41 protein-coding genes (2 of these 41 only partly in view) are annotated in these 57,671 nt (G+C 52.3%); 20 read left to right on the top strand and 21 right to left on the bottom strand.

Translation table 11 applies throughout. The annotated features are described in order from the left end of the window. The 6 genes from VGN67_RS08170 to VGN67_RS08145 form a co-directional block, all read right to left on the bottom strand. Positions 1-1,964, bottom strand: partial view of a TonB-dependent receptor gene (locus VGN67_RS08170; RefSeq protein ID WP_327486312.1) — the 5' portion only. The gene continues 376 nt to the left of window position 1, outside the view; the window shows 1,964 of its 2,340 coding nt (coding positions 1-1,964); the start codon lies at positions 1,962-1,964; the stop codon falls past the left edge of the window. A gap of 8 nt (positions 1,965-1,972) precedes the next feature. Beyond that, positions 1,973-4,414, bottom strand: coding sequence for an MG2 domain-containing protein (locus tag VGN67_RS08165; protein WP_327486311.1), 2,442 nt, complete (start codon positions 4,412-4,414; stop codon positions 1,973-1,975). A 133-nt stretch (positions 4,415-4,547) separates the two neighbouring features. After that, positions 4,548-5,864 (bottom strand): deoxyribodipyrimidine photo-lyase, encoded by a 1,317-nt coding sequence (locus tag VGN67_RS08160; protein ID WP_327486310.1) that lies wholly within the window; start codon positions 5,862-5,864, stop codon positions 4,548-4,550. A gap of 105 nt (positions 5,865-5,969) precedes the next feature. Then, the gene (locus tag VGN67_RS08155) at positions 5,970-7,511 is read right to left on the bottom strand and encodes a hypothetical protein (RefSeq protein ID WP_327486309.1); all 1,542 of its coding nucleotides are present in this window, start codon (positions 7,509-7,511) and stop codon (positions 5,970-5,972) included. Positions 7,512-7,745: 234 nt separating this feature from the next. After that, positions 7,746-8,114, bottom strand: a complete 369-nt coding sequence (locus VGN67_RS08150) for a helix-turn-helix domain-containing protein (protein WP_327486308.1) — start codon at positions 8,112-8,114, stop codon at positions 7,746-7,748. Between the two features lie 11 nt (positions 8,115-8,125). Beyond that, positions 8,126-8,422, bottom strand: coding sequence for a type II toxin-antitoxin system HigB family toxin (locus tag VGN67_RS08145; RefSeq protein WP_327486307.1), 297 nt, complete (start codon positions 8,420-8,422; stop codon positions 8,126-8,128). A gap of 234 nt (positions 8,423-8,656) precedes the next feature. Between VGN67_RS08145 and VGN67_RS08140 the strand changes: the two genes are divergently transcribed. Both VGN67_RS08140 and VGN67_RS08135 read left to right on the top strand, forming a co-directional pair. Further along, entirely contained in the window at positions 8,657-11,128 is a 2,472-nt protein-coding gene (locus tag VGN67_RS08140) for a zinc-dependent metalloprotease (protein ID WP_327486306.1), read from the top strand. Between the two features lie 229 nt (positions 11,129-11,357). Further along, complete coding sequence (locus VGN67_RS08135; RefSeq protein WP_327486305.1) at positions 11,358-12,788, top strand: hypothetical protein; 1,431 nt, start codon at positions 11,358-11,360, stop codon at positions 12,786-12,788. Between the two features lie 208 nt (positions 12,789-12,996). Here VGN67_RS08135 and VGN67_RS08130 read toward each other — a convergent pair whose 3' ends face one another. Both VGN67_RS08130 and VGN67_RS08125 read right to left on the bottom strand, forming a co-directional pair. Next, positions 12,997-13,416: a hypothetical protein gene (locus tag VGN67_RS08130; protein WP_327486304.1), complete on the bottom strand. Its 420-nt coding sequence runs from the start codon at positions 13,414-13,416 to the stop codon at positions 12,997-12,999. Between the two features lie 215 nt (positions 13,417-13,631). Further along, positions 13,632-15,104: a TlpA disulfide reductase family protein gene (locus tag VGN67_RS08125; RefSeq protein ID WP_327486303.1), complete on the bottom strand. Its 1,473-nt coding sequence runs from the start codon at positions 15,102-15,104 to the stop codon at positions 13,632-13,634. 278 nt (positions 15,105-15,382) lie between these two features. Here VGN67_RS08125 and VGN67_RS08120 point away from each other — a divergent pair, with 278 nt between their 5' ends. After that, positions 15,383-15,598, top strand: a complete 216-nt coding sequence (locus VGN67_RS08120) for a hypothetical protein (protein WP_327486302.1) — start codon at positions 15,383-15,385, stop codon at positions 15,596-15,598. A gap of 233 nt (positions 15,599-15,831) precedes the next feature. On the opposite strand, the gene mdh is transcribed toward VGN67_RS08120, so the two are convergent. Continuing rightward, positions 15,832-16,764, bottom strand: a complete 933-nt coding sequence (gene mdh, locus VGN67_RS08115; RefSeq protein WP_327486301.1) for a malate dehydrogenase — start codon at positions 16,762-16,764, stop codon at positions 15,832-15,834. A gap of 327 nt (positions 16,765-17,091) precedes the next feature. Between mdh and VGN67_RS08110 the strand changes: the two genes are divergently transcribed. From VGN67_RS08110 to sprA, 6 genes are all read left to right on the top strand, one after another. Continuing rightward, positions 17,092-17,379 carry a YkvA family protein gene (locus tag VGN67_RS08110; RefSeq protein WP_327486300.1) on the top strand — a complete coding sequence of 96 codons (288 nt, stop codon included), beginning with the start codon at positions 17,092-17,094 and terminating at the stop codon, positions 17,377-17,379. Positions 17,380-17,448: 69 nt separating this feature from the next. Beyond that, positions 17,449-17,670 (top strand): twin-arginine translocase TatA/TatE family subunit, encoded by a 222-nt coding sequence (locus tag VGN67_RS08105; RefSeq protein WP_327486299.1) that lies wholly within the window; start codon positions 17,449-17,451, stop codon positions 17,668-17,670. A gap of 210 nt (positions 17,671-17,880) precedes the next feature. After that, positions 17,881-19,326, top strand: a complete 1,446-nt coding sequence (gene gatA, locus VGN67_RS08100) for an Asp-tRNA(Asn)/Glu-tRNA(Gln) amidotransferase subunit GatA (protein WP_327486298.1) — start codon at positions 17,881-17,883, stop codon at positions 19,324-19,326. A 66-nt stretch (positions 19,327-19,392) separates the two neighbouring features. Continuing rightward, entirely contained in the window at positions 19,393-21,468 is a 2,076-nt protein-coding gene (locus VGN67_RS08095; protein WP_327486297.1) for a LysM peptidoglycan-binding domain-containing protein, read from the top strand. A gap of 103 nt (positions 21,469-21,571) precedes the next feature. After that, positions 21,572-22,162 (top strand): Holliday junction branch migration protein RuvA, encoded by a 591-nt coding sequence (gene ruvA, locus VGN67_RS08090; RefSeq protein WP_327486296.1) that lies wholly within the window; start codon positions 21,572-21,574, stop codon positions 22,160-22,162. Positions 22,163-22,278: 116 nt separating this feature from the next. Further along, the gene (gene sprA / locus VGN67_RS08085; RefSeq protein WP_327486295.1) at positions 22,279-29,442 is read left to right on the top strand and encodes a cell surface protein SprA; all 7,164 of its coding nucleotides are present in this window, start codon (positions 22,279-22,281) and stop codon (positions 29,440-29,442) included. Between the two features lie 271 nt (positions 29,443-29,713). On the opposite strand, the gene VGN67_RS08080 is transcribed toward sprA, so the two are convergent. Beyond that, positions 29,714-31,297 carry an arylsulfatase gene (locus VGN67_RS08080; protein ID WP_327486294.1) on the bottom strand — a complete coding sequence of 528 codons (1,584 nt, stop codon included), beginning with the start codon at positions 31,295-31,297 and terminating at the stop codon, positions 29,714-29,716. A gap of 104 nt (positions 31,298-31,401) precedes the next feature. Between VGN67_RS08080 and VGN67_RS08075 the strand changes: the two genes are divergently transcribed. The 3 genes from VGN67_RS08075 to VGN67_RS08065 all read left to right on the top strand — a co-directional run bounded on the left by VGN67_RS08075 (position 31,402) and on the right by VGN67_RS08065 (position 34,080). After that, a complete protein-coding gene (locus VGN67_RS08075) occupies positions 31,402-31,755 on the top strand; it encodes a hypothetical protein (RefSeq protein WP_327486293.1) in 354 nt (117 codons plus the stop codon). 74 nt (positions 31,756-31,829) lie between these two features. Further along, the gene (locus VGN67_RS08070; RefSeq protein WP_327486292.1) at positions 31,830-32,681 is read left to right on the top strand and encodes a carboxypeptidase-like regulatory domain-containing protein; all 852 of its coding nucleotides are present in this window, start codon (positions 31,830-31,832) and stop codon (positions 32,679-32,681) included. Between the two features lie 49 nt (positions 32,682-32,730). Next, a complete protein-coding gene (locus VGN67_RS08065) occupies positions 32,731-34,080 on the top strand; it encodes a hypothetical protein (protein ID WP_327486291.1) in 1,350 nt (449 codons plus the stop codon). Positions 34,081-34,567: 487 nt separating this feature from the next. Here the strand turns inward: VGN67_RS08065 and VGN67_RS08060 are convergent, their stop codons facing one another. After that, complete coding sequence (locus VGN67_RS08060) at positions 34,568-38,104, bottom strand: ThuA domain-containing protein (RefSeq protein WP_327486290.1); 3,537 nt, start codon at positions 38,102-38,104, stop codon at positions 34,568-34,570. 175 nt (positions 38,105-38,279) lie between these two features. Between VGN67_RS08060 and gcvH the strand changes: the two genes are divergently transcribed. The 5 genes from gcvH (at position 38,280) to gldF (ending at position 42,052) form a co-directional block, all read left to right on the top strand. Continuing rightward, the gene (gene gcvH / locus VGN67_RS08055) at positions 38,280-38,660 is read left to right on the top strand and encodes a glycine cleavage system protein GcvH (protein WP_327486289.1); all 381 of its coding nucleotides are present in this window, start codon (positions 38,280-38,282) and stop codon (positions 38,658-38,660) included. A 123-nt stretch (positions 38,661-38,783) separates the two neighbouring features. After that, positions 38,784-40,070, top strand: coding sequence for a dihydroorotase (locus tag VGN67_RS08050; RefSeq protein ID WP_327486288.1), 1,287 nt, complete (start codon positions 38,784-38,786; stop codon positions 40,068-40,070). Between the two features lie 21 nt (positions 40,071-40,091). Next, on the top strand, positions 40,092-40,658 hold the full coding sequence (locus VGN67_RS08045) for a DUF4199 domain-containing protein (RefSeq protein ID WP_327486287.1): 567 nt from the start codon (positions 40,092-40,094) through the stop codon (positions 40,656-40,658). 93 nt (positions 40,659-40,751) lie between these two features. Beyond that, the gene (locus VGN67_RS08040; RefSeq protein ID WP_327486286.1) at positions 40,752-41,267 is read left to right on the top strand and encodes a DUF4199 domain-containing protein; all 516 of its coding nucleotides are present in this window, start codon (positions 40,752-40,754) and stop codon (positions 41,265-41,267) included. Positions 41,268-41,323: 56 nt separating this feature from the next. Further along, complete coding sequence (gene gldF, locus VGN67_RS08035; RefSeq protein WP_327486285.1) at positions 41,324-42,052, top strand: gliding motility-associated ABC transporter permease subunit GldF; 729 nt, start codon at positions 41,324-41,326, stop codon at positions 42,050-42,052. Between the two features lie 2 nt (positions 42,053-42,054). Here gldF and VGN67_RS08030 read toward each other — a convergent pair whose 3' ends face one another. The 5 genes from VGN67_RS08030 to VGN67_RS08010 form a co-directional block, all read right to left on the bottom strand. After that, on the bottom strand, positions 42,055-43,173 hold the full coding sequence (locus VGN67_RS08030; protein WP_327486284.1) for a Gfo/Idh/MocA family oxidoreductase: 1,119 nt from the start codon (positions 43,171-43,173) through the stop codon (positions 42,055-42,057). A 168-nt stretch (positions 43,174-43,341) separates the two neighbouring features. Then, entirely contained in the window at positions 43,342-43,854 is a 513-nt protein-coding gene (locus VGN67_RS08025) for a hypothetical protein (protein WP_327486283.1), read from the bottom strand. Between the two features lie 142 nt (positions 43,855-43,996). Next, a complete protein-coding gene (locus VGN67_RS08020; protein ID WP_327486282.1) occupies positions 43,997-45,343 on the bottom strand; it encodes a DUF4249 domain-containing protein in 1,347 nt (448 codons plus the stop codon). 101 nt (positions 45,344-45,444) lie between these two features. Next, the gene (locus VGN67_RS08015; protein WP_327486281.1) at positions 45,445-46,767 is read right to left on the bottom strand and encodes an MFS transporter; all 1,323 of its coding nucleotides are present in this window, start codon (positions 46,765-46,767) and stop codon (positions 45,445-45,447) included. 148 nt (positions 46,768-46,915) lie between these two features. Further along, positions 46,916-48,202, bottom strand: a complete 1,287-nt coding sequence (locus VGN67_RS08010; protein ID WP_327486280.1) for a metal-dependent hydrolase family protein — start codon at positions 48,200-48,202, stop codon at positions 46,916-46,918. 380 nt (positions 48,203-48,582) lie between these two features. Here VGN67_RS08010 and VGN67_RS08005 point away from each other — a divergent pair, with 380 nt between their 5' ends. Together VGN67_RS08005 and VGN67_RS08000 are read left to right on the top strand one after the other, a co-directional pair. Continuing rightward, positions 48,583-49,128, top strand: coding sequence for an RNA polymerase sigma factor (locus VGN67_RS08005; protein WP_327486279.1), 546 nt, complete (start codon positions 48,583-48,585; stop codon positions 49,126-49,128). Continuing rightward, positions 49,125-49,931, top strand: coding sequence for an anti-sigma factor (locus VGN67_RS08000; RefSeq protein WP_327486278.1), 807 nt, complete (start codon positions 49,125-49,127; stop codon positions 49,929-49,931). Before VGN67_RS08005 ends, VGN67_RS08000 begins: the two co-directional genes overlap by 4 nt. A gap of 198 nt (positions 49,932-50,129) precedes the next feature. Here VGN67_RS08000 and VGN67_RS07995 read toward each other — a convergent pair whose 3' ends face one another. From VGN67_RS07995 to VGN67_RS07985, 3 genes are all read right to left on the bottom strand, one after another. After that, positions 50,130-52,142, bottom strand: coding sequence for a sialate O-acetylesterase (locus VGN67_RS07995; protein WP_327486277.1), 2,013 nt, complete (start codon positions 52,140-52,142; stop codon positions 50,130-50,132). Positions 52,143-52,517: 375 nt separating this feature from the next. Beyond that, on the bottom strand, positions 52,518-53,720 hold the full coding sequence (locus VGN67_RS07990; RefSeq protein ID WP_327486276.1) for a hypothetical protein: 1,203 nt from the start codon (positions 53,718-53,720) through the stop codon (positions 52,518-52,520). A gap of 156 nt (positions 53,721-53,876) precedes the next feature. Beyond that, positions 53,877-54,869, bottom strand: coding sequence for a phytanoyl-CoA dioxygenase family protein (locus VGN67_RS07985; RefSeq protein WP_327486275.1), 993 nt, complete (start codon positions 54,867-54,869; stop codon positions 53,877-53,879). Positions 54,870-55,224: 355 nt separating this feature from the next. Between VGN67_RS07985 and VGN67_RS07980 the strand changes: the two genes are divergently transcribed. Then, a complete protein-coding gene (locus VGN67_RS07980) occupies positions 55,225-56,070 on the top strand; it encodes an AraC family transcriptional regulator (protein ID WP_327486274.1) in 846 nt (281 codons plus the stop codon). 21 nt (positions 56,071-56,091) lie between these two features. Here the strand turns inward: VGN67_RS07980 and VGN67_RS07975 are convergent, their stop codons facing one another. Together VGN67_RS07975 and VGN67_RS07970 are read right to left on the bottom strand one after the other, a co-directional pair. After that, complete coding sequence (locus tag VGN67_RS07975) at positions 56,092-57,564, bottom strand: DUF1501 domain-containing protein (protein ID WP_327486273.1); 1,473 nt, start codon at positions 57,562-57,564, stop codon at positions 56,092-56,094. A 2-nt stretch (positions 57,565-57,566) separates the two neighbouring features. Continuing rightward, positions 57,567-57,671, bottom strand: the end of a protein-coding gene (locus VGN67_RS07970) for a DUF1553 domain-containing protein (protein ID WP_327486272.1). It continues 3,096 nt past the right edge of the window; only the last 105 of its 3,201 coding nucleotides appear in the window; the start codon falls outside the window, past its right edge — the gene reads right to left on this strand; its stop codon occupies positions 57,567-57,569.

The raw sequence follows: 57,671 nt of genomic DNA, 5'->3' as shown, positions 1-57,671 counted from the left end.
TCAAAAAGCGTAGGGTACCACGCCCCGCGGTTAATGGCCTCGCCGGGAAATTCGGTCCGGGTAGTAATCAGGGAGCGGGAGTAGGTATAGTTCAGGGAGCCGGTCAGGCGGCCTTTGGTTTTATTGACGGCAAACTCTACACCGTAGGCTTTTCCCAGCGCCGACAACAGGGCCGTTTCTAGGTAGGGATTCAGCAGCAGCTCGGCTCCGTTGCGGTACTCCACCAGGTTGGTAATATCCTTGTAGTAGCCTTCAATGGAAGTTTCGATGCTGTTATCCTTCCAGTTCCGGAACAAGCCCACCGAATACTGGTCCGCTACCTGCGGCGGTACAAAAGGGTCACTCAGTTTCCAGAAATCAACCGGAGAAATGGCCGTGGTATTGGAAATCAGGTGCAGAAACTGCCGCGAGCGGTTGTAGCTGAGCTTTAAAGACTGATTGGTACCCAGGCCAATCCGGAGCGCCAGCCGGGGTTCCCAGCCACCGTAGGATTGTACCCGCTCGCCCCGGCCGTAGCTGATGGAGTCGGTGAGGGTTTCGGGGCTGCTGGGTACCCGGGCTTCGTAGAGGTACCTGGTATAGGGCCCCAGCGTATGAAACCGGACGTAGCGGAGGCCGGTAGTGAGGGTAAGGGAAGGGCTCAAAGTCCATTCCTCCTGAATGTAGGCGCTCAGCTCCTGACCCAGCTCGGTTTCGATGGAAAGCGGCCGGATACTTGATTCGGCACCGTCGGGGCGCAGGGAGCCGGGCTGCAGCCGGTAGTGAATATAACCTGCGCCCGCTTCCAGCTTGTGGGCCTCCCGGGGGGTAAAAGTAAAACCGGCGTTGGCCTCGCGCTGACGGATCTGGGAGCGCAGCGAAAACTCGTAGAAGGGCTTGGGACTATCGACGTTGAACTCATAAGAACTTTGCAGCAACGATACTTCACTCGACAGCGTACGGCTGAGCACGGCATTCCACCGCAGGGTAGCGGTACCCGACTTCCAGCCGTAGGTAGTATCGGCCGGAAACTTGAATCGGTCGGCGCTGTGGTAGGCCGACAATGCCACGCGGTGTCGGTCGTTGGGCTGGTAGGTCAGCTTGCCGTTCAGGTCGCTGAAAGAAGCCTTACTTCCTTCAAACAAGTCCGGAAAAAGTTTGATGATCAGGTTGGGATAAGCGAGTCTTGCACCGGCCATCAGGGTAAGTTTATTTCCCAGCACCGGGCCATCCACCACGAGCCTGCTGCTGATGGTACCTACGCCGCCGCTGACGTTCCAGCGGTCGGGGCTGCCGGTGCGGGTATTCATGACCAGCGCTGACGAAAGCCGACCGCCGTAGCGGGCGGGTATGGTACCTTTGTACAGCGTTACGTCCTGTACCACGTCAGGATTAAGATTGGAGAAAAAACCCAGCAGGTGCGAAGTGTTGAACAGCGGAGCGCCGTCGAGCAGGACCAGGTTCTGGTCTACCCGGCCCCCCCGGACGTTAAAGCCCCCGGCCCCTTCGCCCACATTGCTGACACCGGGCTGCAGCATCAGCGACCGCACTATGTCCGTTTCCCCAAATACCACGGGTATTTTTTTGAGTGTAGCCACATTCAGCCGCACTACCCCCATGTCGTTGCTCCGTACGTTGGCGTCGTCGCGGCGGCCTTTTACTTCCAGCTCGTCCAGTTCCGTAATGGAGGGCAGCAGTTCCAGGTCCAGGGTGGTGTCATCCATCAGGCGAATAGCCCGGGTAACTTTGTAGTGCCCAACTCCCGTGAACCGAACCGTGTAGCTGCCCAGGGGGAGCGTCAGGGTATATTGACCGTTTTCGTCGGTAGTGGTTCCCTGCTGCAGCTCCTGGATAGATACCGTCACCCCCGACAGGGGTTGTTTGGTGGCGGCATCCCGAACGGTACCACTCAGTACGGCGCGGGCCCAGGTACTTCCCAGGGAAAAGAGTAGCAGGATGAGCGCAAGCAGTAGCTTTGCTTTCATATAGAATATTAACGGATGTCGTACTTCAGCGTGCCCGTGCCAAACCTACCGGTCGGCACAGCGCCCTGTACCTGCACCTGCACCGTAGTGGGACTACCTGGGTTCCAGTAGCTGACGGTAGCTTTACCGTCGGGGCCCGTCCGGACCACGGGGGCCCAGTATACGGTGGGGCGCCGGTCGGGAAACTGCCCCGGTTTCACTACGTCGTAGCGGGGGGCATAAAATTCCCGGGCTATGGCGTAGCCAATGGTATTTTGTGTGCTGGAACCGGTATCGGGAGTGTCTTTTTCGTAGCGCCGGGTAAGAACGTTGATAACGCCATTGGAACCGCGCGTACCAAATGCTGAGGCCGAGGGACCTTTCAGGACATCTATGGCCTCTACATCCCGAACAGAAAGAGAAAGAACGGCGCTTTTGGAAGAAGGAACGCCATCAATCAGGAACAGCGGCTCGGTAGAACCCATAATTGTACTGACACCGCGTATCAAAACATTTTCACCTGAGACTGTCACCCCGGGCACCCGGCCTTTAAGTACCTGCAGCACATCCGAGAATCCATTTCTGACATTATCATCCAGGGGAAAGGACGTATCGGGCGAACCGTAGGTATTTCGTCGGGGGTCAATGCTTTGTGATTTGCTTTTCTTTCCGGCGGTGTTTTTTGAGCTGCGGCCTTTCGCGGGCGCGGCGGGTTCCTCAGCCCGGGCAGTTGAGGTGGTAGCTGTATTTTGTTCTTCCTGCTTAATGAGCGTCAATATTTCCTGCCAGTTTTCCGCATTTTTCATAAAGGCTGATAAAGAACTACGGGCCAGGGTCGGGGCCGGGAAGCGAACCGGTACCTGGGTAGACGAGGGAACGGTAAAAGGGTCCAGCAGTACGTTTATGTCCTGCTTCTGGCGGGTTTTGACCTGGAATTGGGTAGTACTGTTGTACACCGCCCCGTCGGGTATGGCAAATTTCCCGCCTGCTTCGGTCTGCCCATTTAAAAACTGCTGCTGGGTACCCGTCTGGGCTATCAGGGAAAAAGAAAGATTTTCGGCGGGCTTATTACCCGGAAGCAACAAACGACCGCTGATCGGTAGCGCCGCCTGCAAACGATGGGTAGGTGGCGCGTATACATCACGAAGTACCTCCTCCCAGACAAAGCGCCGCCACCCCTGGGTCATGAGCAGCAGGTCCAGGTAGGCAGCCGCTTTTTCATTTTCCGGATTAAAATAAAAATCAGGATTTTCGATGTGGCCCTTGAGGTCAGAGCTGAGCAGCAGGTAGCTATAAATGTTCCGGGCATTGGTAGCGGGTAGCAACCCGGCGTCGGTAGCAGCCAGGGAAAGCTCGGCGGCTACGGGTTTATTGTCGGCATCTTTCACACTGACAGCCAGGGTTACCTTTTCATGTGGTTTGTACGAAGGTTTGTCCGGGCTTACTTCCACGGTAAGCGGCTTCCGGACCGTATTAAAGATGAGGCGTTCACTCAGCGGAAGTAGCTTTTGGTTAAACACCGTAAAATGAATAATGCCTTCTTCCGGAAAGAGGCTTCGGTTAATGTAAAAGTAGGAACTCCGGTTGGGCGGCAGGTCGGCCAGGAAGCGTACCTGCCCCCGCACGTGCCCCACCAGGTACAGTGTCTGCGTAGAATTTGGCTCCATAACGGACACTTTAATATTGCTGGCAATTGAATTATCAATGGTCAGTACGGCACCGCTATCCCGGGCGGCGGGAAGCGTAAAGCGCTGTGTGAGTCCATCTTTGCTCCGGATGGTAGCTATGTACTCCTTGCCTTTTTCGGGCTTTAGTAAAAATACCCCCATACCGGCGTGTTCGGAGCGAAGGGGAGCTACCTCCTGCCCGTCGGCAGTAGCCACCGAGCCTTCAACTTGGACCCCCATCCCCGACTGATTGATGGCCTTAAAAGCCACGCGGCTTCGGACGCCCGTCACCAGGGTACCTCCTTCGGGGAAAAACTGAACATCCAACGCTGGCTTTGCCGGAGATGATGCTTCCGGTTCCTGCCGGGAGTTAAAGATTTCAATGGTTTTTCGAAAGAAGAAGCCGGGGTCACTGTTCCGCATCCAGTTTGTAAAGGCTACCAATTGGTACCGGCCGTCGGGCAGGGAGTCGTTCAGCTGGAAGTCGCCGTGGGCGTAACCATATTCGGCCCGTAGGACGCGGGTTTCCAGAACAGCTCCCTCGTCATTGGCCAGCTGCACGTACAAGGTACCGCTGGCGGAGTCGGCCTGGTGCAGGAGGCCGTCTACCAGGTAGGCTTTGAGCCAGAGGTTGTCCCCGGCCAGGTACACATCCCGGTCGGTGTGCAGGTAAACTTTTTCGGAAGGGTAGGTGCGGAGGTAGTTGAGGAGCTGGTTGGAAACCGTGCGCAGTGGCGTATCATCCACCAACTGGAAGGCCAGCAGGCTCAGGCTACTCCCCAGTATCAGTAAAAGCTTTTTCATGGCAGTTCGAGTCCTGAACAAAGCAAGAATTGGATAAAGAAGGGGCTAATTTACACTTATAAGTCCACAAACCCAAGCTACCCGCCTTTACTACGGGTACCGGGGGTAGTACCGCTCTGTTCTTCCGGCATTCTTAGTCCTTTCCCAGGGCCTGCCTGTACACCTTCAGACATCGCTCCCGGGCAAAAGCGTGGTCTACAATAGGAGCAGTATAGTCCAGACTGTTCAGGTCGGGGAGCCAATCGCGGAGGTACTGTTTCTGAGGGTCAAATTTTGCAGCCTGGGTGGTAGGGTTAAATATCCGGAAGTAGGGCGCGGCGTCGGTACCCGAGCCGGCGGCCCACTGCCAGCCCCCGTTGTTGGCGGCCTGGTCGTAGTCCAGCAGCTTACTGGCGAAGTAGGCCTCGCCCCAGCGCCAGTCCACCAGCAGGTGTTTGACCAGAAAGCTGGCCGTTAGCATCCGGACGCGGTTGTGCATGAAGCCCGTCGCGTTGAGCTGCCGCATCCCGGCGTCCACCAGTGGGTACCCCGTTTTTCCCTCGCACCATTTTTGAAATTCTTCCTCGTTGTTGCGCCACCGGATGCGGTCGTACTCGGGCCGGAAGGCCTCACCCTGACCAACGTGCGGGAAGTTCCAGAGAATCTGCTGGTAGAAGTCCCGCCAAATCAATTCATTTAGAAAAGTACTACTGTGGACCCTGGCCTTCCGCACGAGTTCCCGCACACTCACCGTACCAAAACGCAGATGTACGCCCAGCCGGGAGGTAGCCGGAGCAGCGGGAAAATCGCGGAGGTCGTGGTACTTCTGCAGGAGTTCAGTGCGCAGGCTCTTTACCGGAAATGGTCCGCCTCCTGGCCTGAACCCCATGCTTTCCAGCGGCGGTATAGGAAGTACCTGAGTTTTGCAGAAATGGGTAAAGTACTTCGCGTTAGGATACGAACCGGCGTAGAAATCATCTAATTTATCTTTCCATTTACGACTATAGGGCGTAAATACGGTGTAGGGGGTACCCTGCCCGGTAAGTACCTCCTGCTTCTCAAAAATTACCTGGTCTTTGAATGTTCTGAAATCGATCTCTTTTTCTTTCAACAGGGTACCTACCTCCGCATCGCGCTTTTGGGCGTAGGGTTCGTAGTCGTGGTTGGTATAGACTTCGGCTACGGTATACTGCTCAAGTACCTCCTGCCATACCTGCCCGGGCCGACCGTACTTCACCAGCAGGGTACTACCCATGGCCGCCAGTTCAGCCTGTAAATCTGCAAGTACCTTATGGATAAATTCGACCCGGCGGTCGTGGGGCTTTTCAAGCTGGTCAAGAATAAGGCGGTCAAAAATAAAAAGCGGCAGCACCGGATAGCCCGAACGCAGGGCGTGGTACAGCCCGGCGTTGTCGTGCAGGCGCAGATCGCGCCGGAACCAAAAGATGGCAATGGGGGAAGATGAGGGCATAAATAGTTTTATTTACTCACTTCCTAACCAAGCCTTACGCGTTTTGTTTAAGGTGGATTAAACAAGATGTTTGCAAGGCGCAGTATGTTTTTAAGCATTCTTGGGCTACTGGCTAAATAATTGGGACACATCCGTTTCGATGATACTATTAGCGAGTACCGTATAAAGCTTGTTGCCAACTACAGTGGATTTTCCTGCTTCACCCATTTCAGCCACCATACCTCCCCGCGAATCCAGCACAATTGTTTCTTTATTGCGTTTTAGAAACCGATAGTTGTACTTCGTAAAATAGTTTAGCCAAGCCTGATCATCTGCTTTGGAAGCCTCGACTTTTAATTCTTTATCAAGCCCTATAATTTTTTTATCTTTAGTGTAAATATAGACCCGGTCAGGATGAAGCTGGTTGATGCTACTGTAGGTTGAGTCACTCTGCTGCTCATAGACATGATCACCCAGGAAGGAAAAATCTTCGTTGTGAAGGGTAGTACTGCCCAGCATTTTGCCGGAAGCGATGGAATATTTCTCTATTTGCTGCCCCATAATAAAGTAGATACAGCTATCACGTACAGTAAATCCATTGTATTTGTTTTCCTGACCTGAACCAATATAATTCCTGTAAGTCTCTTCCCCACTGCTTAGGTCAAAAGTGGCGAGGAAAGGTTTTCCATAATTAATTTTTCGGTACCCTTTATACGCATAGCCACAATTGACCATTACCACTTGGTCGTCCTTTAAAAAAAGGATTGATTTACTCGTAAGTTTTTCAGGGAGTGGAGTGGACCATACTACCTGACCTTCGGCATCAATACAAGCAATAGTATTCCGGGACGCAAAGTAAAGTCTGCTGTCTTTTGTAACAACATTGGAAACAACATCGCGAATTAAATCGGGACCCGTTGAAACCAGGTATGCACCTGTAAGTAGCCCAACCGCGACTCCTGCCACATTTTTTGCAATGGTAACCGAGTAATCTTTCTTGCCGGTTACCGCCGTATAGTCCCAGCCAGAGCCGTCATGAATATTTATAGTATGCAGGCCTTCCGCCACGATCAGGAGGGTAGAGTCATTAAGGTACCGCAGGTCATTCCAGCTGTAGTCGCGGGTAACAACGCGCTGCCATAGTTTCTCACCGGTAGCTATATTTATACCCATGAGGAGATTTTTCAAACTTTTTGAGGGAGTGATATCGTACCCGATGCCAATGTTGAATTCAGGATCTGCATGAATAAAAACAGTATTCTCCCGTCTGACCGTTTCTCCCGTTTCAACATTCAGCAGATGGCTTCCCGAGGCATTCGTTTTCAGCAGGAGGGGCCCCACGTTTTCATAGCTTTCATTCTGGTACAGCACGTTCTTTGACCACCTCACCCGGGAACCCGGCATATCAAACACATAGATTTTCCCTCTGTTGGCAAGCCATTTTTCATTTCGCAGTGCCCGGAGCTGGATAGTCAGCAGGTTAAGGGTAGTATCGACATGTGAGCTATGAATTCTGTCCGGGAAAATATACTCTTTGGACACGAAGCCTTGCTGGGTGGAAGTAAGCTTACCGGTGGTTTTTTCGATAATTTCTACGAAGGTTCGGGGGGGCTGCGCCTTTAGGTATCCATATGTAATCAGTAAAAGGCAAAGGATTGCTTTTTTCATAAGCGACATTAGGTTGGGAGAGGAGGCAGGATAAGGTTTTTTAACCTGCAATATAGCAGCCGAAAAGGATTTATAAATCGTCTGAGAATAAATTATTTGCCAGCCGGTTTTTGGGCTGTAGCATCTGCCTGACCCGCTGCAAGACTATAGAAAAATAAGCCGAAAGTAGCCCCTACGGGGCTGGGGGCGACACCCTTGAAAATATACCCTTGGTCATCAACACTATAGAAGGCGTTATTTGGACAATTGGTAGTCGTTTACAAGAATAGAGGCGGAAAGATTGAGCCTTCGTGCCAGGTTCCGGACCATTTCTACGGTGAGCTTTCTTTTCCGGTTCAGTATTTCAGAAACCTGACTTTTTCCTCCAATGTAAGGAACCAGATCTACCTGTTTCAGATCCAATTCTTCCATTCGGATTTTAATCGCTTCTATGGGGTCAGGTGCCTCAATAGGATACTTCTTTTTCTCGTACTCATCAATTACTAGTGCCAGAAGATCAGCCTGATCACTTTCGGGCGTGCCCATTGGAGCATCAAAAAGCGTATTCAGCCGCATTAGGGCTTCCTGGTATTCTTCCTCGGTTTTTATAAGTTTAATGTCCATCCTTTTCTTCCTTAGATTGTATTTGCGTCTATTTTATCATAGTCGGCATGGGTACCGATAAACCGAATAAAGATCCATTTTTTCTCAAAGTTGAATCTTGCCACCAACCGGTATGCATTTCCTTTAATATTAAAAACAATCCTCCCGTCTTTTAGAATACTAGCGTTGGCATAGGTGTTTTTAACATCCATTGGGTTTTTCCAATCGGCACTCATGGCTGTGTCATACCAGGTTTTCAGGTATTGTCCCGCATCTTTATGTTTTCCCCAAAATTGCCTGAGAGTACTCTTTGCAAATATTCGCTCCATCAAGTAGTGGATTGGACAGAACAAATATATGAAAAGTTCTCAATATGCGAACATTTTAGTCGAGTTTTTGTAGTACATGCTTATCTGCTAAGCAAAATTCTTTTTTGGAATAGCCCAAAGCGCATTATTCCCACCGAACCATTGACAAATGATAAAAAAGGAGGTAATCTGTTAACACCCGCTGTTTTCAATTATATTTATAATCAATATGCATGAAATAAAATCCTTCCCGGTATGATAAAAAAGTACTTGATAGGGGCTTTTGCCCTACTTTATTCAACGCTTTCGCTTGCCCAGCCGCCTTCCATTGAAACCTTTACCGCCGGTATGCAAAGGCAGGAAGGTTTTCTGCCGTACTACTGGGACGCGAATAAAGGAAAGATATGGCTGGAAATTTCCCGTTTAAATACCGAGCTGCTTTACTACCCGACGCTGGCGCAGGGCATTGGCTCTAACGATATCGGGCTGGACCGGGGCCGCCTGGGGCAGGAGCATATCGTACGGTTTGAGCGGGTAGGGCCGAAGGTACTGATGGTGGAGCCTAACTACCGCTACCGCGCCCTGAGTCCCGATCCGCTGGAACGCAAAGCCGTAGAGGAATCCTTTGCGCGTTCTATTCACTGGGGTTTTGACGTAGCGGCGGAGTCGTACGGACGGGTACTGGTAGACCTGACCCCCTTCCTGATGCAGGATGCCGTCGGGGCCGCACAGGCCATTAGCCGCACCCGCCAGGGTACCTACCGCCCGGAAGCCTCGCGCTCGGCTATGTACCTGGAGCGCACCAAAAACTTTCCCAAAAACACCGAATTCGAAACCCTTATTACGCTGGTAGGGGAGGGGGCCGGGCCTTACCTGCGGTCGGTAGTACCTACGCCCGCGGCCGTGACCATGCACCAGCACCACTCGTTTGTGGAGCTGCCGGACAGTAACTATACGCCCCGGACCTTTGACCCGCGGGCGGGGGTGATTGGCCTGGAGTTTTATGATTACGCCTCGCCGGTAGGGGAGCCGCTGGCCAAACGGTACATCGTGCGGCATCGCCTCCAGAAAAAAGACTCTACGGCCGCCGCCCTGAGCGAAGCCGTAAAGCCTATTGTGTACTACCTCGACCCCGGTACCCCCGAGCCCATCCGCTCGGCCCTGCTGGAAGGTGCCTCCTGGTGGAACCAGGCCTTTGAGGCAGCCGGCTACAGGGATGCCTTCCAGGTCAGGATGCTGCCCGATACCGCCGACCCGATGGATATTCGCTACAACCTGATACAATGGGTACACCGTTCCACGCGGGGCTGGTCGTACGGGAGCAGTATCGTGGACCCGCGCACCGGCGAAATCCTGAAAGGAAAAGTAACGCTGGGTTCGTTGCGGGTACGGCAGGACTTTCTGATTGCGCAGGGGCTGGTGGCAAAGTACGAAGAAGGGCAGCCCGTGTCGGACGAGATGATGCAGCTTTCGCTGGCCCGGCTACGCCAGCTGTCGGCGCATGAGGTGGGGCATACGCTGGGGCTGCCCCACAACTACGTAGCCAGCGTTAGCGAACGCGCCTCAGTGATGGACTACCCGCATCCGCAGGTGGATATCAAAAACGATAGTACCTTGGACCTCTCCAATGCCTACGCCAGCGGAATTGGCGCGTGGGACAAAGTAGCTATTAACTACGCCTACCGTAGCTTTCCGGAAGGAGTCAATGAGAAAGATTCCCTAAACCAGATCATAAACGGGTACCTACAGCAAGGACTGGGTTTTCTGAGCGATCAGGACGCCCGGCCGGTGAGTAGTGCCCATCCGCAGACGCACCTCTGGGACGGCGGCAGCAACGCCGTGGATGAACTGGAACGGGTGATGAAGGTACGCCGGATTGCTTTGAACCAATTTAACGAAAAGAAAATACCCGTGGGAATGCCACTGGCTACCCTCGAAGAAGTACTGGTACCCATGTACCTGTTTCACCGCTACCAGGTTGAGGCTGCCGCCAAGGTGGTAGGTGGTGCTACCTATACCTACGCCCTGCGGGGCGACGGCCAGACTATCTACAAGCCCGTAGAGGGAGGGGAACAGCGCCGGGCCTTACGTACTATTTTATCGTCCATCCGGCCCGAGGTACTGGCACTGCCACGGCCCGTGCTGGCCCTAATTCCACCCACTCCTTTTGGCTACACCCCCAACAGCCGGGAGGTATTCGGTCGGCGCACCGGCCTGACGTTTGACCCGCTGGCTCCCGCCGAGGCGGCTACTTCCCTGGTGCTGCCGCTGGTACTTGACCCCGAGCGGGCCAGTCGGCTGGAGGCGCAACGCGCGGTAGACAGCTCACTGCCCGGCCTGGGCGAAGTGATAGATGGGTTAATTGATGAAACCTGGAAAAACAAAACCCCTACCCGCGAAAGCTACCAGGCAAGCATTCGCCGACAGACCGAGCAGCTCATTCTACAGCACCTGATTGGCCTGGCCGAATCGGCTGAGGCTTCTCCCGCGGCCCGGGCCATGGCTTTGTTTAAGCTCAATGATCTGAAATCCTGGATTGACCAGAAGCAGTACGGCGTGGACGAGCAGCACCGGGCCCACTATCAGTTTGCCTTACGACGGATTGACCTCTTTGAAAAAGGACAGACGCAGAGTTTTCCGGCTCTCATGAGCAATCCGGTACCCGACGGGGCGCCCATTGATCCGGGTCAGGAGTGGCTTGAGCCCATCTGTGGCTGGGAGGAGTAGGCAACAGATTTGACGTATACACCAAAAAGCGAGGCTGGAACCAAACATTCCGCCTCGCTTTTGTATTTTATTTGAAGTACTTTCCTGGTATGCGAAAGTTAAAATCCTGCTAAAAGGGCGTAGTTGAGCCCAAAGCCCTAGGCAGAACATTATTTTTTATTACTTTTTAACCTACCCTTACAGGTGAGTTTCGCTATTTACTTAGCTGAACTATTCATTTTTTTACTCTATGAAAAAAGTACCTCTGCTGTTTTTAATGCTGATAACCTTCCCTTTTATTCCAATTGTCAATGCTCAGACAACAGGTACTTCACCAGTGGATACTTCCCCAGTGGAAACTACCCCTGCGGACTTGGATACGCGAAATGACATCCGCTACAACCTGAACCCCTCGGGTACGCACTACATTAAGGCTACCTTCCTGAACCAGACCTGGCTGCGCCTTAACGACAGCAACCCCGGTACTACGGTCATGGGTGATCCCCGCGACCAGACCTTCGATATTGGCCTGCGCCGTACGCGCCTCCAGCTCTTTGGCCAGCTGACCGACCGGGTGTTTTTTTATACGCAGTTTGGGATGAATAACTTTAACCGGCTGAATGCCTTCCCCGGCTATAATGCCAACGGTACTCCCAGCAACCGGAAGATTGCCGCTTTCTTTCACGATGCCCTGGGCGAATACGAAACCTACCGCCGGGGTACTAATTTTTTGCGTTTTGGCGCGGGATTGACCATAGTAGGCGGCTTGTCGCGCTTTTCGCAACCCAGTATTGGTTCCATCCTGACCATGGATGTACCCGTGTTTGCCCAGGCAACCGTTGACCAGACCGACGAGTTTGCCCGCAAGCTGAGTGTGTACGCGCGGGGCCAGTACGACAAGTTCAACTACCGGCTGGCTATTTCGGACCCGTTCCCCATTGAAACCAACGCCGCTGTACCGCCGCCCCTGGGTACTAACTCCACTTTTGCGCAGCGTAACCACCGGAAGCAGCTCCAGGGTTTATTTATTTATAACATACTTGACACCGAAGACAACACTACGCCCGGCTACATGACCGGTACCTACCTGGGTAGGCGCCGGGTCCTGAATCTGGAAGCCGGATTTATTACGCAGAAAAACGCCACCTGGCGTCGGGAAGGAGCCGATACTACCTACAGCAGCCTGAACCTGTGGTCGGTGGCGGCTTATATGGACATGCCTTTGGACCAGGTACGGGGTACGGCGGTGTCGTCGTACGTAGGGTACTTTCGCACTACCTATGGCCCCGGGTACCTGCGCTACAACGGCCTTATGAATCCGGCCAGTGGTACTACCCAACCCCTACCGGGCGTGGGTGGTACCCAGGGTAACGCCTTTCCGATGTTTGGTAACGGAAAGGTAGTGTACGCACAATTGGGCTATAAATTGCGGAACGACCTGCTGGGTAGCCAGGGTACTTTGCTACCGTACGCCTCGCTACAACACGCTACCTACGACCGCCTGGAAGGCGGCATGAACGTCTGGAACGTGGGAATGAACTGGCTGATGAAAGGGCACACGGCCAAGCTCAGCCTGAACTACGAGAACCGCCCGGTTTATCGGGCCAGTACTACGGCTAACCTGCTGTCGCCTTCGGGTCGCCGGGGAGCCTGGGTACTGCAGTACCAGGTGTCGATATAGGCAATGAATAGGTACCCGGATCAAATAGAGAAGTTGCCTTTTCCCAGGAAGCTGGAGAAGTTGATCACTGTTTTGCCCCAATTAAATTAAAAAGTACCGCCAGAGCTTCTGGCGGTACTTTTTAATTATTTCAAAAGGCCAGGGGCCGGTTGACTTTAATTTTACTTTTATTCAACTAATCATAGAATAGGACCATGCTGGTTAGCTACTAGCGGCTTGCTGCTGCGACGAGTACAATGGCTAAGTTCACACCTAAACCAACACCCCAGTTAGTCCACACCCGACGCGATTTGATCTTTTTAGCTTTTTGAGTGTAACCCAGGTAATATTCGCCCTGAGTCAGCATTTCAGGCTTTGGAACTCCCAGATTAGCCTCCTGCGGCTCGATTGAAGAGCAGGCAATAGCTGGTATCAGGCCAAGCAAAGGGGAAATCACACTTGCCACTAAAGTGCCGGTTCCAGCAGCTTTGTACTTACTGTAGTAGCGTTCAGCATCACGGTTGCCCTGGACGAAGGCACTCTGAGTGGCTACGGGTTTGGAATCATTGCCCTCAGCTAGCTCAACAAATTGCGAAAAAGAGGGGATAGTCACACTGACTAAAAAGAGAAGAAGGAGAGATTTTAGCATTTGCTTGAATTGAGTAGGGTGATTTGATTGTTTATGTACTTAAACTGGCTCTAACGTACGATATAGCACCTGCATAACCTATCTTAGATTATAGAAATTTATCAAACGGTCATTTTATTAGCTTAATAATAAGTTATGCCCCACAACCTTTAGAGCAGTATTCGAATCATTTCCAAAAACAAGAAGCCCCCGCCAGAAGTACCTGACGGGGAGTATCATTTAAGTAGTTCATCAATCAGCGCGTAGGATTCTTTTTCAGAAGGTCTCGGCGCTTTATTGACTTTAATTTTTCCAGCCTTATCAATTAGTATGTAGTGCGGAATGCCTGACATCCTATAAATGGTATAAATATCTAACTCAGGATCTGTTGTTTTATGATTTACATGAATACCACTGGGCGCTTTACCACTCTGCAGATAGGACTTCCACTTTTTAGTATCTTCATCTACCGAAACAAACAGAAATACTACGTTGTCATTCCCCTTATAGTGCTCCATCATCTTTTTGGAGTGGGGGAACTCAGCGATACAAGGACCACACCAGGTGGCCCAGGAATCTACATAAACTACTTTCCCTTTCAGGTCCGACAGACGTACCTCCTTCCCGTTTATATCCGTAGCGGCAAAGTCTCTGGCCTCTTTGCCTTCTGCCAGATCATAGTGCTCATCCAGTTTTGATTCAAGGGAGCTTATATACGGTGAGGTGGGGTACTCTTCCCTGAATTTGGTAAAGTTTTGAATTACCTGAGGTTTTAAACCATAATCATTGAGGTCCCAACTAATGTTTTTGGCCAATAAAAACTCTTTGATTGGAGCCAGTCGGGTATTACTTCTAATGGCCTTATCCTTAAGTAGAAGCAACGTATCTTCATTTTTTTCTTTGCCGTCCTGTTCTAACGCGTAGTAGATTGATCCAAACAGATGATTACGAATTTCTAGATCTATTACTCTCCTGTAAGTATCCATATTCGCCTTTAGGTAAGAGGCTTTGACTGGCAACCCATTTAGAAAAGAAGTCACCTCATGGCTGCTTTCTTCTTTCAGCTTTTTTATATTGGCGCCCTCCAGCCCTTTTATTTTCCATAGAATCAGCAGCTGATTATTGGCTATAATTATATCCTTTTGTTGAGCGGACAGACGGCTGTCGTTGGTAATCGTCTGGTGCAGCGAACTATATCTTTTGTTAAATGAAATAAGTACCTTTTCCTGTTCCTCTTTAGAAAACTTCCTGAATTGACCAGCTATCGCATTCGCTTCATCCCATACTTTATTGGTTATTTTCTCGGACTCCAACAGGTACTCATTGACTGCACTCAGCTTTCCAGAGTAGTGTATCTTATCCTGCTCGATGGTTAACTTCAGAACCTGATTGGGCTCTAAGTAAAGACGATATACCGAATCCTGTCCTAGCACACCCGGCCCAACCGTAATATAAGCGAGTAAGGGATCAGTGGCAGGTACATTAAGGGTAGCCTGTCCGGCAGCATCAGCCTCGGTTTCTACAAGTTTGGAGAAACCATTGGAGAAAAGATCTGTGACGTTGGCGGCGATTTTCTGACCCGTGCAAAAGCTACAGTCAATGAGTACTTTGGTAATGGGTTTGGATTTTGACTGGCCGAATACTGCGGCGAATTGGCAGGAGAAAAAGACGAACAATAACAGGACCAGACGAGCGTGGAGCTTTTGCATTAGGAAGTGTGTAAGTGTTGAGAGAAGAAGTACTTGTAAGGTAAGCAGAAGTTGAAAGAAGTACTTTCTTTTTAACTAATTTTAACACGGTTCCTATCTGGAAAGGCTCCAAAAGACGAAAAGAGGAAGAAAGCCAATGGTCGCATGAGTAAGGTAATAGTATATAGAACAAAAAGTAGTTGTAGGAATAATTGAAATAATAAATCTTAAGTTATTTAAATTTGTTTGCAACCTATAGACTCCCTCAAAAGGGACGGATTATTTTATATTAAATCATTATGGAAACGGTACTTATCCAAATAAATAACAGCAAGGCTTATCGGCTATTAGAAGATCTGGAAGACCTGGATCTTATAAAAGTGTTAAAAAAAGAAGTTCAGCCCCGGCAGAAGCTCTCAGAAAAATATGCTGGTAAACTACCTTCCCGTGTTGCTGACGAGATGCAGGAGTACGTAAGTCAAAGCCGTAGCGAATGGAACAACCGGAGTATTTAATAGACACTAATGTGATCATAGATTATTTGGGCCATCTGCCATTATTGCCGCTACTGGTGTTGCCAACAATTTGGTATTGATAACACGCAATATTGCTGATTTTCGTACTATCGACCATCTTCAGGTAGTAAATCTACATAATCTAAGCGAGTAAGAGTATCCCTAGCTGTAAATTACAAGAATCCCCGCCGGATTTCCGGCGGGGATTCTTGTATATCGGTATACCTATGTACCTACACGCTCAGGTTCAGGGCACCGTTCATATTCCGAACCGCGTCGGCTGATTTTTCGAAGGCCGCTTTTTCGGCATCGCTCAGGCGCAGATTAATGATTTTCTCCCAGCCGTTGCGTCCGATCACCACGGGTACTCCCATACAGATGTCCTTCTGGCCGTACTCACCGTTCAGCATAACGCTGCAGGGTACAATGCGCTTCTGGTTGCGGACAATGCTCTCCACGATCATGGCCGAGGCGGCACCCGGCGCGTACCAGGCCGAAGTACCTATCAGTTTGGTCAGGGTAGCGCCACCCACCATGGTGTCGGCGGCTACTTTTTCCAGCTTTTCGGCCGACAGGAAGCGGCTTACCGGAATACCGTTGTAGGTAGCCAGGCGGGTCAACGGGATCATGGTAGTATCACCGTGTCCACCGATTACCATACCGTGGATATCGTTGGGCGACACGTCCATTTCCAGCGCCAGGTAGGTCTTGAAGCGGGCACTGTCCAGCGCTCCACCCATACCAATAATACGTTTTTTTGGAATACCGGATTCTTTCAGTGCCAGGTAAGTCATGGTATCCATTGGGTTGGAAACTACCAGGATAATAGCCTTGGGCGAGTACTTCAGGATGTTTTCGGTTACCGATTTTACAATGCCGGCGTTGATGCCAATCAGCTCTTCGCGGGTCATGCCGGGCTTGCGGGGAAGACCCGATGTGATCACGACGACATCCGAACCCTTCGTTTTTTCGTAATCATTAGTAGAACCTACCGGTTTGGTATTGAAGCCAAGCAGAGCGGCCGTCTGGTACATATCCAGTGACTTACCCTCACTGACACCCTCTTTGATATCCAGCAACACGACCTCCTCGGCTAACTCGCGGCGAATGATGTTATCGGCGGTGGTAGCCCCAACGGCACCGGCACCTACGACAGTTATTTTCATGTGATGAGATTAATAAGACGTTAGAAAAATCTGTTTCCGCCCAAAATTAGAACACATTATTTGTTTTAACCACTGATGGGGATTTTTTTTGGAAGTAATTTGTTAAGAGATAAGAGAGGTTGCAATTTTATTAGTTATTCATAGTTATAATCTTAAACCTTTTTACTTTACATTCTACACACCATGGCCAACAGTTCCCTGATTACACGTATTTTACGTTCGGTATTTTTTAGTAAAGCCTTAGGCAAAGCTGGTCGCCTGAGCAAAAGCAGGGCCGCACTTTTAATGCTGGTACAGCAGGTTCTGCAGAAATCAAATCAAAAAGGCATGCGTAACAGTTTGAACGAGGCCATGAGCCAGGTGCAGCTGCTGGTCAGAATGGTGAAAAGTTACGCCAGTGGAGATTACCGCGGCATAGCCTCCAGCAGCTTTGTAAAGGTAGTAGCGTCACTGATTTATTTTGTGTCGCCCATTGACCTGATTCCTGATTTTCTGCCAATAATCGGCCTGGCCGATGACCTGGCCCTGCTGGCGTGGTTATTCAAAACCCTGGATAACGAAATTCAAAAATTCAACGTCTGGGAAAAACAAAAACAGGTAATTAACATCGGATAAATAGTGAAAAATTCTTTCATACTAAGAAAGAATCCCTAAATTTGTATTCATAATAAACCAACAATTAGCATGGAATTAGTATCGATTTTGGCATTTATGGGATTAGGAGGACAGGAAATATTCCTGGTAGCCTTATTCATTTTATTGTTCTTCGGCGCCAAGAAGATTCCTGAACTGATGCGTGGCCTGGGCCAGGGCATTAAAGAGTTCAAGAGTGCCACTAAGGACGTAAAGGAGAATATCGAGAAGAGCATCGAAGACACCCCCGCTTCTACTACTACTAATTCTTAGTAGCTGTGTGGCCTGCTTGCTTGGATAAGCATGCAAAGAACGCCACAGGGGGCGGAGTCATATGGTGGTGCGCCACCTGATGAACATCTCGTACGGAGCGTGTCCCTGTGAGCGCAATAGTCTGATTTTTTATTTAGGAGCCGTTTTTCGTAGACCAACTAAGAACAACGGCTCCTGTATTTTTTGTGTAATCTCTCAACCTGTCTGAATTTGAAAGAGTACCTGACGCTGGCTGACATACAGCACGATCTGCGGGCAGGAATCACAACCTGTGAAGAACTGGTCGGGCAATACCTGGCCCGAATCGAGGCGAACCGTCATCTCAATGCCTTTGTAGAAGTATATACCGACGAGGCCCGGCAACGAGCCCGTGAAATTGATATACGTATCCAACAGGGCCGCGCCGGGAAGCTGGCCGGGCTTGTACTGGGCGTGAAGGATGTACTATGTCACGCTGGTCACGGCGTACAGGCCGGAAGCCATATCCTGGACGGCTACCAGTCACCTTTTACAGCTACGGCTGTTCAACGGGTACTGGATGAGGACGCCCTGGTTATCGGCCGCCAGAACTGCGACGAATTTGCTATGGGCTCTTCCAATGAGAGCTCTTTTTTTGGGCCCGTCCGAAACGCCGCTGACCCCACCCGCGTACCCGGTGGCTCATCGGGTGGTTCGGCGGTTGCCGTTCAGGCGGGTTTGTGTCACGCCTCACTGGGTAGTGATACCGGTGGCTCAGTGCGCCAGCCCGCGGCCTTTTGTCATGTAGTAGGCCTGAAACCAACCTACGGCCGCGTGTCGCGCTGGGGTTTGCTGGCTTACGCTTCTTCCTTTGACTGCATTGGCCCCATTACCAAAACCGTTGAAGATGCTGCCTTACTCCTGGAAGTAATGGCCGGCGCTGACGAATACGACAGCACGGTCTCTACCCGGGAAGTACCTGCCTATAGCCAACAACTCAAGTGGGACCGCCCCGCCCGGGTTGGGTACCTGCGCGAATCTGTTGAGAGTGAAGCGGTAGAGCCGGCCATCCGTGAGCGCACCCGTGCGGTACTGGACCAGCTTCGGGAACAGGGCCATGTAGTAGAGCCCGTTGAAATGCCCCTGCTTCGCTATTTTCTGCCTACTTACTATATCCTGACTACGGCCGAAGCCAGCTCCAACCTATCCAGGTTTGATGGCGTTCGGTACGGGTATCGCAGCCCCGAAGGGCAGGATCTGGAAAGCTTGTACAAAAAGTCGCGTACCGAAGGTTTCGGTGACGAAGTACGTCGCCGTATATTGCTGGGTACTTTTGTTTTGAGCGCAAATTACTACGACGCATACTATACGAAGGCGCAGCGCGTTAGAAAATTAATACGGGAGGAGACAGAGCGGTTACTAACGCAGTACGATTTCCTGCTCTCGCCGGTAACACCCACTACCGCATTTCGTCTGGGTGAAAAAATGGATGATCCGTTACAGATGTATCTGGCGGATATATTTACAGTACAAGCCAACGTAGTAGGAGCTCCGGCTATTTCGGTACCTAATGGTACTGATGCCCATGGGTTACCGATTGGTATACAGCTTATGGCCCGCCCCTTCGGGGAGAGCGACCTGCTGGCCTTTGGTACCTATGTAAACAGCCTGACCAGTGTTGATGAAAATGTAGAGTAAAAGTTGAAATACTGTTAAATTTTTTTTATACTAGTAACCAAAACCACCCGTAATCTTCTGACACTGATGAAAATCGTAAAGCGAGTACTATGGTTAACTACCATTACGGTGGGCTTGTGGAATGTTCCGGCACAGGCAAAGCCCCAGCAAGATCTTGAATTTGAGCCCGATACTATTGGTGTGCTTGATGAAATAAATACGTTACTTATAGAAGAAATCAGCGAAACCCCGGCGGTACCCGGCGAGTTACTGCGCGAGCGTTTCGCTAAGCTGGAAAGAGAAATACCGCTTGTCTACCACAAAGTTTCCCATCAGTTTGTTGAGTACTTCATTTATAAAAAGCCCGACTTTACCCGGCGCATGATGGAGCACTCACCGCTTTACCTGCCCCTTTTTGAACAATACCTGAAAAAATACAACCTGCCTACCGAGCTCAAGTACCTGTCCATGATTGAGTCGGGCCTTAATCCGAGGATTATATCGTACGCCAGCGCGGGTGGACTTTGGCAGTTCATGCCCGCCACCGGTCGAGAGTTCGGTCTTTATCAGGATAAATTTATCGACGAACGCTTTGATCCGGTTAAGTCTACCGAGGCGGCCTGTAAGTACCTGCGGCAGCTTTACCGGATTTTTGGTGACTGGGAAATGGCCCTGGCCTCCTACAACACCGGTCCGGGTAATGTCAAGCGGGCCATGCGACGTTCGGGAGGTAATACCTTCTGGACTATCTACAGTGCCCTGCCCCAGCAGACCCGCTCGTACGTACCCCAATACGTAGCCATGACCTACATGATGCACTACGGCAGTGACCACGGAATCGTGGCTGTTAATCCGGAGTTCCCGACGGTGACCGATACCTTACATATTAACGGGTACTTTGACCTTACCCGGTTTGCTCAGTTTAGTGAAGTATCGCTGGAAGATATTGTAAAGCTCAATCCGCAGATTGTCGGTACCGAAATTCCGGGCCATATCAGGAATTTTGTTTTGAAAGTACCCGCCGAAAAATTTGCTTACTTCTCTTCCAACCGGGCGGCTATTCTGGACTCGTGCCGACGGCCGCTACAGTTGTCAGCGGGCACCCTGCTGGCCTCCAATACCGGAGAGGCAGGTACCGTGACTTATCAGAAGCGTAAAATGACCCACATCGTGAGGCGGGGCGAAAACCTGACGTCCATTGCTAATAAGTATGATGTGGATGTGCAGGACGTAAAAGAGTGGAATCGCCTTCGTAAAAGTACTTTGCTGAAAGGACAGAAACTGGTTGTTTACCGGGAAGTGGCCGTAAAGACACCGGTAGCTACTACCCTGGCGGTAGCGACTACTACGGCTCCTGCTACCACGCTTACCGCTGCTCCGGTTAAGGAGGAAGCACTGGCGGCTAATCAGGAAGCTCAGGACGAAGCGTCAGAGGAGGAAAGTCCGGTTAAAACTATTGTTACCCACCAAAAGCGCAAGCTGACCCACGTGGTAAAGCGGGGCGAAAATCTGACCTCAATTGCCAACCGCTACAAAGTAGAGGTACAGGACCTGAAGGAGTGGAACCGCCTGCGTAAGAGTTCTATTCAGTCTGGACAAAAATTGGCTATATTCCGTGAGGTGGCGGTTAAAACGCCGGTGAAGCAGGCTACGCTGGTGGCTTCGGCTACTACTAAACCCGCCCCTGCCACTACGCCGGAAAAAGAGGAAGAAGCACTGGCTTCCACCACCGAAGTAGAGGACAACGACGAAGAAGCACCGGTCACCGTTGCTAAAAAAGCGGTTGCTCCACAAAAACGTAAAACGACGCACGTGGTAAAATCGGGCGATAACCTGATTGCCATTGCCAAACGGTATGGGGTAGAGGTAAGCGAGGTGAAGGCGTGGAACCACCTGTCAAAAAATTCGATTCAGCGGGGCCAGAAACTGGTTGTGTACCAGGAAGGTACTTCCGGAACTTTAACCGCTTCGGTCCGGGAGAAAGAGCTGGCCCAGCCCAAATCTCAAAAATCCATAAAGCTCCGCTACCACACGGTACAGAATGGGGATACCCTCTGGAATATTTCCCAGCAGTATGGTATGTCAATTGATAAGCTTAAAAAAGAAAACAACATAAGAGGCAACACGCTAAAGCCCGGCCAGAAATTGTTAATCACTGGTTAATCCTTACATGGAACCGGATTTTTACCCAACACCCACATAGCCTTTTTCAAGGGTTTTGTGGGTGTTGTTTTAGGAGTTAACTTGCCAGAAAAACCCCACTATCATGATTGCCTACGTTGAAGGGAAGTTAGCCTACAAGGATCCCGCCTACGCTATTGTTGACACCCAGGGGGTCGGATACGAAGTCCGGATTTCGCTCCAGACCTATGCCGCCCTGCCCGAACCCGGTGAGCGATGCAAGCTGTTTACTTACCTGAATATCAGGGAGGACGCCCACGTACTGTTTGGTTTTGCCGAGCCGGATGAAAAGCTACTGTTTCTGGACCTGGTGGGAGTATCCGGCGTTGGGCCATCCACGGCTCTGGTCATGCTCTCCTCGCTTTCCTCCCCGGAGATCCGCCACGCCATCATGAATGAAGACGTAAGGGTGGTGCAGTCCATTAAAGGAATAGGCTCCAAAACTGCGCAACGGGTTATTCTGGAATTAAAAGACAAGATGAGAAAAGAGGCGCTGACTTCACCATTACCAATGTTGAGAGGTACTTCGGGCAGTCAGGTCCGGAACGAAGCCCTGGCCGCTTTGGTTACGCTGGGAATCCCGAAACCGGCGGCCGAAAAGAGCGTGGATACCATCCTGAAAAGAGAAGGAGACGGTATTACCGTAGAGCAGCTGATCAAGTTAGCGCTGCGCTAGTTACCTCGCTGAAAAATTATACTTTTATATAGAATATTGGCAAGGTTTTAGCCGTTGTGTCATAGCAGTAAGCAATGGTTAACCAACCGACCCTCTCTAACTTAGTGTGATAGGCTTTGTCAGGAACAATTTACCAAATAATTTTCAGGTCAGTTACCGTTTCGGCAGGCGCGTTGCTATTGGCAACCGCCTCGAATCAGTATGTTCCTGTCCGTGGTGATAGCCCCCAGACTATAACCTATCAGTTTGATACTCTGGGAGCTGATACAACCGGCGACGATTTGAAGCGCTCGGGCCGGCAGACTATCCTGCGCTGGCAGGACTACTACCGTAACCGCTTCGCCGAGCCGCGCCCGCGTTCTCCGTTTTACCTGAAAGAACCCCCTAACGTAAGTACCGATATCCGGCTGGATACCACCGGTCGGGTGGTGGTTTCTGAGGAGGTAAAAACCCCTTCGGGTTCGCTCGACTATCGCCCGGCCGAAAGCATGGATTTCCGGACCTATAATGAGCTGCAGAACCAGCGCGTCATGCAGAGCCTGATGCGCGAGTACGCCGCCCGGCAGGACGGGAAAAGCGCCATGGGAGGCCGCGGCCTGCTCCCCAAACTGGACCTGCCTCCGGCGCTGGACAAATTGTTCGGAAGCGATTTGATGGACTTTCGGCCCAATGGGTTCGTCGCGCTTGATTTTGGGGTTATGCACCAGTTTATTGATAACCCGGCGGTTCCGGTGCGGCAGCGGCGCAATACCAACTTCATCTTCAACGAGCAGATTAATATTAACTTCAATGCGAAGCTGGGAGACCGGATGGGCTTCCTGACCAACTTCGATACCAAGGCCAGTTTTAACTTTGAAAACGCGCTTCGCTTAAACTACAAAGCTCCCGAAGAAAGCCTGGTCCGTAAGATTGAGGCCGGTAATATCAGCTGGCCCCTCAATAGTCAGCTTATTCCGGGAGTACAGAATCTTTTTGGACTTAAGACCGAATTTCAATTAGGGCGCCTGCGGGCAACACTCGTGGCTTCGCAGCAGCGGTCCCGGAAGGAGCGCATTGTTCTGCGGGGCGGCGCCCAGACTAAAGACTTTGAGATACGGGTAGATAATTACGACGAAAACCGCCACTTCTTCCTCTCGCAGTTTTTCCGGAATACCTACGAAAGTTCTCTCAAAAACCTGCCGATGATTACGTCGGGTGTTACAATTACCCGCCTTGAAGTATACGTAACCAACCGTACTACCACGACCGAGTCGTTACGGAATATTGCCGGTTTTGCCGATTTGGGTGAGCCCCGGCCCCATAATGCCGCCAATCCTAACGTACAGCCCGTTAATCCGCGCCTGCCCGCCGACAACCAGGCCAATGGTTTGTATGCCAACCTGACCAGTACCGAAACATTCCGTCAGGTAGATCAGACTACCTTTGAACTTACCAACCGGCTGGGCCTGCAGAAAAGCATAGACTTTGAGGTTTTGCGGGGAGCGAAAAGGCTTATTCTGGAGCAGGAGTACAAGTTTCACCCCCAGTTGGGTTATATCTCCCTGACGGTACCCCTGCGCAATGACGAAGTACTGGCCGTAGCCTACGAGTATACCCAGAATGGCCGTACTTTCAAAGTAGGTGAATTGACCGAAGACTACCAGAACCGTCAGGATGATGAAGTGATTGCTTTGAAACTGCTCAAATCGTCAACCATCCGGAACAACACGCAGCTGCCGATGTGGGACCTGATGATGAAGAACGTCTATTCCCTGGGTACTAACCAGATAGAACGGCAGGGTTTTCAGTTCCGGATTATTTACAAGGATGACCTGACGGGTATCGACAACCCTAACCTGCAGGAAGGCCGTCTCCTTCAAAACCGGCCACTTCTGCGCCTGGTAGGCCTGGATCGGCTGAATCCGGTCAATGACCTGCAGCCCGACGGTAACTTTGACTACGTAGAAGGAGTTACGATTGATCCAAAAACGGGCCGGATCTACTTTCCCGTTCTGGAACCCTTTGGCTCCAACCTGGCGCAGTACTTTGGCCCCGACGAAGAAATCCTGAAAGAGAAGTACGTTTATAACGAGCTTTATAGGACTACCCAGGTTGACGCCCAGCAGGTCAACGAAAAAAACAAGTACTACCTGAAGGGCTCGTACCAGTCGGCGGGTGGTACCGAAGTAGTACTGCCGTTTGGGGTGTCGGAAGAATCGGTTACGGTAACGGCGGGCGGGGTGTCGCTTTCGCCGGGACAGGATTTTATAGTGGAGGCCCAAATCGGGCGGGTGCGTCTGGTCAACCCCAGTATTCTGAACTCCGGCCGCGAAATCGTAATTGAGTTTGAACGGCCCGATATGTTCAACAACCAGATCCGGACCCTGCTGGGTACCCGTCTGGACTACGTGCTCAGTAACGATATCAGCCTGGGAATGACGGCTATGCGCCACCGCGAAACTCCCGCCGGCTTCCTGACCCGCGTCGCCGTGGGCAACGAACCTACCAACAATACGATCATCGGGCTTGACGCCAATATCCGTAAGGAATCACCCTTCCTGACCAAACTGCTGGACAAACTTCCTTTGCTGCAAACCAAAGAGATGTCCAACATCCAGTTCCGGGGGGAGGTGGCGCAGCTGTTCCCGGGGGTATCGCCACGGGTAAATAACCGCTCCCTGGTTGATGATTTTGAAGCTGCCCGTACTATTTACGACCTTACCCGACAGCCTACGCGCTGGCGCCTGGGGTCTACTCCCCCGCAGTTTCCGCAGGGTACTCCTTCCAGTCCTCTGGAGTACGGGTACCGCCGGGCCCGGATTACGGCCTATACCGTCGACAACATTTTCAGTAAATTTGGAAGTACTTTCGTCCGGCAGCGTCCTAACCTTACCGAGGACGATTATAAAAATTACTACGAACGCCTTTTTCTGCCACAGGAAATATTCCCCGGCCGCTCGGTACCGGTTCTTAACTTACCCCAGTCTATCCTGGATATAGCCTACTACCCCAGTGAGCGGGGGATGTACAATTATAACCCCGACCTGGACCCCAACGGCCGGCTCCGGAACCCCCGACGCAATTTTGGCGCTATTAGCCGGGCCATTACCTCCGATATTGATTTTGACAATGCCAATATTGAGAACATTGAGTTCTGGATGATGGATCCCTTTATTCGGGGAGAAAATGGAATTATTCGGGATGGTTTTGAGAACCGGAGTAATACCACCGGCGGAAAGCTGATCTTTAACCTGGGCGATGTGTCCGAGGATGTGATTCCGGATGGCCGGTACAATTTTGAAAATGGCCTGCCGGTCAGTGACACCCGGGCCGGTACTCAAATCGACTCCACCGCCTGGGGTATTGTTACCAAACAGCAGTACCTGATCAATGCCTTCAGCAACGAACCCGGCGCCCGCGAAAAGCAGGACGTGGGCCTGGATGGCCTGAGTAACGCCGAGGAACGCCGGTACTTCAAAGAGCGCTTCCTGGACCGCCTGCCGGCCAACCTGACTTCCGAGGCTCGTGAACGTATTCTGTCCGACCCTTCCGGTGACGATTTTCAGTTTTATCTGGGTGAGGACCTGGACGCGGAGGGCAAGAAAGTACTGGAGCGCTACAAGTTTTACAGCGGCATGGAAGGCAACTCACCCGAAAGCAACACCCGGGCCGACGATGTCACGCCGGCGGCTACCAACATCCCCGATGCCGAAGACCTCAACATTGATAACACCATAAATGACAACGAGGCTTTTTACGAATACGAGGTAGATCTCAAACCCGGTCGGCTCGATATTGGCAATGGGTACATAGTGGACAAAACGGTAGCTGACGGTGCCAACTGGTACCTGTTCCGGATTCCGGTGAAAGAGTTTGCCCGTAAGGTAGGTTCCATCAATGGGTTCAAATCTATCCGGTTTGTCCGGATGTACCTGACGGATTTTGAGCAGCCGGTGGTACTTCGCTTTGCTCAGCTACAGATGGTAGGCCAGCAGTACCGCAAATACACCGCCGACCTGGATGCCCCCGGCCTTCAGGAAGTACCCGAGCCCTACGATGCCAGGTTTACCGTAGGTACCGTCAGTATTGAAGAAAACAGCCAGGCCAATAATTCGGAGAAAAAATACATCTATGCGGTGCCGCCGGGTTGGCAGCGTGACCAGGATTTTACGCAGCCGCAGAATAACTTCCAGCTCAACGAGCAATCCATGAGCCTTTGCGTAACCGAACTGCGCGATGGTGACTCCCGGGCGGTCTTTAAAAACGTAAATCTGGACCTGCAGTTCCGGAAGCGTCTGCGCATGTACATTCACATGCACAACAACGACAACGAGGGGGGCCAGGTGGGCGCGTTCCTGCGCCTGGGTACCGACAATACCCAGAATTACTACGAAATAGAAATCTCGAACCTGCAGGCCACTCCCGAAAATGTGGGTCAGCCGGAGGCCGTGTGGCCCCTGGAAAATGAGATAGATATTGCCTTTGAAGAATTGCTGCGGGCCAAATCGGAGCGCAACAAAGCCAGCAACCGCGCCCTTTCGCTGCCCTATACCATTACCACCGCCGATGGCCGCTACAAGGTTACCGTGGTTGGTAATCCGGACCTGAGCGCGGTGCGGGTGATCATGATCGGGATGCGTAATCCCAAATCCATTGATGAACGTTCGAAAGATTTCTGTATCTGGGTGAATGAAATGCACGTGGAAGGCTATGACCAGACCGCCGGGCAGGCGGCCATCGGGCAGCTCAACGCCAAGCTGGCTGACTTTGCTACCGTGACGGCTTCCGGTAGGCTGGAAACGTTTGGCTTTGGGAACGTGCAGCAGAAGATTGGGGAGCGGGCCCGGGCTACTACCACCGAGTTTGGTGTATCGTCCAACATTGCCCTGGACAAATTGCTACCGCAGCAGTGGGGTTTCAGCATACCCTTGTACGTTAACTACGACAATCGCCGCATAGCTCCGCATTTCAACCCGCTTGACCCGGATATGCCACTCAGTACTACGCTGGAAAACCTGGATAGTCCCGAAGCCCGCGACCGTTACCGAAGGCTCGTGGAGGACAATACCGTCAGGAAAGGGATTAACCTCTCCAACGTGCGAAAGGTGAAAATGGCGCCCGACGCCCGTAGCCGGTTCTATGATTTCGAAAACCTGTCGTTTACCTACGCTTACAGCGACCTGACCCGTACCAACATCCTGACCGAACTGTATTCCCAGCGGATGTACCGGGCCGGAGCTGCCTATGCTTACGCCAGCCAACCCAAGCCCTTTGAGCCTTTCCGCAAGTGGGAGACCAACAGCCGGTACCTGGGCTTCCTGAAGGAGTTTAACCTGACGCCACTCCCTACCTCCGTAGCCATTCGGGCCGACATTGACCGTAGTTTTACCAAAACCCAACTCCGCAACTCCGAGCTGACTACCGCCGGGATGGAGCCTTTCTTTGAGAAGTACTTCTGGTTTAACCGTTACTACGACCTGACCTGGAACCTGACGCGTAATGTTATCGTGACCTACAACTCCGTGGCCAACGCCATCATTGACGAGCCACGGGGCGATATCAATACGGCCGAGAAGCAGGATTCGCTCTGGACTAATTTTAGGACCCTGGGGCGCATCAAGAATTTCGACCAGCGCATCCGGTTTACCTACCGCCTGCCGCTCGACAAGCTGCCACTCACCGACTGGATGGCCGCTGATTACAACCATACTATTGCCTACCAGTTTCAGGCTAATGCCCTGGGACTGACCGATTCGCTGGGTACTCCGTTTGGAAATATTATCCGCAACAGCCGCGAACGGGGTATCACCGGCCGGGTTGACTTTGTCGCCCTTTACAACAAGCTCAGGTACCTGCGTTTTGCCAATTCACCCTCGGCCCCGCGCAAGAATTTTGCCCGTAGCCCCGGTGACATTGAAGAAATAGAGCAGGGGAGTAGCCAGGTACTTAAGAATATTACGCGGGTACTTATGACCGTGCGGGGTATTAATGTGAGCTACACACTGCTTGAAACGACGGCTCTGCCCGGTTACCTGCGTACGCCTACCTACTTTGGACTGGACAATGCCCATGCCCCCGGTTTGCCTTTTGTGCTGGGTAGTCAGAATCGGAACATTCACGTGCAGGCGGCCAATAACGGCTGGATTACGCCGAGTACGGTACTGAATCAGCCCTTCCAGCAGACTGTCCAGAAGAATTTTAACATGCGTACTACGCTCGAGCCGTTCAAGGATTTCCGGATGCAGATTGAGGCCAGGCTGACCCGGCAGGACGCGTACCAGGAGTTTTACCGCCCGGAGTTTGCCGGTGGGCAGTTTATCAGCCAGAGCGCCGTGCGCAACGGGCAGTTCAGTATGTCGTTCATGTCGTTCCGGACGGCCTTTACCAAGATGAACCGCGATAATTCATCGCCGGTATTTGATAAATTCCGGGCCTACCGGGAAATACTTCGCGAGCGCCTCAACCGGGAGAACGGCAGTACCGGCGAGTACAACGAAAACTCCCAGGATGTACTTATTCCGGCTTTCTTTGCGGCTTATACGGGAAAAGATCCCAACACGGTGCGGATATCGCCCTTCCTGGGTTTCCCGATGCCCAACTGGCGCATCGACTACAACGGTCTGTCCCAACTGTCGGCCTTTAAAAAGCTGTTCAGCTCGTTTACGCTGACGCATAATTATATTTCTAATTATAGCGTGGGTAACTTTACCTCCTCCCTCGACTACGATGCACTGTACGTAAACCTGGCCGTGACGGGTTACCCGCTGTCCAGCCGGACCAACTACCTGGGGCAGTACGTGCCGGTGTTTGTGATGAGTACCATTACCATGTCGGAGAAATTCGCGCCACTGGTGGGGATTAATTTCCGGACGCAAAGCCGCATCACGGGCCGACTCGACTACAACCGCGATCGTACCGTGGCGCTGAACATGTCTAACTCGCAGGTAGCGGAGTTATTCAACCAGGATCTGACGCTTAGTATCGGCTTTACGAAGAATAATGTACCCCTGCCTTTCAAAGTAAATGGGGCGAAGCGGAAGCTCAAAAATGACCTGACGGTGCAGATAGGTATGGCCTTTCGCGATACCCGCGCTATTCAGCGTAAGTTCGACGGGCAGAATATCCCCATTGCCGGTAATATCAACTTCCAGTTGCGGCCCACCGTCAATTACGTAGTCAATAACCGCCTGAGCCTGCAGTTCTACTTTGATCGTACCTTCAATGACCCGCTCGTTTCCAACTCATTCTACCGTTCTACTACCGCCGGTGGGGTACAGGTGAAATTTAATCTGGCCGAGTAAGAGTTTCGTGGTTACTTACGATGGAACATTCAATAAAGTACCTTATATTTGTTTACTTTTTAAGGACAAAAACTGATAGTTGCTCCGGATCGCAAGCAGCTGTTTCACCATATCAGGTACCAGCATATAGGGTACTGCCGTTAATGCCCACAGGGGGCTATGCTCATCCCAGCTCTTATGAAAAAAGGCCGACTCTGAAAAGAACCGGCCTTTGCCTTTTTTAGGATAAAATTTATACGTACACAAAGTGCCTCCTGTCGAAGAGGATTGTTTACTTTAATTCCAGATCGGCAGTACTAGGCTTAAATTTATCTCCTACTGCCTTTTGCATAGCCAATTTCATTTCCTGTAATTTTTCGGGTTGCTGTTTGGCGAGGTTTTGCTTCTGACCCGCTTCTTTTTCAACGTTATACAGCTGATACTCCGGCGAAACCCCCGTTTCAATATTGACTTCCTTCGACAACGCGTTGCCCTTGTAAGGCGGGATCAGGATATAGTTGCCTTTCCTATAAGCCAGCCGTCCGGTTGCTTCCAGCACCAGCTCATTCCTTCCTGTCTTCGACTCGCCCAGCAAGGCCGGAAGCAAATTCTGACTATCCACGGAGCTATTCTTAGCGCCAACCAGTTGACCCAATGAGGACAGAAAGTCCAACTGACACACCAACGCATCCGACACCTGCGGCCTTATGCGCCCCTTCCAGTAGGTGATGAAGGGTACTTTGGTGCCGGCTTCAAACAGACTGTACTTGCCGCCCCGCAAGCTGCCGGCGGGCTTGTGATTCCCTATCTTTTCCACCGCATCATCGTAGTAGCCGTCGTTGAGAACGGGGCCGTTGTCACTGGAAAAAATCACCAGCGTATTTTCAGCCAGTCCTTCGCTTTCCAGCTTTTTCATGATCTCGCCCACGCACCAGTCGGCTTCAATAATAGCGTCACCCCGTGGCCCCATACCCGACTTACCCACAAAGCGGGGGTGTGGTACGCGGGGTACATGCGGCTGCTGTAAGGCATAGTACAGGAAGAAGGGACGGGCTTCGTTAGGCTTGCCAGCCTTCTTCAGACTTGCTTCATCAATGAAAGCTTTGGCTTTATTCAGGAAAACATCAGCCATGTCCTCATCGTGCCATAGGGCCGACTTGCCGCCCTTCTGATAACCAATGCGTGGGATACCATTATGGACCGACTGGTTGTGCCCGTGATGCCATTTCTGCTTGGTCATTAGTTCAGGATGGGAGATAGCAGTAGGCTCGCCTTCAAAATTCTTCTCGTAGCTCACGTACAACGGATCATTAGCGCTCAGCCCTACTACCCGGCGGTTCTCGATGTAGACGGTCGGAGCGCGGTCGGTGGTGGCGGCCATAATGTAGGAGTAGTCGAAGCCCACGTCGTTGGGGTTCAGCTGGAGGTCCTGGTTCCAGTCAACGTTGCCGTTTCCTATGCCCAGGTGCCATTTACCTACTATGCCCGTGCGGTAGCCCGCCCGCCGGAGCATTTTGGGCAGGGTCATCAGCGTGGTGTCGATCAGCAGGGGCGCGTCGCCGGGGAGTATCCGGGCCTGGTCGTTGCGCCAGGGATAGATGCCCGTCAGCATAGCGTAGCGGCTGGGCGTGCAGGTGGCGGAGGTAGCGTAGCCGTTGGTAAATCGTACACCACCCTTGGCTAACTTATCTATATTGGGGGTTTTTAGCGTATTCTGCCCGTAGGCGCTTACGTCCCCGTAGCCCAGGTCATCCAGGTAGATGATCAGGATGTTGGGTTTGGCTTGTTTTTGAACGGCAGGGGTAGCAGGTTTGGTCAAGGTACCAACCGACCAGCTTACCAGGCCAGCCATTATAGTCAGGAGTGCATATTTCATGAATCCATTTGTAGTTATATAGCTGTAAAAGCAGTAGTAGGAACGAATCTATTCGCTTGGGCAGGCTGCCTAAACTGGAGCAACTACTAAAGTGACCCTCTTTTGTGGGCTTCGTTGACCAGCCTGACGTTGTTTTTAGCCCCAAGCTTTCGGGTAATATTCAGGCGGCGCGTCTGGACGGTACGAAGGCTGATGTACTTCCTTCGTTCGGGCGATCTTTTCCCTACCCCGTTCCCCTGACACACAGGTACGATTCAAACCGCTATTTGTACCGATTAATAGCTTATTTATTCAATTCAGCAGCTCCCGCATTGTCTGGCTACGAGCCTCCCTTTTACTTTGTATCGGCAACATTCGCTCCCTGCATTCAGCGACGCATCAGGGAGAATGCGAAGCTCAGAGGTACCTACGAAACCATTCAGTTTGCCTGCGACAAGGCGTCCGGGATAAAGCTGTAGCACGGGCAGGTACCTTCTTTAGTAGTTATGAATTGTATTTTTTTATCAGAATAAACTTTACAAAAAACTTAGTCATGAAAAGTGTACCATTTCAATCTATTCAGACGCTTGCCAAAACAGCCCTATTCCTTCTCGTTCAGTGCCTGTTTCTTTCCTCCTGCGAAGTGCAACCTCCCGAGCCTGGTACCGACCCCCCTACGGAATCCTATGCTGTAACCGGTACGGTAGTGGATACCAAGGGTGCACCTATGGCGGGCGTAAAAGTACGCGCCGACAACAGTGCCCTTTATGGCTCAACCGAAGTAACCACCGACCAGCAGGGGCGTTATAAGCTACCCAAGCTGGAAATTGGTAGCTGGAAAGTATACGCCTGGAAGGAGGTAAATTACAAAGGGAAAACCTACCACCTGCGCCTGGGTATGCCTGCGGCGGCGGATTATGATGCCGTTAGTCCGGGTAAGGATGGAGTTGTGAAGAACTTTCGCTGGCAGTTATCCGGCCAAATTCCCGACCGTCCCCGGAGCGAACGTTCAGGATCGGGCTATTTCGGAGGTACTTTGCTTTTCCGAAACCTGGGTCCCGATGCTTCTACCATGGCAGCCGGCACGGTAGTCACCATTACTTTAACGCCGGTAGCGGGTGCCACGCTGTTTGACGGAAGCGCCCCGACTATAATAAAGAAATCATTCACCATTGAGGCGGGCGAGTACAACTACTGGGTACATGACATAGCCCAGTGCGAGTACCGCATTACCGCCGAAGCCAAACTGAACGGGGCGGGCAGACAAATACAGTTGAGCAAAAGCGTTTCCAGTGGTCATGCCGCTGCCATAGAGGGCTTCTACTTCAAGCCGCACCTGGGAAGTAGTGGCGACTACGAAAACGGACTGCTCACTACCAACGACGACCCCTTCTTTATCTATTAAAAGACTATCTCAAGTACCTTTTTCTCATTCTTGTATCATTTTATCAGCCATGAAAATTTCAAATTTGTTACCTCTGTTGCTTCTGCTACTAAAAATAGTCGTCAGCGCCTGCCACGAAAATATTCCTGAACCCACCGAAGGTACCGAAGTACCTACCGCCGGTGAGCCCATCAAAACCGGGCACGGCGCTCTGATCGGCGCACCCGTTATAAAGTCTATCGGACCGAATGGAGGCGAGCTGCAGATGCCGGATGCCAGCATTCGCCTCTCGGTACCTGCTGGTGCCGTAAACGCTCCTACTACCTTCAGTATTCAACAGGTGGAGAATACCTTCCCCGGCAGCACGGCCAGATCATACAGGCTGCTGCCCGAGGGAGTGAAATTCAGTAAACCCGTTACCCTTACACTTTCCTACCAGGGAGCCGCTTTACAAAGCGGAAACCCGGAGTTCCTGTACCTCACCTATCAGGATGCTGAAGGCTTTTATCGGGTAGCAACGAACACTTTTTTACACAAAGAGAACCAAACGCTGACCGTGGAAACTACCCATTTTAGCGACTGGACCTACTTCGAAACCATTATGCTGGTGGCCGATGACAGCTTTCTGAACAAGGGCGAATCTACCAAGCTCAAAGTAATGGAATATATGAATTACTCCCTGACCGGAGATGGTGATCCCAAACTGGGCGTACTGGAAGACTACGTTGGTTCGCGCACCCGGTTTGAGTGGTCCATAAACTACGGCGGAGGCACAGTAACCTCCGACAAACCAGGTGCCGCAACCTTCAAAGCACCTGCCACAGTACCTACGGTGAATCCGGTGGGCGTAGGGGTGCGGCTGAGCAACTTCACTGTAATTGTGAATAAAAATGACCCGACCCGAAACTACGCCGGGAAGGAAGTTCTCCTGCTGCAGAAAGAGATTCAGATAGGCGATGAGCAGTTTCTGGAGTATACCCTCAAAGGTACGAAGCTCTACAACACCGGCGATTATGAAACCGGTAGCATCAGGGTAGATACCCGGGGTAAATTTAGTATTAGCTCCTATATTAACGGGAACCAGACCTTTGATCTGATGATTAAAGGACCGGAGGGGAAGGCGATCGGCGTGGGTACCTACTCCTTTGGGAACATAGAAAAAGGACAGTTTGCTGCGATCACGGTGAATACCGGCCATGCCAAAGGAAATGAAAAGTACAGCAGCAGCTATCAGATTTGTACCGACCGGGGCTGCGGACTTAACACCCAATATACCGGCGGCACCGTCACCATCACCAAATGGGCCCCCATCGGGGGCTATATCGAAGGAGAGATTTCAGCCAACCTGTTTATTACGGGTGAGTTCGATCCACCCGCCACGGAATTCAAAGCAAAATTCAGGGTAAAGCGGGTGAATTAAGCTTTTGTTGATAGGTCAAAATGGCCGCGGCCCGATCAGTTTTGATCGGGCCGCGCCTACATTCTTACAAAGCTAAGTGACCCGTGCCACTGTTCCAAACCGCTTAGACAAGGTGACTGCTGTTAATCTCTTGCTGCTGACAGACTGTTTAAGCTTTTTGTTTTTATGTGGTAAGCAGGGCTGCCGTTGCTACTGCAATTCCGACTGCCAGGCCGCAACAGGCAGCAATAGCCATGGCTTTTAAGAGAGCAGATGGTTTCATACTACTTTGATTTGTGAAAGAATGCATTTGTACCGGTAAACAAAGAATATATTTTCATATAGAAAATAGCTTTATGCTGAAAGGAGTTAAGGCCAGATAGATGGTAAAGGAAGAGCTTTTAATAAAGAAGTCCGACCATTCCTGATCGGGCTGCGCTACCTTCTTACAAAGCTAAGTTAATCCGTGCCACGGTTCTAAACCGTGGCACGGATACAGTCAAAAACCTTACTCCTGAAACTCTATACTCGACAGGGTAATGATATTGTCATTGGGTTTGTCGCGCTTTACTACCACAAAGTACACGTCGTGTTTACCCGTTGTTGGCGTGGTTATTTCGCCGGTAACGGTACCCGGTTTGCCGTCGGTAGGGGTGTAGGGCGTGCGGCTGATGACCGGGCCGGCCTGAGAATCAATCCGCACTTCAATTTCACCTTGCTTCCCCGAACTGTACTCGTACATAAATTTGCGGATGCCCGTTAGGTCTATGTTTTTCAGCAGGATGTACGCCTTGTGGTTACCACCGCTCAGGCGGTTGCCCCAGCGTGGGAAGCCTACGTGCGCGTCGGCGTAGACGGTCTGTACTTTGGCAGAGCGCAGGGTGACTACGTCGGTATTGACCAGTGGCCCTATGGTATTACCTCCCTTGTCGGTATAGGTAGCCATGAGGGTGTACTCCCCTCTGGGCTCGTCTTTTTTATGCTCGGTCAGTTTGATAGTACCCTGGGTAGATAGCGTAGTGAGTTGCTTCTGAGGCTCGTTCAGGGACATGATGTACTTCACCATTTCGTTGGCGTCCTGCGGGGAGATTTGCGGGTGCGCGCTCATTACGTGCTCCTTGCCCCAGTTGCCACCCCCGCCGCTGATAATCTTGGCGGAAAGCGAAGCCAGCGAATTGGCCTGTCCCTTGTACCGCTGCGCTACGGCCGTAAAGGAAGGTCCTACGGATACTTTATCTACGGTATGGCAGGCCCGGCAGTCGCTGTTGGCGATGAGGCTACTACCCAGCGAGGCCGACACCAGTGGTGCCTCCGGCTGATGCCCGATGGGCGCGGTGCCCGGCAGGGTACTTGGCTGCGGATTGTAGCTGAAATAAACTTTTACTTTTTTGGGGTCAATGGTACCGTCTTCTTTATCCTTCACTTTTACATCGTAAGTAAACGGCTTATTCTCCCAGAAGAACGACCGGTTGTTAGGTGAAGTAATGGCTACCTCCGGCCGGGCATTACCTACCTTCACCACTATGGTATCGGTACCTACCTGACCGGCCTTGTCGGTTACCTTCAGGATGGCGCTGTAAGTACCCGGCTTTGTGTAGGTGTAGGAGGCAGTAGGACGGCTAGAGCCAACCGACTTGCCATCAAACAGCCACTGGTAGGTGATTTCATCGTCATCGTCGAGGTCGGCGGTACCGCGGCTGCCAAACATCACGCGCAAGGGGGCGTCTCCGACGGCTTCTTTCTGGGTAGAAACGTAGCGGTTTTCGGAGGTCAGGAATACGCGCTTGGGCAGGCGTGCCGCCTCCACCGAATCCATCACGAATGCCTTCGCAATAGGAGCCCGGTTGCCGGTGTTGTACTCAATTTTGACCAGTCGCGCATCTTCGTTATCGGCACCGTAAACAGAGCCGTACTCCAGCATGTACATCACGCCATCTTTACCAAAAGCCTGGTCAATGGGTCGACGGAAGTCGCCGTTGACGGTCATGAAAGGTTCGGCCCGCAGGAAGTTTTCGTTCTCATCAAAGCGGAAAGCCATAACCCAGTTACGCATCCAGTCGAAGGCAATGAGGGTACCGTCGTAGTACTCAGGAAATTTGGTTTTGGACGGGGAGTTTTTGTCATAGGTATAAAATTCACCCACCATGGCGCTACGACCACCCAGACCTAGTTCCGGAAATTCTTTGGAAGCGGCGTAAGGGTAGTAGATCATAGCCGGCGTGGCCGGAGGCAGGTTCGTCAAGCCCGTATTGTTGGGTGAATTGTTCACCGGAGCTTTGGGGTCAAAGAGCGGACCGGCCTTCTCGGTAGCAAAGTCCCACTTGGCGTAGGGGTAGCTGTTGCCTACGAAGTAGGGCCAGCCAAAGTTGCCGGGCTTTTTGGCCTGGTTAAATTCATCGTAGCCACGTGGCCCCTGAATACTGTCCTTACCCGCATCCGGACCAATCTCGCCCCAATACAGCACAGAAGTCTTAGGATTAACGGCAATACGGTACGGGTTACGCAGACCCATCGTGTATATTTCTGGACGGGTCTTCGCCATTCCTTTCGGGAACAGGTTGCCTTCAGGGACAGTATACGTACCATCGGCCTGGGGTTTGATTCGCAGGATTTTTCCTTTCAGGTCGTTAGTATTGGCCGACGAGCGTTGGGCATCCAGACTGACGTACTCTTTAGCGGGACGCTCATCAAGGGGAGCGTAGCCATTGGACGGGAACGGGCTGGAACTATCACCGGTAGACAGGTATAGGTTCCCCTCTTTGTCCCAGGCCAGAGAGCCGCCGTGGTGCGCGCCGCTATTTTCCTGAACCGGTACCTGCAGCAGTATTTTCTCCGAAGCCAGGTCCAGGGTGTTGTCGCTTTTTACCGTAAAGCGCGACAGGTTGAATAGGATAGGCTCCTTATCGGTAGGAGGGGAGTAGTAGAGGTAAATCCAGCTATTCTTCGAAAAATTCGGGTCCAGCGTCACGCCGATCAGTCCGGTACCACCTTTGGTAGCTACGTCGAAGCGGTGTACCAATGAATTTTTATTGGTGCGGGTATCAAACAAATACAGATTAGCCGTACGTAGTTCGGTATAGAATATCCGTCCGTCATTGGCTACTGCCAGTTCCATCGGTGTATCCAGGTCATTGACCAGAATGGTTTTTACAAAACGGTTTTCTTCGGGCATGGCCTTGGCGTACGACTTGCTATAATCAAGAGGTTTTCCGTCGCCCATCGTATACCGGATACCACCCAGTATATGCTGTAAGAACAGCGGCTCGTCGTAGCTGCTGTCCATGTGGCCACCGCCAGTGTAGAAAGCGCGGCCGCCGTCAAACTCGTGGTACCAGGCTATGGGATGGTTGGCTCCGTTGGTACCGTTGTCGTAGGTGTTTTCGTCGAGATAAGCCAGTACGTTGAGGCCGGGGTAGAAGGAACGATAGCTGTACCATTCATCCTTACGCTCCCAGCGGTCGGGCAGGTGAGCGGTGGAAGGATGTTTTTTGTCAGTGACATCAATGGCCGCCATGCGCTCACCGGGGTTGAGCGGGTGGTTGGCAAAGTGCGCGCCCATGAGTTTGCCGTACCAGGGCCACTCGTACTCGGTATCGGCGGCGGAGTGGATACCCATATAGCCACCGCCCGCCTGAATATAGCGCTCAAAAGCAGCCTGCTGCTCGGCGTTCAGGACGTTGCCGGTGGTACAGTTAAAGATAACCGCCTGGTAGTTGCGCAGGCTGTCGTCGTTGAAGTAGGCGGAGTTTTTGGTGGTATCGACTACGAAGCTATGTTGCTGGCCTAATTTCTGAATGGCCGCTATCCCAAACGGAATGGAAGAGTGTTTCCAGCCTTTGGTTTTGGAAAATACCAGCACGCGCGGCTTAGTGGCGGCGGCCGGGGCAGCCTGACTTACAGCCTGGGTACTGTTGCCGCTGCCTGGTTTCTTGCTGTTCATGCAGGAGTAAAGCACCGCCGATACTCCAAAAGCGCAGAAAGTATAAAGCCACCACCGGTAGGAGGAGGTAGCCTGGGTTTCGGATGAAAACAGGTTAAATTGCATTGTTATTAAGTATAATCATTTGTGAAGTACGGTATTAGAATGCAAATTTTCTTGAAAACTACTATAAATTGGCCGAAAAAAGTGGAAGAAATCTTATTTGGAAAATCCCACTTACATCCTGAAATTTGCGGAGCTTAAAAAAGAATCATAGCAAACTGACGACTCAACTGTACTTATGGAATTTCCCGAAGAACTGAAATATACAAAAGACCACGAGTGGATTCGCCTGGAAGGTGACGAAGCGGTGGTAGGTATTACCGACCACGCCCAGAACGAACTGGGAGATATCGTGTACGTGGATGTGAACACCGTAGGCGAGAGCCTTTCCAAAGATGATGTTTTCGGTTCGGTTGAGGCGGTGAAGACGGTGTCGGACCTTTATTTGCCGGTATCCGGTGAAATTCTGGAACTGAACCCTGACCTGGACAGCTCACCCGAGGTAGTTAATAATGACCCCTACAAAAAAGGATGGATGATTCGTATGAGAGTATCAGACCCGGGCGAAGCCGATGGACTGATGTCGGCGGACGAATACAAACAGTATGTGGGTGCCTGATAAGCTCCCCCAAAGCTCCGTAAGGAGCTTTTTTTATGAACTGCACCTCAAAGGAGAAGGGTCGCCGCCGGAGGAGCGCCTCCCGCGCGGGATGAGGTTAACCAAAACAGCTTTATCTGCTATATGAAAGTACTACTTCGTTCGGTCCGTATCATTGATAAAAGCTCTCCGTACCATGGCCAGGTAAAGGATGTGTTACTTAACCAGGGTACCATTGCTCAGATAGGGGAAGGGCTCACGGCCGAAGGTGTTCCTGTAAAAGAAGGTACCGGTCTTTGCCTGTCGGCGGGCTGGCTGGATATGCGGGTCGCCTCGCGGGACCCCGGCTTTGAACACAAGGAAGATATAGGGTCGGTACAGGAAGCGGCGGCGCGCGGTGGTTTTACGGAGGTGGTACTGCTGCCCAACTCCCGCCCGGTAGTTGACTCCAAAGGTACCCTCAACTACGTCCGGAAGGCCGGAAATGGCGGGCCCGTGGTACTGCACGTGGCAGCGGCCGTTACCAAAGGAGCCGAAGGCGTGGATTTTACCGAAATGATAGACCTGCACCGCGCCGGAGCCGTGGCCTTTACCGACGGCGAGCACCCCATCCAGAACGCCGACATTCTGCTGAAAGCCCTGTTGTACCTGAGCCCGCTGAACGCCCTGCTGATGAACAGGGCCGAAGATCGCCAGCTGACTTTATTCGGCCAGATGCACGAAGGTGTATCAAGTACCCTGCTGGGGTTAAAAGGGATGCCGGCGCTGGCCGAGGAAATGATGCTGAACCGCGACCTGAAGTTGCTGGAATACGCCCTGGAAAAAAGTACCGTGGCGGATGTGGGGCTCCCCTTACTGCACGTGTCGCTGGTGTCTACCGCCCGGGCGGTGGAGCTGATCCGGGAGGCCAAAGGCAAAGGACTACCTGTAACCTGTGACGTGGCGGCGCATCAGCTGGCTTTTGAAGACCGGGATCTGATGGATTTTGATACGAATCTGAAAGTAAATCCACCGTTCCGGGGACCGGCGGATGCCGAAGCGGTACGGGCGGGCCTGGCCGATGGTACCATCGACGTGGTTGTGTCGGATCACAGTCCGCACGATGAAGAGAGTAAAAATCTGGAATTTGACCATGCCGACTTTGGCATCACCGGCCTGGAAACGGCCTTTTCGCTCAGCCGGATGTACAGCGGGTTAGCCGTGGAGGCCGTAGTTGAAAAACTGACGACGCAGCCCCGCCGTATTCTGCGCCTGCCGGAGGTAACCATTGCCGAAGGGAATCCGGCCAATCTCACCCTGTTTGAACCCGATGCCGAGTGGTCGTTTGAGCGCTCCTATTCCCGGTCAAAAAACACGCCTTTCCTGGGCAAGGTACTGCGGGGGCGCGTGCGTGGAGTAGCTAATCAGGGCAGTTTCCGGTGGTTTGACTAATTGGCCTTGAACAACGTATCTATGAACTTTATAAAAAATTATTTTGGTAAACCCCTCCTGAAGGTACCTTTGGCTTTTGGCGCCATAACGGGCCTGCTCACGTTCGTTTACTTTCTGGCCTTGTATTTTATTGGTGTACTGCCTTTGGGCAATAAAAAGTCGCTGGACTTTGGTATTCACCTCATCATGATGGCGGCGACCTGCTGGTACTACCGTAAGTACATAGGGCAGGGGATGCTGCACCTGTGGGAAGCGTTGTCTATTTGTTATATTGTAAATACCATAGCGGCCCTGGTTAACGGCTGGCTAATTTACTTTTTTATTACCTACGTTGATCCGGCCGTATTTACGGACTACCTGGCCGAAATGCAGCGGCTACTCATGGAGGGGAAAGCCGAAATGGTCAAGAATATTGGCGAGGCTGAGTTCCAAACCATGCTCCGGAACGTGGCCACTACCGAACGCTCCGACATTATTTCGGATGAACTCGGGAAGAAAACCATTATGGGCATCCTGCCAATCATCCTGATTTCAATGATCCTGCGGCGGCAAAGTTATGGTATATATCAGGGCACAAAAAAAGATTAAGTACCTGCCGGAGCCATTCATCCTTTTATAGCGCCTTGTTTTATAAGGTTTTAGTATATTGAGCCCCATAATAACCCTTTAACACCTACCTGTATGCAAGAGAATATCTCTACTGCGCGCATAGCCCTGAAATATGGAGCCATTACGGCGGTTGCTGTAATTGTTTTTTCTACCCTTCTGAACGTAACCGGCCTGAACCAGAATCAGGGCCTGGCTTCCCTGGCGTTTCTGATCCTGATCGGGGGCATAATCTGGGCGCTAAAAGATTTTCGTCAGCAGAACGGGGGCTTTCTTTCCTACGGCGAGGGGCTGGGTACGGGTACTTTGGTTTCGGCTATTGTGGGCTTGCTGGCTTCTACCTTTGCCATGTTTTACATGGAGTTTATTGATAATACCATTATGCAGCAGTCGCTGGATAAGGCCCGGGATGATATGGAACGACGCGGCATGGACGACGCCCAGATAGACCAGGCCATGGCCATTTCGCAGAAATTCATGTCACCCGGTATCATGTTCATCACCGGCATTCTTACTTACGTCATTTTTGGCTTTATCATATCGCTTATCGTGGCGGCCGTTATGCGCAAAACCAAGCCGGTATTTGAATAAGAAGTAGACGTTCGCGGGCGTTAATCTCGTTATCTGACCAGTAAATCGGAGCCTTTGTGTTTGCAGTATTTCGTAAAGAAGTAAACAGTTTTTTTAATTCCCTGATCGCCTATATCGTCATGGCGGCGTTTTTGGTGGCGGTAGGACTCATCGTGTGGGTGTTTCCGGATACCAGCGTGCTGAACTACGGCTACGCTGACCTGGGTACATTTTTTGCCCTGACGCCCTACGTACTGCTGTTCCTAATTCCGGCTATTACCATGCGTTCGCTGGCCGAAGAAAGCCGCAACGGTACCATTGAACTGCTGCTTACCAAGCCCCTGAGCGACTGGTCACTGGTACTTGGTAAGTTTCTGGCCAACTGGCTGCTCGTAGCTCTTACCTTACTGCCCACCCTGCTGTACTACCTTAGCGTGTACTGGCTGGGCAATCCGCCCGGCAACATTGACTCGGCGGCGGTGGCAGGTTCCTACATCGGGCTGCTGTTGCTGAGTGGGGTACTGGTGGCCATGGGCCTGTGGGCCTCTTCCCTCAACGACAACCAGATCGTGGCCTTTGTGCTGGGCGTATTTCTGGGCTTTGTGTGGTACGTGGGTTTCAGTGCTTTGTCGCAGCTGCTGGAGAGTGGGAGCCTTGCCCTGATGTTTTCCTGGGTGGCGCTCGACGAGCAGTACCAGGCCCTCGGTCGGGGCCTGGTCGACTCGCGCAATGTAGTATATCTGCTCAGCCTGACGGCTTTCTTTCTTTTTCTTACCTACGGCCGTATTGGCCGGTTGAGGAAGTAAGCTTAAACTTTCTTAATCATGATTTTCTTGCCGCCCTGCCGCACTGACTCATAGATCGCGTCGATTACCAGCATATCTTTCAGACCTTCCACACCGGTCATATTCGGGTCGGGCTTGTTGTTCAGGATACAGTCGGCGAGGCCATCCATCTGGGCGGTCTGGTGCGTTACGACGGGCTGGTCCAGGGGGCCTTTGTGGGTACGTCCTTTAATGGGGCCGTAACCAAAAGCCGGGTCCAGCTGGGCGAACCCTTTGTCGCCGATCAGTCGCAGGCTTCCCAGGCCGTTGAAGTTATAGGTAGTTGAGCAGTTGGCGATGGCTCCGCTCGGGAAGCCCAACTGGAAAGTCATGGTTTCGTCTACTTCCTTAAATTTAACCGGATCGGTTTTTACCTCCTGCGCCGTTACCCAGGTAGGCTCTTCGCCCGTACCGTAGCGGGCCCCGTTGATACAGTAGATACCCACGTCCATCAGGGCGCCACCTCCGGCCAGTTCCTGTTTGAGGCGCCACTGGGTCGGGTCGCCGATCTTGAAACCAGATCCGTTTTCCATGTACATTACTTTGCCAAACTCTCCCGCCTCGCGCATCCGGATCACCTCGCGCGTGTGGGGCTCAAAGTGGAGGCGGTACCCTACATAAAACTTAACCCCGGCCTTGTCGCAGGCGGCGATCATCTCGCGGGCTTGTTTGGCGTTGTCGGCGACGGGTTTTTCGCAGATCACGTGCTTGCCGGCGTTGGCTACCTGTATTACGTGCTTGTGGTGCAGCGAGTTGGGCGTTATAACATAGACCACATCAATATCCGGATTGTTCCGGATCTGACTGACGGTACTGTAGTTATAAATGTTTTTATCGGCGATATTGTACTTTTTCTTCCAGGCTTCGGCTTTGGCGGGCGTACCGGTAATAAGACCCGTCAATTCGGCCATTTGGCATTTTTCCATGGCTTCGGCCACGCGGGTACCGTAGCTACCCAGCCCCATAATGGCTACGCGTAGCTTTTGAGCAGGATTTTTAGTAATAAAAGGGGACGCGGCGGCGGGGGATATCAGGCTTTGGGCCATGGCCGTGAAGCCTACGCCCAGCGTTATATTCTGTAAAAAATCTCTACGGGTCGACATAGTGAGTATTGAATTGATTGGTTTGGTGATAAAAGCAGGAAAGGTACTATAAATACTATTAGACCCGATTTCTGATCTAAACTATCTAACGATGAAGTAAATGAAAAGGCCAGGAATTCCGGACAGGTACCTTAGGTCTAGCGGGAGTTGTAAGCCGGAATAAAAATCTCAGAGAATCATACCCAATCCGATTCCGCCCCAGGGAAGAAGTTTTCCCAGGATTAAAGGCGTAAATTGGGCTTTATAAAAGTACCGGGTACGGGTGTACCGGGCGGTCTGGTAGCGCCGTACCCCAATAATGGGGGTAAAACGGTAATATTCCTTGTCCTTGGGGCTGTTAAAAACTAATCCTCCGGCTCCTACTTCTAAAAACCATTGTTTGGGTTCGCCAATGGGGGGTGGGCACCTGGGCTTCCTTCTGTTCAACAGGTAATTAAGGGTTAGGGCGTGAGGCAGTGAATGGAGGCTGTAATTGGTAAAGGTGTGGCCAATGCCAAGGTGGATTACCGTAAAAGTTCTTCCCGTCTGGAAAAGACTGTACTCCGCATTGACAGCAAGTACCGGACTGATGCCACCTGCTTCTACGGTTGCTGACCATCGGTGGGGTCTTTCATAAAATGTGTAAAGCTGAGCTTCCGCTCCATGGCCTATCAGGATCATCAGGAGCAGGCGGAGTGGCATGGCGGAGAGGTTTTACTTTTGCTAACGCGAAAATGAAAGGAACAGGTATAGCAGGAGCAGCAGGTAACGCCTGTTTACGCCCGAATTGTGTTTATCACGTAAAAACGTAGGGTTCGGGTATCCGGTATCTACCCTGGTACCTCTATTCGTCCGGCCACCCTAGCGGTATTTGGGGCGTTCGGCTATCGCTGGGTACACAAACCGCCGTAGGTACCCGGGGCGGTCCACCCCAGATCTGTATTTTTACGGCTTCCCGCTCCCCCGTATAAGGGGGGTAGGGTTCGGGGTAAGGACGACGATTGTAAAGCGCAAAGTACAATTCCTCGTGGGCGTGTAGCGGATTTCCTTTTTCATCATAGGCTGCTATGGGTAGTCCGGTAGCGTCTTTGCGGTCGAGCCAGTGGCGAACCTCCGAAACCGCCGAGGCCGTAAAGAAACCTACCACGTTTTCCCGCTCGTTGGCCACATTTTTCACGTTACCTACCGGGGCCGAAGGAGGCGTGTCAGCCAGTCCGCCCGAATTCTGGCTCTGCGTTTCGACAATCTTATAAAACTGATAGGCATCCTTAGTAAGACCCAACTGTCTGATAACAACCAGACAGCCAATACGCTGATAGTACGGGATGGTGGCTACCTTGCGGCCCCGGATCGGGCCTCCGTTGGTCAGGGCATCGTCGAACAGGTTCAGGTTATAGTTGTGAATAATCTCCCAGCAGCGTGTCCGGCAGCGGTAGTCGTACACCCAGTAGGTTCTATCAACACTGGGCGCCTGCCAATCATTGGGGTCTGGCGGGGGAGGGATAAAGCAGTCCTCAAACAGCTCTTCGCCCGACACAAACATATTATGAAAGTACTTTTTGGGAATAATGTTGTTCACGGCGTACACCCCCTGCTCACAGCTGCGGCACCACTCCTGCCGCTCGTAGACCCTCCAGTCCCACAGGTAATAGTTATGCTCCTCGGCCGGGTCTTTAGTATCCAGGTAAAATTCATGAGCACTCATGAGCCCGGTGGGATCATTAGGCCTTGGGGCCTGGGTAGTGAATTGGGCCTGTACTTTTTCAATGGGAGGTACAGCGGGCATAACCTGGGAGGTAGACAGGTACCTGGTGCCGTCGGGCAGTGTAAGCCGCAGCTGGTAGCTATGCCCCACCTGCCCCCGGAAATCGCTGGGGAGCCGGTAAGTACCTGCGATGGTTTCGTGGGCGTTAATCACCTCCGACGAATCGACAACTACCTGCACCGTGGCGTCAGTAATGGGGGCCGTACCAAAGCGACCGGTGACGGGATCGGCCTGAGAGCGGTTGAGCCGGATAACCTGGGGCTCGGGAAGGTTTGTTATAGTACCATCAACTACCACTACGTTAACGGTAGAGGTAAATTTGGGGTCGAAACTGTCTACACAGCCCACCGGCAATACCAGCAAAGCCAGAAGGTACTTCGTCAGGCGAAGAGGAGAGATGGGCGGGATGGTTTTTCTAAACAGCATGTGTACTCCTTTCTGGATTTATTTGGGCGGATAGTTTCCAGGGTTTTTTGACCAAAGAAGGTAATTACCTGCCGGTGCGGAGGCGAGCCGCTTTGGAAGTTCTACACCCCCTCTACATTGGCCGGTTGCATTTTGGGTACTATAAAGTGAATAACCGCCAGCGCCACTATGTAGGTACCACTGGCAATAATAAACAGCGGCTCGTAGCCAACCCGCCCGATAATGATCCCCGTAACGGCCGCGAACAGGGCTCCGCCAATGGCGCCACACATACCACCGATACCCGTCACGGAAGCCACCGCCTGCCGGGGAAACAGGTCCGACGCAAAGGTGTACATATTAGCCGACCAGCCCTGGTGGGCGGCGGTAGCGAGCGAAATCAGGGCTACGGCAATGTAAATATTACTGGTGGTAGAGGCTATGAATATCGGGAATACACAAACGGCGCAAATGAGCATGGTGGTCTTGCGGGCGCGGTTGATGCTCCAGCCCATTTCAATAAACTTGGTAGATAACCAGCCAAAGAAAATACTGCCTACATCCGAAACCAGGTAGATGATCAGGAAAGGAATACCGATACTTTTCAGGTCCAGTTTCTGGTCCAGGGCTTCGTTGCTGTTAAAAAAGTCGGGGAGCCAGGTCAGGTAAAACCACCATACCGGGTCGGTCATGAACTTACCCATGGCAAAGGCCCAGGTCTGCCGGTAGGTGAGCAGGCTGGCCCAGGGGATTTTCTTTTCTGGCGTTTTTTCCTGGTCGCTGTTGATGTAGTCAAGCTCGGCCTGCGTTACCTGCGGATGCTTGCCGGGACGGCGGTAGGTAGTCCACCAGATGCCCAGCATGACAAAGCCCAGCAAACCGGTCACGATAAACGACACCCGCCAGCCGTAGTTGAGGGTCAGCCAGGGTACCGTCAGGGCGGTTATAATAATACCTACGTTGGTACCGGCATTAAAAATTCCATTGGCAAAGGAGCGCTCCCGTTTGGGAAACCATTCGGCCACGGTCTTGATGGCCGACGGAAAGTTGCCGGATTCACCCAAACCCAGCAAAAAGCGCGTAACGCTCATGGTACCTAACGAACCCACAAAGGCATTGAGTACCCCGGCAATGCTCCACACAAACATGGAAATAGCGTAGCCCCGGCGGGTACCTATGCGGTCGATCAGCCAGCCGGCCAGTACGTACCCAATGGCGTAGGCCCATTTAAAAGCCGAATCGACGTAGCCCATCCACTCTTTGTAAAGAATGTTATCCGCATCCGAAATTGGCTGTCCGGCCGCAAGCCCGATCATCTCCCGCTTGAAGTCTTCGTCTATCATGGTAAATGATAGTACGTTACGGTCAATGTAGTTGATAGTTGTGGCTGCAAAAAGCAGCATAACAATCCGCCAGCGGTAGTTGCCGATGCGCTCGGAAGTCATAACGGGAGTTAAGTTTAGGAAAAAAGCCTTTTGTCTGGCTAATTTAAAGACTTCGCATGGGAGTATTGCAAGCTTTTCCTCCTGCTATACAAAAAATACCCGGCTGGTAAGTTCGCCGGGTATTGAGTTAGAGACAGCTGGCTATGGGCTAGGGTTGCTTGTAGACGGTACCATCTTTCATAACGAAAGAGACCTTTTGTAACGTTTTGATGTCCTGCAAAGGATTGGTGTCCACGGCAATAATATCGGCCAGTTTGCCCACCTCGAGGGTACCTATCGAATCGCTCATATCCAGCAGCATGGCGTTGGTCAGGGTGGCCGCCTGTATGGCCTCCAGAGCCGACATACCTCCTTCCATCATGTACTCAAACTCCTTGGCGTTGTAGCCGTGGGGGTAAACGCCCGCGTCGGTCCCAAAGGCAATTTTCACGCCCGCCTTGTAGGCTTTGGCAAAGGTAGCCTGTGACTTAGGCCCGATGGCCAGCGCTTTAGGCGTAACCAGCGGCGGGTAGTACCCCATAATCCGGGCCGAGTCGGCGGCAGTACGGCCGGCTATGATAGTAGGTACATAGTAGGTACCGTGTTTTTTGAACAGCTCAATGGCTTCGTCGTCCATGAGGGTACCGTGTTCAATGGTCTGTACGCCGCCCCGGATGGCCCGCTTCATGCCTTCGGCCCCGTGGGCGTGCGCCGCTACCAGGTAGCCGTAGTCACGGGCCGTTTCCACTATAGTACGTATTTCCTCCTCGGTAAACTGCGGTCCCTGACCATCTTTGGCGTTGGAAAGTACCCCGCCGGTGGCGGTAATCTTAATCAGGTCCGCGCCGTCCTTGTACCGCTGCCGCACAGCCTTGCGGGCGTCTTCCACGCCATTCACCACCCCCTCGTTGGGTCCCGGATCGCCCATGAGGTCTTTGCGGTAGCCGTTGGTCGGGTCGGCGTGACCGCCGGTGGAGGCAATGGACTTTCCGGAGGTAACTATTCGGGGGCCTTCTACCAGCCCTTTATTGACCGCGTTGCGCAGCGCTACGTTCACACCACTGCCTCCTAGGTCCCGTACCGTGGTAAAGCCCGCCAGCAGGGTGATTTTTGCGTACTTAGCCGCCTGAAAAGCCACATCCGGCGGATTCTGTACGTAGCGGTCGTAGGAGCCGCCGCGCCGGGTTTCGCTTTCGAGGTGGACGTGCATATCAATGAGCCCCGGCAGTACATACTTGTTTTTCAGGTCAATGACTTTATCGCCGGTGGCGGCCCGGCTGTACCCCTGCTCCACGGCCGCGATTTTATTCTTGTCCAGTACCAGGGTCATCTGACGCTGTACTTCGCCGGTTTTTACATTCAGCAGATTGCCGCAATGAATAAGGGTACGCTGAGCGTGGGCGGTAAGGCAGAGGGTGCCCAGAAGGGCCGTTACGAAAAGAAAAGTTTTTTTCATCAGGTCAGGGTAAGAATATATAAATTTGTAAAAAATACAAATAAAGTGGTTTGGCTTGTCTTTCGGAGGTTCTAAATGTAGAACTGTTGAAAATATTCAACAAAACGAGTACTTAAAATGATCCACAGATCAAGAATCTGCGTAAGTTTTTTTAAAGTCAACCAGATGAAAAATAAAATGAGAAATGAAAAAGACAATGAACCTTAGGTACTGCTATCCGTAGCCGGAATCCCCGCTTTATTCACACGGAAACAGGGGCAGAAGTTGAAATAAATGTGGCTTTGGCTCCTGTTTCTTACTTTTTTGGAAAAAAGTTGTAACAGCCTTGATTAAAATTTGTTAGATTGCCGCCCAGGTAAAAAAATAACTTCTAGCAACCCTTGGCGACCCAAAAACCAAAATACACAGAAGACGAATTGGTTGCTTCACTGAAAAGAAATGACCAGGCTGCCTTTGAATACCTGTACGATCACTATTCCGGTTCGTTATATAACGTAATTTCCAAAATTGTTCGCGATGAGGAAAGGGCCCAGGATGTGATGCAGGAGGCATTCCTGAAAATCTGGAGAAGTATTTCGTCTTATAACCCTGACAAAGGAAGGCTGTTCACCTGGATGTTGAATATTGCCCGGAATACCGGTATTGATGCCGTAAGAGCAGAGGGAAGAAAACCCGGCTTTGACGATATTCAGGATAATCTTGAACGCGCCGAGCAAAATGCCTCTTATCAGCCATCGCCTTCAACTATGGATTTAAAATCGTTGGTAGAGAAGTTAAAACCGGAACGAAAGATTCTGGTAGATATGGTGTACTTCCAGGGCTATACGCAGGAAGAAGTATCCGAACGACTCAGTATACCACTTGGCACTGTAAAATCGCGCATTCGAACCGCGCTAAAAGATTTAAAAAATTATTTTTCAGTATGAATATTCAGGCCTACATAGAGTCAGGCATCTTAGAAGAATACGTGCTGGGCACCGTTTCTGAGCAGGAAATGCAGGAGGTGGAATGTATGTCCCGGATTTACCCCGAGATAAAGGAAGAACTCCGGAAGCTGGAGCAGGCGATGGAGAAATATGCGCTTGAACACCAAGTTCCTCCACCTGCTCATCTGAAAGAAAAAATATTTGCTCAAATGAGTTTCGGACCTTTGCCCGTCCAGGGAGTGCCCGCCGAAGAAGCAGAAGATGCCACGGTAGTACCCATCGGTCAGTCGGCTACCAATGCCCGACCACTCTGGAGCAGGATGGCCGTAGCCGCTTCGGTACTGCTGGCCCTGATGCTCGGCTGGGCTATGTACCAGATGTCGGAGTACCGCCAGCAGAACGAGGTACTTGTTTCGGAAATGGCCGAACTCAGGACAGATGCCGAATACCAGAAGACACTGGCCAGCCTGTACCGAAACCCCAACTACCGGACGGTAAGAATGGCAGGCGTCGAAAAATCGCCGGAAAGCAGCGTAGTGGCCTTCTGGAACCAGTCTACCAACGAAGTACTGCTGGACGTGCAGCGGCTGCCCGTACCTCCCACCGGCCGGCAGTATCAGCTGTGGAGCATTGTAAATGGTACGCCGGTTGACATGGGGGTATTGGAAGCAGAGTTTGCTGGTAAAATACTGAAAATGAAAGCTACTCAGCCGGGCGCGGCGGCCTTCGCCATCACCCTCGAAAAAGCGGGAGGTAGTCCCAACCCAACCCTGGAGGAGATGTACGTAATGGGTAATGTATAGTCCCTGACAACGAATAAGATAGCCTATAGGTAAGGCCTCAAAGAAAGGAGCATGTGTCCCTGTCTTTGAGGCCTTTTCGCTTATAATTGGTGCTGTGAAAGGTACTTGTCAGTTGCTGAGAAAGGTACGTACCCACTGTACTTATACCGTAAAAAAGCCTTTGGGAGGGAGATAGGGGCCTGTTTAGGCAAAGCCCGCTCAGTGGAACAGGATAGGCTGGGAGTACCTTTTGGCTTCGTGCACGACTACCAACGTATATAGACCCGGGTTAATAAAAGTAGCGGGCTCCATAATAGATAATCCAATAACTTCACTGGGCCTGACGTGGGTAGGTACTACCCGTCCCTGCTGGTCGACCAGTTGCAGTTCAAACTGCTCGGCGTTGTCGGTGCGCAGGAATACGGGTCCCCGTTCGGCCGGGTTGGGAAATACCGTAAACGGCGGGGGGGCGTCGCCTCTGAAAACGGCCACGGAGGGAGAAAAATGCACGCTACCGTTCCAGTGTTCCGTCCGGATGCGGTAAAAAGCCGTTCCCTCGTCGGGATTGGGGTCTACGTAAGAATAGAACTGCGGATTTCGGGTGTCCGGCCCCGGATTAACCGGACCTACGTCCTCATAGTTTTCCCGGTCCAGACTTTTCTGTACAGTCATGCTACGACGCTCGGTATCAATGGCCATCAGCCAGTAGAGGGTTACTTCGTATTCGGTCGGGTAGGCGATGAACTTGCGGATAAACTGCGGTGATTTCAGCTCGGGGTTTACCACCAGCGGTTCCGAGAGGCTGCCCACCAGGCGGGGTTGTTGTACCACCACCCGGATGTGGTATTGGCCAGCGGCCAGGTTTCCGGGCAGAGTCACCATCAGGGGGCTGCCGCTACCGGCACCCACGGTAGCCACGTAAGCACCGGTCTCGTTGAGCAGCTCGGCCTGCACCTGACTGCCGGCCGACAGGTTGCTGCCTACCCGGTAGGAAATCTGGAAGCGGCTGCCGGGTGGAGCGGCGGCCGGTACCACGCCCGTATGAACAAAGCCCCGCGGCAGTACCGGAACCGACTTTTGAAAAAATTCATCGGTCAGGCTGTTGTTCCAGGCCTGCGCGGCTTCGGTCAGTCCCTGCGTACCCCTGTTTACGTTTTCAAAGTGGCCGTGCTCCGGCCGGGGTACCTGTATCAGGTCCGTATCGGGGCCGGGCCATAGATTGAAGCCGCGGTCATTGCCGAGCTGTTTCTGCGCATTGACCACAGGCAGGTAAGGCGAAGGTAAATTGATACTCACCGAAGCTAATGCAATAACCCAGGGTACATTCTGGCCAAAATCCTGCCGCGACCGCTGAATGAGGAACCGCATGTTGTCGTAGTACCGGGCCTGCGATATTTTTAAGTGAGCGGCGTCGTTTTCACCGTGCGACCAGAGTATGGAGCGTACGCCCACCGACGAGTTGATGTACCTGAGTGTATTGATCAGGTTGCTGTAGGGCTGGCGGTTGGGCCAGTTCTTACCCACGTAAATATTGCGGGTATCACGCCCTTCGGCCGTTTCGCGCCAGTTTTCGGAGTTAGCAGCCGCCCAGGACGCATTCAGGAACAGGATAGGTACCCCCAGCCGTTTGGACAGCATGTCGCCCAGTTCGCCCCAGTACCAGGGCGTTTCACCCGCCGGGAATACGTTATTAGTAGCAGAAAGAGGGGTAAAAACCGGCTTTGGGAAAGGTTCGTTGGGCGCTACCGTAATAAATTCTTTGTTCAGAGATTTGTTAAGGGCGTTGAAGCTGACTACCTGGTCAGAAGCCCCTTTGGCCCCCAGGTTGGGAAGGCCCATGGCGTTGGAGTTACCCGAAATCAGAAAAACTTCGCCTACCCCTACCCGGTTAACCCGAACGGTGTCCACGGGCTTCTCCTGGAATATCCCTCGTACTTCCAGCCGGTACCAACCTCCCTGCGCAGCCAGCGAGCCACTGAAACTACCGTGCTGCGGACGTGCCTCTAGCAGGCTCCATTCCTCGCTTACGGGCAGGCTTCCATCCAGCGCCACCAACCGCGCTTCTACCCGGTCGAAGGGGAGAAAGGCAAACCCGGACACCGGTATCTGAACCGGCTTTTGCGGATCGCGCTGAAGTACCATCCGCTCAGTTGGAAAGGTAATTGCCAGCTGCGCCAACAGGCTATGACTCAGTAGATAAATGTACAGGAATGTAAAAGTAAATCTGCTCATAGATATATAAAGTGGCCCTACTTTCATAACCCGGAAAATCGCGCTATGTTGTATCTTACACACAGACATACGCTGAAAGTCGGGCTAACGCTTAAGGAAACCAATCAGGGCATCCTGACCAGTGCACTACCACCGGCTGAAGAGCTTATGTCTTTGGGGCTTTAAATTAAGGCAGGTCCCTGGTCCGCCAAGCAGAAAATAAAGGAGCAAATGGAGAGATTTAACCGTACTATCGTCAATATAATTTCAATGGGAAAGGCTTAATATGTATCGCTTCTATTCAGCGTATTTACTTAGTCTATCCCGGTACTAAATGGGAGGTTAAGGGGTTTGCCGCAGTGCATTCTCTTCGGGAGCTACGCTTATGGCCAGCCACTAAGGCTGCCAACCCTTTAGCAGCAGAATAACCAGAAAGCCTACTACGTAGGCAACCGCCACAAACCAGCCTTTGGTAAACCAGCGTACCACGGATCGGGCCTCCGGGAAAATATTGGAAACGGCAACCCCGGCTGAGGAGCCAAACCAGATCATGGAGCCACCAAAGCCCACGGCGTAGGCCAGTACGGCCCAGTCGTAGCCACCCTGGTCGAGCGCCAGCTTGGTAAGCGGAATGTTGTCAAATACCGACGAAACAAAACCCAGCACAAAAGCCGACTGCCAGGAGGCCGGGGGGAGTTCGTCAATGGGCATCAGCGAAGCGCAGGTCACCAGGGCAAGCAGGAACAGCGTACCCGGCAGGGCTTCCCGCAACTCATGCCAGGGGGTCTGGCGTACCAGCGAGCCGAGCAGGATAGCCACCCAAACGCCCAGGGCCGGGAAGTCAAAGAGTACGTTGGTCGCAATGGTCAGTAGCAGGATCAGTAACACCAGCCCCAGTCGGACGTAGTCGATGGTGAGCCCCTCTACGGGGTCTTTCTGAATGCGCTGGTACCGGTCCTGCACCCGGGAGGCGATAAAGGCAAAAGTCAGGAAAGCGGCCACGGCTGCGATGTAGGCCGGTAGTACCTCCACGGCCGGTACGCCCGCAATCCACATCATGGTGGTGGTGGTATCGCCTACCACACTTCCCGAGCCTCCCGCGTTGCTGGCCGCCACAATCGCGGCCAGGTACCCAATATGTACCTTGTGTTTAAAAACCACCAGGGCTATGGTACCCCCAATCATGGCGGCGGCGATATTGTCCAGAAAAGACGACATGACGAAAATGAGGGCCAGCAGCATAAAGCCTCCTCTCCAGTCGTCGGGCAGGTACCTGGGCAGGTAATCGGGCACGCCGGAGGCTTCAAAATGTTTAGCCAGGATGGCAAACCCCAGGAGCAAACCAAACAGGTTCAGCAGAATGGCCCACTCGCCGCCCCGTACGTGCTTATCAAGGAGCTGCTCCACAAAGGGTCGGGTTCCCAGGAAGTGTTCTTCCCAATGGTAGGTCGGGTCAAATACGAGCTTGAAGATTACGATGCTGAGCAGGCCCAACAAGGCAACTTTAAGGGTATGGTGGTGAAATAAGGCTACCGAAAGCAGCGTGAGACCGAATAGAATGAATTCTATCCGGATGTGCAGGAAGGAAGGAGGGACCATGGGTTGAATTGGGCGGCTAAAACCAGTCCAAAATACAACACTTTTTTTCTGATATTCAACAGCTTTTGATCAGGAAGGAAAATAAAAAATTGCTGGCGGTTAGGACCCGGAAAAAACGGGCCTGAGCGCCAGCAATTGGTAAAAGAAACAGCCGCTTTACCAGCGGTCCAGCCCCAGTAGTTTCCGTCCCAGCGGGCTCAGTTCGGCGGTGGGATACCTGGTCTTTTCCCAGCCGCGCGGATCGCCGGGGAAGGCGTAGCCCTCGGGGGCAATGCGGTCACGCCAGGAGGTTATACGCCACTGCCGCAGCGCCTCGTTGTCTTCCTGCGCGGGCATCATCGATATGTACTGCGCTATGCGTACCTTGTCCTTACTGCGGTTGGGCCGGATGCCGTGCGGCTCGGTGCTATTAAAGATCAGCAGGTCGCCTGCTTCCAGAGGTACTTTCACAACATCAAAGCCAGTTACGTCCGGCTGGAAGTGGTTGCGGTCTTCGGGCTGGGTGAGCTTCCAGGTATCATAGGTACGGTACAACTCCGGTACACACTGGAAACCACCCATGTCGGGGTCGGTCTGGTCGGCCAGGGCCAGTACGCCCTGCACGTTCTGCGGTTTGGTTTCGGGATCGTAGTCCCAGTGGATAAAGCCCTTGAACTCGTGGCCGGGGCGCATGGGCATGTTCAGGTTAGCGCGGTCAATGGTAACCCACAGCTTTTCGGTGCCCCATATATCCACAAAGGCATCGTAGACCCGCTGCATCTGCCGGTTGTCCCATAAGTACTGGTGGTTATAGATCTCGACCATGCCGCTGCCGGTCAGTTCTTTCATTTTCATTTCGGCCCGGGGCGGCGCGTACCAGGTTTCCGGGTCCTTCGGGTCTTTCTCTTCAAATTCCCACAGAAGCCCGGCCAGCCGCTCGGCCTGCTCGCGGGGTACGGAATTCTTGATAACAATGTAGCCGTTATGTACCCAGAACTGCCAGTCCTCCTCCGAAAGTACCCGAAGGGGTACCCCATTAGAGCGGTCATTGAGTTTAATAGGACTGCTGATAGCCGTGGAGGGGTTACCAGGGATATCCTGATGGGCGTTGTCGGGTACCATAGTGGGAGCCATACCAGTAGCCATGGTGCCTCTTTCTTCTGCTTTCATATTGGTCGTGTTAAGGGTTGCTAGTAGTTAAGTCAAAGGTACCTGTTTACTTCGCCCCGGCTCTACTCCAATACATACCCGTTTTTGTTCTATATTGATATTTTTTATAATATAGTAGGGGAAATAGGTGCAAAATAGAGAAATTTTCGATTATCGAAGTAAAACGCTCTCCCTGATTGTAAATCAGGCGAGGGTGGTATCTAACAGCCTTTTAAACCGGGACTCTGATGGCTCACCCTGATTTGTAATCAGGGTGTTATCTAATAGCGTTTCAAACGCAGTCAGACCCAACACCCGATTTCAAATCGGGGTGAGCAGATAGGGAGAATAGGTGCAGAATAGAGAAATTTAGACCATGAAAGTCAAACTCGAAGAGGTACTTCCCGACCAGGACCGCTCGTTCCGGCTGCTGCTGACGCCCCGGCTGAACGACCAGTTTTACTGGCATTTTCACCCGGAATACGAAATAGTGTACGTCGAAGGGGCCAGCGGGACGCGCCACATCGGTAGTCATATATCCAGGTACCAGGGCAGCGACCTGGTGTTTATGGGGCCCAACATCCCGCACCTTAACTTCGACTACGGCGTCCGGACCGACTGCGAGCAGGTGATCGTACAGATGAAGGATGATTTTCTGGGCAAAGATTTCCTGGCTGCGCCTGAGCTCGGGGCGGTACACCGGCTGTTTGAGCAGGCCCGGCACGGTCTTTCCTTCCACGGCGATACCAAGCGGGTAGTAGGGGAGCGGTTGAAAAAGCTCATAGCGCTGCCTCCTTTTGAACAATTGATAGAATTGTTGCAGCTATTTCAGCTGCTGGCTACCACAGAAGAGGTTACAAGGCTGAACACGCAGCCCGTGGAGTACAACTACAACCTGAAAGAGCAGCAGCGAATGAAGAGGCTGTATGCTTTTATAGAAGAGAATTTCAAACGAAAAATTGAGCTAAGAGAAGTGGCCGGGCTAACCAACCTGAGCGAAGCGGCCTTCTGCAGGTACTTCAGGAAATTGACCCGCATGACCTTTACGGAGTTCCTGAACCAGTACCGCATCAACCAGGCCAGGCAACTCCTGCTCCTCGACCACAACGTCACCGAAGCCTGCTACGAAAGCGGCTTTGAAAGCCTGTCGTACTTCAACAAAACCTTTAAGAAAATAGCCGGAGAAATCCCGCTGCGGTTCAGAAAGCGGCACCTGGATTAGGTACTTATTTATACTCTTCACTCAGGCCAGCAGATCGTGCATGACGCGCCCGTGCACATCGGTCAGGCGGTAGCGGCGCCCCTGACTTTTGTAGATGAATTGCTCGTGGTCAATTCCCATCAGGTGCAGCAGCGTAGCCTGGAAGTCGTGCACGTGTACCGGATTTCTGACAACGTTATGCGCGAAGTCGTCGGTTTCGCCGTAGACCAGCCCCGGCTTTATGCCCCCGCCCGCCATCCACATGGTAAAGGCACCCGGGTGGTGGTCGCGGCCGAAGGCTTCGGGTGTGAGCTTACCCTGGCAAAAGCTGGTCCGGCCAAACTCCCCGCCCCATACGACCAGCGTGTCGTCCAGCAGGCCCCGCTGTTTTAGGTCCTGCACCAGGGCCGCCGAGGGTTGGTCGGTCTGCTGGGTGGCACGCCGGATGCCAGAGGTGAGGCTCCCGTGGTGATCCCAGCCCAGGTGGTAGAGCTGGATGAAGCGAACGTCCCGCTCGGCCAGCCGCCGCGCCAGCAGGCAATTGTAAGCAAACGAGCCGGGTACTTTTACGTCCGGACCGTACATATCCAGTACGTGTTGGGGCTCGTCGGAAATGTCGGTCACGCCCGGTACGGCCGTCTGCATCCGGAAGGCCATCTCGTACTGGTTGAGACGGGAATCTACCTCCGGGTCCTGCCAGGTTTCGTTTTGCAGTAGATTCAGCTCCTTAATAAAATCGAGCGCCCGGCGGCGATCCATCTTATCAGTACCACCCGACGAGGACAGGTACAGCACCGGATCTTTGCCCGACATAAACTGCACCCCCTGATGGTGGGAGGGCAGGAAGCCGTTACTCCAGGCCGAGGAGCTAATGGGCTGGTCGCCGCCACCCTTGGAGAGCATCACGATGAACGACGGCAGGTTTTCGTTCAGGCTCCCCAGGCCGTAGCTCAGCCACGACCCTATACACGGGCGTCCGCTCAACTGGTTGCCCGTTTGCATGAAAACCATGGCCGGCTCGTGGTTGATCTGCTCCGTGTACATCGACTTCACCAGACAGAGATCATCCACCACCTGTCCGGTGTAGGGCAGCAGGTCGCTGACGTAGGTACCGTTGGCACCCCGGCGGCTAAACGTAGCAGCGGGCTGGGCCAGCGGAAAGCTGTACTGGTTGGTCACCATGCCCGAGATGCGGTTAGTACCCATCACCGAGGGAGGTATTTCCTGTCCGTGCATCTCGGTGAGCCTGGGCTTGTACTCAAACAGTTCCATCTGCGAAGGGCCGCCACTCTGGAAGAGGTAGATGACCCGCTTGGCCCGGGGGGCGAAGTGCGGGTTGCCCAGGGGCTGGTTTTCTTCGGGTACCTGAGCAGATTTGGGCGCAGCAAGGTAGACCTTTTTTTCGTTCCGACAGCCCATCAGGGAGCCCAGTGCGACACTACCGAGGCCGAGTACACTCCCCCGCAGGAAGTCGCGGCGTTGCTGGTTAAGAAGCAGTTGCTGTATCTCGTTCATGGTTATTTTCGGGTCATGTATTCGTCCGTATTCATAATGGCGGCCGCCACCCGCGCCAGGGCGGCGGTTTCGGTCGTAGCGTAGGGGTCAGGTACCCTTTCGTAGCC

Source organism: Telluribacter sp., assembly GCF_035998675.1.
In the GTDB taxonomy this organism is placed as follows: Bacteria; Bacteroidota; Bacteroidia; order Cytophagales; family Spirosomataceae; genus Telluribacter.
Note: the sequence above shows the minus strand (reverse complement) of the source record. Positions and strands in the feature narration are given on the sequence as shown.

Excerpts from the sequence above, each read along its gene's own strand:
- VGN67_RS08165 (WP_327486311.1), bottom strand. The coding sequence starts at position 4,414 with ATGAAAAAGCTTTTACTGATACTGGGGAGTAGCCTGAGCCTGCTGGCC.
- VGN67_RS08160 (WP_327486310.1), bottom strand. The coding sequence starts at position 5,864 with ATGCCCTCATCTTCCCCCATTGCCATCTTTTGGTTCCGGCGCGATCTG.
- VGN67_RS08155 (WP_327486309.1), bottom strand. The coding sequence starts at position 7,511 with ATGAAAAAAGCAATCCTTTGCCTTTTACTGATTACATATGGATACCTA.
- VGN67_RS08150 (WP_327486308.1), bottom strand. The coding sequence starts at position 8,114 with ATGGACATTAAACTTATAAAAACCGAGGAAGAATACCAGGAAGCCCTA.
- VGN67_RS08145 (WP_327486307.1), bottom strand. The coding sequence starts at position 8,422 with ATGGAGCGAATATTTGCAAAGAGTACTCTCAGGCAATTTTGGGGAAAA.
- VGN67_RS08140 (WP_327486306.1), top strand. The coding sequence starts at position 8,657 with ATGATAAAAAAGTACTTGATAGGGGCTTTTGCCCTACTTTATTCAACG.
- VGN67_RS08135 (WP_327486305.1), top strand. The coding sequence starts at position 11,358 with ATGAAAAAAGTACCTCTGCTGTTTTTAATGCTGATAACCTTCCCTTTT.
- VGN67_RS08130 (WP_327486304.1), bottom strand. The coding sequence starts at position 13,416 with ATGCTAAAATCTCTCCTTCTTCTCTTTTTAGTCAGTGTGACTATCCCC.
- VGN67_RS08125 (WP_327486303.1), bottom strand. The coding sequence starts at position 15,104 with ATGCAAAAGCTCCACGCTCGTCTGGTCCTGTTATTGTTCGTCTTTTTC.
- VGN67_RS08120 (WP_327486302.1), top strand. The coding sequence starts at position 15,383 with ATGGAAACGGTACTTATCCAAATAAATAACAGCAAGGCTTATCGGCTA.
- mdh (WP_327486301.1), bottom strand. The coding sequence starts at position 16,764 with ATGAAAATAACTGTCGTAGGTGCCGGTGCCGTTGGGGCTACCACCGCC.
- VGN67_RS08110 (WP_327486300.1), top strand. The coding sequence starts at position 17,092 with ATGCGTAACAGTTTGAACGAGGCCATGAGCCAGGTGCAGCTGCTGGTC.
- VGN67_RS08105 (WP_327486299.1), top strand. The coding sequence starts at position 17,449 with ATGGAATTAGTATCGATTTTGGCATTTATGGGATTAGGAGGACAGGAA.
- VGN67_RS08095 (WP_327486297.1), top strand. The coding sequence starts at position 19,393 with ATGAAAATCGTAAAGCGAGTACTATGGTTAACTACCATTACGGTGGGC.
- ruvA (WP_327486296.1), top strand. The coding sequence starts at position 21,572 with ATGATTGCCTACGTTGAAGGGAAGTTAGCCTACAAGGATCCCGCCTAC.
- VGN67_RS08080 (WP_327486294.1), bottom strand. The coding sequence starts at position 31,297 with ATGAAATATGCACTCCTGACTATAATGGCTGGCCTGGTAAGCTGGTCG.
- VGN67_RS08070 (WP_327486292.1), top strand. The coding sequence starts at position 31,830 with ATGAAAAGTGTACCATTTCAATCTATTCAGACGCTTGCCAAAACAGCC.
- VGN67_RS08065 (WP_327486291.1), top strand. The coding sequence starts at position 32,731 with ATGAAAATTTCAAATTTGTTACCTCTGTTGCTTCTGCTACTAAAAATA.
- VGN67_RS08060 (WP_327486290.1), bottom strand. The coding sequence starts at position 38,104 with ATGCAATTTAACCTGTTTTCATCCGAAACCCAGGCTACCTCCTCCTAC.
- gcvH (WP_327486289.1), top strand. The coding sequence starts at position 38,280 with ATGGAATTTCCCGAAGAACTGAAATATACAAAAGACCACGAGTGGATT.
- VGN67_RS08050 (WP_327486288.1), top strand. The coding sequence starts at position 38,784 with ATGAAAGTACTACTTCGTTCGGTCCGTATCATTGATAAAAGCTCTCCG.
- VGN67_RS08045 (WP_327486287.1), top strand. The coding sequence starts at position 40,092 with ATGAACTTTATAAAAAATTATTTTGGTAAACCCCTCCTGAAGGTACCT.
- VGN67_RS08040 (WP_327486286.1), top strand. The coding sequence starts at position 40,752 with ATGCAAGAGAATATCTCTACTGCGCGCATAGCCCTGAAATATGGAGCC.
- VGN67_RS08030 (WP_327486284.1), bottom strand. The coding sequence starts at position 43,173 with ATGTCGACCCGTAGAGATTTTTTACAGAATATAACGCTGGGCGTAGGC.
- VGN67_RS08025 (WP_327486283.1), bottom strand. The coding sequence starts at position 43,854 with ATGCCACTCCGCCTGCTCCTGATGATCCTGATAGGCCATGGAGCGGAA.
- VGN67_RS08020 (WP_327486282.1), bottom strand. The coding sequence starts at position 45,343 with ATGCTGTTTAGAAAAACCATCCCGCCCATCTCTCCTCTTCGCCTGACG.
- VGN67_RS08015 (WP_327486281.1), bottom strand. The coding sequence starts at position 46,767 with ATGACTTCCGAGCGCATCGGCAACTACCGCTGGCGGATTGTTATGCTG.
- VGN67_RS08010 (WP_327486280.1), bottom strand. The coding sequence starts at position 48,202 with ATGAAAAAAACTTTTCTTTTCGTAACGGCCCTTCTGGGCACCCTCTGC.
- VGN67_RS08000 (WP_327486278.1), top strand. The coding sequence starts at position 49,125 with ATGAATATTCAGGCCTACATAGAGTCAGGCATCTTAGAAGAATACGTG.
- VGN67_RS07995 (WP_327486277.1), bottom strand. The coding sequence starts at position 52,142 with ATGAGCAGATTTACTTTTACATTCCTGTACATTTATCTACTGAGTCAT.
- VGN67_RS07990 (WP_327486276.1), bottom strand. The coding sequence starts at position 53,720 with ATGGTCCCTCCTTCCTTCCTGCACATCCGGATAGAATTCATTCTATTC.
- VGN67_RS07985 (WP_327486275.1), bottom strand. The coding sequence starts at position 54,869 with ATGAAAGCAGAAGAAAGAGGCACCATGGCTACTGGTATGGCTCCCACT.
- VGN67_RS07980 (WP_327486274.1), top strand. The coding sequence starts at position 55,225 with ATGAAAGTCAAACTCGAAGAGGTACTTCCCGACCAGGACCGCTCGTTC.
- VGN67_RS07975 (WP_327486273.1), bottom strand. The coding sequence starts at position 57,564 with ATGAACGAGATACAGCAACTGCTTCTTAACCAGCAACGCCGCGACTTC.